Source organism: Halopseudomonas xiamenensis (assembly GCF_014219065.1).
Classification (GTDB): domain Bacteria; phylum Pseudomonadota; class Gammaproteobacteria; order Pseudomonadales; family Pseudomonadaceae; genus Halopseudomonas; species Halopseudomonas xiamenensis.
On sequence record NZ_JACLGO010000027.1, the window covers coordinates 1 to 57,125 of the forward strand.

Consider the following 57,125-nt stretch of genomic DNA (forward strand, 5'->3'; position numbering starts at 1 on the left):
CAGCCTCCTATCCCGCCTTTTGGGTTCGCGAGCGAAGGCGAGGAAATACTTTCACGGTCTCGCCTGCGCTACGCCGGCGGGCGGCATGATGCAGCGTACGCCGGTTGACCCTCACATCATGGCAAGGTTTACTGTCGAGGCTATATATAGCCACTGCCGCCAGAGGTCCAGATGAAGGTTCCACTCGAGGATGCAACACCCGCCACACTCAGCCTGCCGATCGAGGGCATGACCTGCGCCTCCTGTGTCGGTCGGGTGGAGAGGGCGCTCGCCCGGGTCGAAGGGGTCGGTGCGGTAACGGTGAACCTGGCTACCGAGCGTGCCGAGATCCAGCCTGCCGGAGCGCTGGATGGCGCGGCGCTGATCCAGGCGGTGGAGAAGGCCGGCTACCAGGCCGTCGCCCGTACCACCGAGCTGGCGATAGAGAACATGACCTGCGCCTCCTGCGTTGGCCGGGTGGAGCGGGTGCTGCGGGCGGTGCCGGGGGTGACCGGGGTGCAGGTGAACCTGGCCACCGAGCGCGCCAGCGTCCAGGGGCTGGCCAGTGATCAGGCGTTGCTGGCGGCGGTGGCCAGGGCCGGTTATCCCGGACGGGTGCTGGGTGATGCCAGCCAGTCCAGCGAGGCCGAGGCCCAGCGCAAGGAGACCGAGCAGAACACGCTGCGCCGTGACCTGCTGATCGCCGCACTGCTGGCGCTGCCGGTGTTCATCATCGAGATGGGCTCGCACATGATCCCGGCCATGCACGAGCTGGTGATGAACAGTATCGGCATGCAGCGCAGCTGGTACCTGCAGTTCGTGCTGACCAGCCTGGTATTGCTGATACCGGGGCGGCGTTTCTATCAGCAGGGCTTCCCGGCGCTGCTGCGCCTGGCCCCGGACATGAACTCGCTGGTGGCGGTCGGCACCTCGGCGGCCTATGCCTATTCGGTGGTGGCGACCTTCGCGCCGGGCCTGCTGCCTGAGGGCACGGTCAACGTGTACTACGAGGCGGCGGCGGTGATAGTGGCGCTGATCCTGCTCGGCCGTTATCTGGAGGCGCGGGCCAAGGGCCGCACCTCCGAGGCGATCCAGCGGCTGGTCGGGTTGCAGGCCCGGGTCGCCCATGTCTCGCGCGACGGTGGTATCGAGGACATCCCCATCGGCGAGGTAATGACCGGCGACGTGGTCGAGGTCCGGCCCGGTGAACGGGTGCCGGTGGATGGTGAGGTGCTGGAGGGCCAGACCTATATCGACGAGTCGATGATCACCGGTGAGCCGGTGCCCGTGGCCAAGACCGCCGGCAGCGAGGTGGTCGGCGGCACGGTGAACCAGACCGGCGCCTTTACCCTGCGCGCCACCGCCGTCGGTGGCCAGACCGTACTGGCGCAGATCATCCGCCTGGTCGAACAGGCCCAGGGTTCCAAGCTGCCGATCCAGGCGGTGGTAGACAAGGTGACCATGTGGTTCGTGCCGGCGGTGATGGGTGCGGCGCTGCTGACCTTCCTGGTGTGGCTGGTGCTGGGCCCGCAGCCGGCGCTGACCTTTGCCCTGGTCAACGCGGTGGCGGTGCTGATCATCGCCTGCCCCTGTGCCATGGGGCTGGCCACGCCGACCTCGATCATGGTCGGTACCGGTCGGGGCGCCGAGCTGGGGGTGCTGTTTCGCAAGGGCGAGGCGCTGCAACTGCTCAAGGATGCCGCGGTGGTAGCGGTGGACAAGACCGGTACCCTGACCGAGGGTCACCCGGTGCTGACCGACCTGGAGGTGGCCAGCGGATTCCAGCGTGAGGTGGTGCTGGGCAGTATCGCCGCGGTGGAATCACGTTCCGAGCACCCGATTGCCCGGGCCATTGTCGATGCCGCGCAGCAGCAGGGCATCGCCTTGCCGGCGCTGACCGAGTTCGAGTCGGTCACCGGTATGGGCGTTTGCGCCCGTGCCGATGGTATCCCGGTACAGGTCGGCGCCGACCGCTATATGCGCGAGCTGGGGCTGGATGTCGGGGTCTTCGCGCAGACCGCGCAGCGCCTCGGCAGCGAGGGCAAATCACCGCTGTATGCGGCGATCGACGACCGGTTGGCGGCCATCGTCGCGGTCGCCGACCCGATCAAGCCCAGCACGCCCGCCGCCATCGAAGCCTTGCACCAGTTGGGCCTCAAGGTGGCGATGATTACCGGCGACAATCAGGTCACCGCCCGCGCCATCGCCGCCCGCCTGGGTATCGACGAAGTGGTGGCCGAAGTGCTGCCCGAGGGCAAGGTCGAGGCGGTGCGCCGGCTCAAGGCCGAGCATGGCACCCTGGCCTTCGTCGGTGACGGCATCAATGACGCGCCGGCGCTGGCCGAGGCCGACGTCGGCCTGGCCATTGGCACCGGCACCGATGTGGCCATGGAAGCGGCGGATGTGGTGCTGATGTCCGGCAACCTGCAGGGCGTACCCAATGCCATTGCCCTGTCGCAGGCGACCATCGGCAATATCCGCCAGAACCTGTTCTGGGCCTTCGCCTACAACACTGCACTGATTCCGGTGGCGGCGGGGGTGCTGTATCCGTCCCACGGGATTCTGCTGTCACCGATCTTCGCCGCCGGCGCCATGGCCTTGTCCAGCGTGTTCGTGCTGGGCAACGCGCTGCGCCTGCGGCGGTTCCGGGCGCCGTTACTGCAAGGCTGAGCCAGCGTGGCTGGCTGACTGCTGCAGGGCGGCCTCGTGCTGCAGCCAGCTACGGAAGTCGGCCGATCCCGGCAGGCTGGCGCACTCCGGGCGGTAGACGATGTAGTAGTCCAGCTGCGAGGTGAAGCTGATCCCGGGGAACAGCCGCACCAGGCGACCGGCGGCCAGGTCGTCATGGGCCATGGCGCTGCGCGCCAGCGCGATGCCATGGCCTTCGGCCGCGGCCTGCAGGACGGCGGCGGAGCTGTTGATCTTCATGCCGCGCAACGGCACGCTGCCGGTTACCCCGGCACTGTGCATCCAGGCTTCCCAGGTCGGGAAGCCTGGATGGCCATCCATCGACAGGTCGTGGATCAGCGTCTCGCGCGCCAGCTGGTGCGGATCATCCAGCGTACCCAGGCGCTGCAGCAGCGCAGGTGAGCACACCGGGTAGACCTCTTCGCTCATCAGCTTGTCCGCGGCCAGACCCGGCCAGCTGCCGGTACCGTAACGCACCCCGATATGCATCTTCCCGGCGATGAAGTCCACCGGTCTGAGGCTGGTTTCCAGGCGCACGTCGATATCCGGGCAGAGCGCCTGGAAGTGGTGGATGCGCGGCAACAGCCACTTGGCGGCGAACGCCGGGCTGACGGTCACGCTGAGCGCATAGTTGGCCGAGCTTTCCTGCAGATACTTGTAACCCAGCGCCAGCCGGTCGAGGCCGGAGCGGATCACCGGCAGTGCCCGTTCGGCGGCTTCGGTCGGTATCAGCCTGACCGGTCCGCTGGTGGCACGATGGAACAGCGGCTTGCCCAGCCACTGCTCCAGCGAGCGGACCAGTTGGCCGACTGCGGCGGGGGTGACGTTCAATTCGCTGGCGGCGCCGGCAAAGCTCTGGTGGCGGGCGCTGGCCTCGAATGCGCGCAGGGCGTTGAGATGCGAGGGTAATTTCATGGCGGTAAAGTTTTTCTTTCCGGATGGAATACTTTATCTGATTTGTCGGGAAGAAGACGTTCGCTGAAAATGCGCTGAAAAAGGCATGGATGCGTGCTTGACGATCCCTGGCAAGGGCGGATCAGGCAAATCATCATACATATTTTTTCTATCTCATGCAGAGGTTGCCGGGAAACCTCCAGGCCGGACAGGAGCCATAGCCATGCTTGTCAACGCTGATTTTTCACGTCGCGCCAGTCTGACGCCGGACCAGTATCAATGGGTGCCTTCGCCCCAGCCCGGTGTTGAGCGGGTGATGCTCGACCGCCTGGGTGCCGAGTACGGGCATGCCACCAGCCTGGTGCGTTATGCGCCGGGCGTGCACTTTCCCCTGCACCAGCACCCCGGTGGTGAGGAAGTGCTGGTGCTGTCGGGTACCTGGTGTGAGGGGGCGCAGCAGTATCCGGCGGGTACCTATCTGCGCAACCCACCGGGCTCCAGTCACGCGCCGTTCAGCAGCGAAGGCGCGACGCTGTTCGTCAAGCTCTGGCAGATGGCCCCGGAGCCAGGCCAGCCGCTGCGCATCGATACCCGCGATCCCGCCGCCTGGAGCCTGGACAATGCGCATGAATGCTGCGAGTTGTACCGGGACGCGGTCGAGCATGTCTGGCTCCAGCGCCTGGACGCCGGCAGTCGCGTGCTGCCGGCGCTGGTACCTGGCGCCGAGCTGCTGGTGCTGGATGGTGCCCTGCGCGAGGGCGAAATGCTGTATCCCTCGGGCAGCTGGTTGAGGTTACCCGCCGGGGAATATGCCGGGCTGGTTGCCGCTGACACCCTGGTAACCCTGTACCTGAAGATCGGCCCGCTCGGCGTCCGCAGTGGGCAGGGGGAGCACCGATGAGCGCGCATGACGGCAGTCTCGATCAGGATGCGCCAGCGCTGCTGTCCGAGCGCGAGCAACGCGGCAATATCGCCCGTCTGACCCTGGCCCAGGCGCTGGCCGGCGCCAACTCGGTGGTGGTCTATGCCACCGGCGCCATCGTCGGCCATATGCTGGCCGCGGACAAGGCGCTGGCGACCCTGCCGATCTCCATCTTCGTGGTCGGTATGGCCGCCTGCATCCTGCCCAGCGGGGTGATCGCCCGGCGTCATGGCCGGCGCGCGGCCTTTCTGGTCGGCACCGGGGCCGGGGTCCTGGCCGGGTTGCTGGCGGTCATGCTCGGTTCGTTCTGGCTGTTCTGCCTGGGCACCTTTTTCGGTGGTGCCTATGCGGCGGTGGTGCTGTCCTTCCGTTTCGCCGCCGCCGATGGCGTCAGTCCGGCCCGGCGCGCCCGGGCGCTGTCGCTGGTGATGGGTGGCGGCGTTGCCGCCGGCATCGTCGGGCCGCAGCTGGTGAGCCATACCATGTACCTGCTGCCCAACATGTTCATGGCCAGCTTCCTGGCCCAGGCCCTGGTGGCGGCACTGTCGGCGCTGGTGTTGCTGGGCGTACGGCTGCCGAAGCCGAGCGCGGCGCAGATCGCTGGTGGGCGGCCGCTGACGGATATCGTGCGCCAGCCACTGTTCATCATCGCGGTGACCTGCGGTGCGGTGTCCTACCTGCTGATGAACTTCCTGATGACCGCCGCACCGCTGGCCATGCAGATGTGCAGCCACTCGCAGCACAGTGCCAACCTGGGGTTGCAGTGGCACGTGATCGCTATGTATGCGCCGAGTTTCTTCACCGGCAGGCTGATCGCCCGTTTTGGCGCTGGCCGTGTGGTGGCGGCGGGGTTGCTGCTGACGGGTATATCCATCGCCGTGGGGCTGACTGGGATCGAGGTGGCGCATTTCTGGCTGACCCTGATCCTGCTGGGTGTCGGCTGGAACTTCGGCTTCGTCGGTGCCTCGGCCATGGTGCTGCAGTGCCATCGACCGGAGGAAAATACCCGGGTGCAGTCGCTCAACGACTTCATCGTGTTCGGTACCATGGCGGTGGGTTCCTTCGCCTCCGGCGGGGTGCTGGCTGCCTATGACTGGAGCGCGGTGCTCTGGGTCTCGCTGATCCCGCTGGGGCTGGCGGTGCTGGCTCTGGTGACCACGCCCCCGGAACACCGGGTGCGGGCCAACTGAGCGGGAGCCCTTATGGGGCACAGTGCACCGCCACCTCGATGATCGGCATGATCGCGATAGCTCATGGAAAACCCTTAAGTCCCGGTTAATCGGCAGGTGTCAGTATCTGGACAGGTTTACCGGGAGGATGTGAGTTTGAGTGTCTATCGACCTGTGCTGATGCTGCTGGTCCTGGCCTTGTGGTCTGGCAACGGCCTTGGAGCCGGCAATGCTTTCCTGCCCTGGAGCAATGACCAGGGTTTTCTCGAGGCCGGCGAGGTGTTCCAGTTGGAGCCGCCGCAGGCGGCTGGTGATGGCTGGGTGGCGCAGGGGCGTATTGCCGAGGATTATTATGTCTACCGCCATTCGCTGCGGCTGGAGGATGCTCAAGGACGGGCCGTCGAGCTGGATATGCCGGAGGGTGTCGCCCGGCATGATGAGTTCTTCGGCGATACCGAGATCTTCATGGGAGACAGCCTGCAGCTGCGTTTCGCTGCGGCAACCGCGCCGCTGACCCTGCACTGGCAGGGGTGTGCCGAAGCCGGGCTGTGTTATCCGCCGCAGAGCCTGGCGGTGAGCCTGCCCGGATCATCGCCGGTTGCTGCCGGAGGTGACCGCGGCAGCTCGGCGCCACAGACCGGATCGGCCACTCTGGCCGAGGACCAGGCCGCCGCGCAGCGGCTGGCGACGCTCGGGCCGCTGGCCGGTACCGCGCTGTTCTTCGGCTTTGGTCTGCTACTGGCATTCACTCCCTGTACCTTGCCGATGATCCCCATAGTGTCGAGCATGGTGGTGGGCAGCCAGGCCCGGCCACGCCGGGCTTTTGCCTTGACCCTGAGTTACGTGCTGACGATGGCCGGTACCTATGCGCTGCTCGGCGTGGCCGCCGGGCTGGCCGGAGCCAACCTGCAGGCCACCCTGCAGTCGCCCTGGTTGTTGGGAGCCTTTGCCGCGCTGTTCGTGATTCTCGCCAGCTCGCTGTTCGGTCTGTTCGAACTGCGCCTGCCATCAGTTTTGGTGAACCGGGTCGAGGCCGCCGGGCGTGGCCAGGCAGGTGGCAGTCTGGCCGGCGCAGCGGCGCTGGGCCTGCTGTCCGCACTGCTGGTCGGCCCCTGCATGACCGCGCCGCTGGCCGGCGCCCTGCTGTATATCGGCCAGACCGGCAGTGCCCTGTACGGCGGGCTGGCGTTGTTCGCGCTGGGGCTGGGCATGGGCCTGCCGCTGCTGGTCATCGCGGTGTTCGGTGCCCGGGTACTGCCCAAACCGGGCGCCTGGATGGACCGGGTGCGGGTGGCGTTCGGCTACGTCATGCTCGGCATGGCGGTGCTGATGCTGGCGCGCTTTCTGCCGGGCAACATCAGCCTGTTGCTGTGGGGTGCCTGGGCACTGGCGGTGGCGGTCGGCCTGGTTGCCTGGGCCCAGGCGCTGGTGGCCCGGCAGCGATTGGCCTGGGGCCTGCGTTTCGGTGCGGTGCTGGTCGGGTTGTGGTCGTTGCTGATGTTGGTCGGTGCCGCCTCGGGTGGTGATTCCACATTGCAGCCGCTGGCCCATCTGCGCGGCGCGGCCCCGGCGGCTGCAGCGGCGCAGCCCGAGTATGTCCAGGCCAAGTCGGTGGCGGAAGTGGATGCACGCCTGGCCGATGCGGCGGAGCAGGGCCAGTGGACGCTGATCGACTTCTATGCCGACTGGTGCATCAGTTGCCATGTGATCGAGCGCGAGGTGTTCGGCGACCCGGCCGTTGCGGCGCGGCTGGCGCGCATGCAGGTAGTGCGTCCGGATGTCACGCGCAACGATGCTGCCGACCGCGAGCTGCTCAGGCACTGGGGTGTGCTCGGGCCGCCGACGCTGATCCTGGTCAGCCCGGATGGCGAGGAGCACCGCGCGCTGCGGGTGGTTGGCGAGATTCCGGCCAATGACTTCCTGGCACGTCTGGATACGGCGGGTACACCATGATCAGCGTCGGTCCCTTTCCGCTGCAGGCGGTGATCGTTTCCGGCGCCTTGCTGCTGGCCTGGCTGGTGACCCGCAGCCTGGCCCGGCATATGGCTGGCGAGCCGTACAAACTCGCTGGTGCGCTGCTGCTGGATGCGTTCTTCTGGGGCCTGCTCGGTGCCCGGCTGGCCTGGATCCTGCTGTGGTGGGAGGAGTACAGCGCCGCGCCGGTCAGCATGATCGCCATCGGCGATGGTGGTTTCAGCTGGTGGGCGGGGGTTGCCGTTGCACTGGGCTATGTTGGCTGGCGCAGCCGCGCCCGGCGCGTGCTGCGGATATCGGTACTGACCGGCGTGCTCAGCGGGGTACTGGCCTGGTTCGCCGCCGGTGCGGTAATCGGCCTGCTGCAGGCGCCGCCCATGCCCAATCTGGCGCTGGCGACGCTGGACGAGCAGCCCGTCACCCTGGGCGACTATCAGGGCCGGCCAGTGGTGATCAATCTGTGGGCGACCTGGTGCCCGCCTTGCCGGCGCGAGATGCCGGTATTGCAGCAGGCCCAGGCGCAGTTTCCGCATATCTCCATCGTGCTGGTCAATCAGGGGGAGGACGCCGGACAGATACAGAGTTTTCTCCAGCAGCAGGGGCTGGAGCTGACCGATGTACTGCTCGATCCCTTCTCCCGCACCATGCACGAAATGGGTGCGCGGGCGCTGCCCACCACGCTGTTCTTCGATGCCCAGGGGCGCCTGGTGGACTCGCATATGGGCGAACTCACCATGGGTAGCTTCAAGAGCAAGATATCGCGCCATTTTCCCATTCCATCGCCCGATACAGACAAGGAGTAGACATGTTTTCACCACCTTCGCGCCTCGCTGCCAGCCTGGCCACCGGCCTGATGCTGATGGCCGGCTGCAGCCAGGCGCAGGACCAGCGACCAGCGGCCATCCAGGCTCTGGAACAGCAGGGCCTGACGATCATCCAGGAATTCGATGCCGGAGCGCCGGTACGCACTTTTGCCGCGGTCGCCGGTGACCGGCCGGTGGCGGTCTATCTCATGCAGGACGGCAGTGCCATCGTTGGCACGCGGCTGGATGCCGACGGCCAGCCGCTGGACGATGCCGCCCTGGAGGAACTGGTTGCCAGGCCCATGAGCGACCAGGCCTGGGCGCAGTTGGAGTCCTCCAGTTGGGTACTCGATGGCCAGGCCGATGCGCCGCGTATCGTCTACACCTTCACCGACGCCAACTGCCCGTTCTGCAACCGTTTCTGGGAGGCCGCACGGCCCTGGGTGGATGCCGGCAAGGTGCAGCTGCGGCATGTCATGGTCGGTGTGATCAAGGAGGACAGCCTGACCAAGGCTGCGGCCATTCTCGGTGCCGCTGACCCATCAGCTGCGTTGGCGGAGAACGAACGCAAGCATCAGCGTGGCGGCATCGCTCCCGCGCGCAGTGTGCCGACCGAGATCGGCAGGCAGCTGGAGGATAACCACCAGTTGATGATGATGCTGGGCTTTCGCGGCACGCCGGGCATCGTGGTCAAGGATGGCGAAGGGTTGATCAGCAAGCACAACGGCATGCCCCGGCCAGAGGCCTTGGCCGATATCATGGGGCCGCGCTGACAGGCGGCGTCAGTGCCCCCGGGGGAGGAACGCTGATCAGATATCGGGTTGTCGAGCAGCTGCTCGACGACAAACCTCCCTGCCTGCTGGGCGTTGGCGTAGCGCCACCGCTTTGCTGAACGCCGCAAAATTGATCTGGCGCATCCCACAGCCACTCCGTTTGGCCTATCGTTAGGCTGGTAGCGCAGTTTCACTGCGCTGATTCGCTTCATGGCAAGGGCTGCACATATGGCATCTTCTGTTCTCTCGAATAAACGTATTCTGTTTCCTGTCGTGCTCGGCGTAGTGGCATTGCTGGGTTGGTATGCCTGGACGCAGTATGCCGAGCAGGGGCCGGGGGAAGGGTTCATCAGCGGTAATGGCCGTATCGAGGCGACCGAGATCGATATCGCCACCAAGCTGGCGGGCCGGGTCGAGCAGATCCTGGTGCGCGAGGGTGACTTCGTCAGCGCCGGCCAGGTAGTGGCGAAGATGCAGATCGACACCCTGCAGGCGCAACGTGAGGAAGCGCTGGCCGCTCACCAGGAATCCATACATGCGGTTGCGGCGGCCAAGGCGCAGATCAGCCTGCGGGAAAGCGACGTGGCGGCCATGCAGGCGCTGGTGGCGCAGCGTGAAGCCGAGTTGAATGCGGCCAAGCGCCGCCTGGCGCGTACCGAGGTACTGGCCAGGGACGGTGCCATTTCCCGCCAGCAACTGGATGATGACCAGGCCGCCGCCCATAGTGCAGAGGCGGCGGTGGCCGCCGCCAGAGCCCAGGTGTCGGCGGCGCAGGCAGCAGTCGAGGCGGCGAAGGCGCAACAGACTGGCGCACAGTCCCGGGTCGCTGCCACCCAGGCGACCATCAACCGCATCGAGGCCGACCTGGCGGACAGTGAACTCAAGGCCCCGCGCGACGGCCGGGTGCAGGTGCGCGTGGCCCAGCCCGGCGAGGTGCTGGCCGCCGGTGGCCGGGTACTGAACCTGCTCGACCTGTCGGATGTGTACATGACCTTCTTCGTGCCCGAGGTTGCCGCCGGCCGGCTGGCACTGGGCAGCGAGGTGCGCCTGGTGCTGGATACCGCGCCGGACTATGTGGTGCCGGCACGTATCTCCTTTGTCGCCAGCCAGGCCCAGTTCACTCCGAAGACCGTGGAGACCGCCAGCGAACGACAGAAGCTGATGTTCCGCGTGCGGGCACAGATCCCGCCCGAGCTGTTGCAGCGCTACCTGGAGCAGGTCAAGACCGGTGTGCCCGGCGTGGCCTGGATCAAGCTGGACGCCTCCGCCGCCTGGCCCGAGAGTCTGGCCATCCCCGCCAGCCTGAGCCTGTCGCATGCCGACGACTGAAACCGTCGCCCGGCTGCTGGACGTCAGCCTGCGCTACGGCAACACCCGCGCGCTGGATGCTATCGACCTGGACATACCGGCTGGCCGCATGGTCGGCCTGATCGGCCCGGACGGGGTTGGCAAATCCAGCCTGCTGGCACTGATCTCCGGCTCGCGGCGTATCCAGCAGGGCCAGGTACTGGTGCTCGGCGGCGACATGGCCGAACGCCGGCACCGCAACCGGGTCTGTCCGCGTATCGCCTATATGCCCCAGGGGCTGGGGCGCAATCTCTATCCGACCCTGTCGGTGGAGGAGAACCTGCAGTTCTTCGCCCGGCTGTTCGGTCATGATGCGGCGGAGCGGCGCCGGCGTATCGATGACCTGACCCGGGCCACCGGCCTGCATGGCTTTCTCGAGCGTCCGGCGGGCAAGTTGTCCGGGGGCATGAAACAGAAGCTGGGCCTGTGCTGTGCGCTGATTCATGACCCGGACCTGCTGATCCTGGATGAACCGACTACCGGTGTGGACCCGTTGGCGCGGGCGCAGTTCTGGGAACTGATCGCCCGTATCCGCCGTCAGCGCCCGGGCATGAGCGTGATGGTCGCCACTGCCTACATGGACGAGGCCCAGGGCTTCGACTGGCTGGTGGCGATGGATGAGGGCCGGATACTGGCCACCGGCACCCCGGCGCAGTTGCTAGAACATACCGCCAGCAGTTCGCTGGAAACGGCATTCATCGCGCTGCTGCCGGAGCAGCGCAAGCGCGGGCATGCACCGGTGGTGATTCCGCCATTGCAGGTCGATGAACAGGATATCGCCATCGAGGCGCGGAACCTGACCCTGCGCTTCGGCGACTTCACCGCGGTGAAGGATGTCAGCTTCCGCATCCGTCGTGGCGAGATCTTCGGCTTCCTCGGCTCCAATGGCTGCGGCAAGACTACCACCATGAAGATGCTCACCGGTTTGCTGCCGGCCAGCGAGGGGCAGGCCTGGTTGTTCGGTGCCGAGGTCAGCCCGAAGGATATCGAGACCCGGCGCCGGGTAGGCTACATGTCCCAGGCGTTCTCCCTGTACAGCGAGCTGACCGTGCGCCAGAACCTGGTGCTGCATGCGCGGCTGTTCTCCGTGCCGGAACAGGAGATTGCCGAGCGGGTGGCACAGATGGTGGACAGGTTCGGCCTGCGCGAGGCCATCGACAGCCTGCCGTCGAGCCTGCCACTGGGTATGCGCCAGCGCCTGTCGCTGGCGGTGGCCATGGTGCACCAGCCGGAACTGCTGATCCTCGACGAGCCGACCTCGGGCGTCGATCCGGTGGCGCGTGACGCCTTCTGGCGCCTGCTGGTGGAGCTGTCGCGGCGCGACAAGGTGACCATCTTCCTGTCCACCCACTTCATGAACGAGGCCGAGCGCTGTGACCGCATGTCGATGATGCATGCCGGGCAGGTGCTGGACAGTGACGTGCCGGCCAGGCTGGTGGAGAAGCGCGCAGCGGACAACCTGGAGCAGGCCTTCATCGGCTACCTGATCGAGGCCGGGGCCGGTGGTGGAGACGAGCCGCAGACGGATCTGCCGGCGCCGCTCCAGTCACCCGCCGAGCAGTTGCCCGTGGTCCGGCATCGACCATTCAGCCTGCAGCGCATGCTCAGCTATCTGTGGCGCGAGAGCCTGGAGCTGCAGCGTGACCCGATCCGCGCCACACTGGCGCTGGTCGGCTCGCTGATGCTGATGTTCGTCATCGGCTTCGGCATCAGCCTGGATGTGGAAGACCTGCGCTACGCGGTGCTCGACCGCGACCAGACCAGCCTCAGCCGAGACTATGCATTGCAACTATCGGGCTCGCGCTACTTCATCGAACAACCGCCACTCACCGATTACCAGGAGCTGGACCGGCGCATGCGCAGCGGCGAGGTGTCGCTGGCCATCGAGATACCGCATGGCTTTGCCCGTGACGCGCTGGCCAGGCGCCCGGTGCAGATCGGTGCCTGGGTGGATGGCGCCATGCCGCAGCGGGCCGAGACGCTCAAGGGCTACGTGCAGGGCATGCACCAGCACTGGCTGGCCACGCAGATCATCGAGCGTGGTGGCGCACTGCCGGTCAGCGCCGAGATCCAGACCCGCTTTCGCTACAACCCTGATGTGCAAAGCCTGCCCGCCATGGTGCCGGCGGTGATCACCATGCTGTTGCTGATGCTGCCGGCGATGCTGACCGCGCTGGCGGTGGTGCGGGAGAAGGAAACCGGCTCGATCACCAACTTCTACGTCACCCCGGTGACCCGCAGCGAGTTCCTGCTCGGCAAGCAGTTGCCCTACGTGGCGCTGGCGATGCTCAACTTCCTGTTGATGACCTTGCTGGCGGTGAACCTGTTCGGCGTGCCGATCAGCGGCAGCTTCCCGACCCTGGTGCTGGCGGCGCTGATCTTCAGCCTGGTCGCCACCGGCATGGGCCTGCTGGCCTCGGCGGTGACCCGCAGCCAGATCGCCGCGATGTTCTTCGCCATGATCGGCACCATGGTGCCGGCCACGCAGTTTTCCGGCCTGGTCGATCCGGTGTCCTCGCTGGAGGGGGCAGGGCGGGTGATCGGTGAGCTGTACCCGGCCAGCCATATGGTCAGCATCAGCCGCGGCGTGTTCAACAAGGCCCTGGGCCTGCCGGAACTCGCCGGGGCGTTCTGGTCCATGCTGCTGTCGGTACCGGTGATCATGGGCCTGGCCATAGTGCTGCTGAAGAAACAGGAGCGTTGAGATGAACGGCCGATCCCTGCTCAATATCTATCGCCTGGGCGTCAAGGAGCTCTGGAGCCTGTGGCGCGACCCGACCATGCTGGTGCTGATCGTCTACGTGTTCACCGTGGGCGTGTATACCGCGGCCAACGCCATGCCGGAAACCCTGAACCGGGCGCCGATCGCCATTGTCGACGAGGACGATTCGGCACTGTCGCGGCAGATCGTCTCGGCCTTCTACCCGCCGTATTTCACCACACCGCAGATGATCAGCATGGCGCAGATGGACAGCGGCATGGACGCGGGTCTCTATACCTTCGCCTTGTACATTCCCCAGGGCTTCCAGCGCGACGTGCTGGCCAACCGGGCTCCGGACCTGCAGCTCAACGTGGACGCCACGCGCATGAGCCAGGCGTTCACCGGCAGTGGTGCGGTGCAGCAGATAGTGACCGATGAAATCACCGAGTTCGTCCAGCGCCAGCGCGGCAGCGCACAGCCGCCGATCGAGCTGGTACTGCGTGCGCGCTTCAACCCGGGCCTGGAGAAGGCCTGGTTCGGCAGCCTGATGCAGGTGGTCAACTACATCACCATGCTGTCGATCATCCTTACCGGTGCGGCGCTGATCCGTGAGCGCGAGCATGGCACTATCGAGCATCTGCTGGTGATGCCGGTCACACCCACCGAAATCATGCTCGGCAAGGTCTGGTCCATGGGGCTGGTGGTGCTGGTCGTCGCCGCGCTGTCGCTGAACCTGGTGGTGCGCGGGGTGCTGGGCGTGCCGGTGGATGGTTCGCTGCCACTGTTCTTCACCGGTGCCGCGCTGTGCCTGTTCGCAACCACCTCGATGGGCATCTTCCTCGCTACCCTGGCGCGCAACATGCCCCAGTTCGGCATGCTGATGATGCTCACCATCATGCCGTTGCAGATGCTCTCCGGCGGCACCACGCCGCGCGAAAGCATGCCGCAGCTGGTGCAGACCATCATGCTGGCGGCGCCGACCACGCACTTTGTCGAGGTGGGCCAGGCGATCCTCTACCGCGGTGCCGGCCTGGACGTGGTATGGAAGCCCTTCCTGGCGCTGGCGGTGATGGGTTGTGTGATGTTTGGCGGCGCACTGCTACGCTTTCGTAAGGCCCTCGGCGGTATGGCCTGAGCCCCTGTCCGGGCACCGGCCGGCCGCTGACATACAAGGACAGCTGACATGCTTACATTGACCTGCCTCGGCGGCGCCGGCACCGTGACCGGTTCCAAGCACCTGCTGACCCATGGCGACACCCGTATCCTCATCGATTGCGGTCTGTTCCAGGGTCTGAAGAACCTGCGCGAGCTGAACTGGCAGCGCCTGGTGGTGGCGCCGGACACTATCGATGCGGTGGTGCTCACCCATGCCCACCTGGACCACTGTGGCTACCTGCCGCGCCTGGTGCTGGATGGCTTCACGGGGTCTATCTACGCCACCGAATCGACCCGCGATGTAGCCGAACTGATCCTGCTCGACAGTGCCTGGCTACAGGAAAAGGACGCCGAGTTCGCCAACCGCAAGGGCTTCAGCAAGCACAAGCCGGCCTTGCCGCTGTACCGGGTGGTGGATGCCGAGCGTACGCTCAAGCAGTTCAAACGGGTGCCCTGGCACCGCGAGGTGGAGCTGCCTGGTGGCGCTAGGCTGCAGATGCGCCGCGCCGGACATATCCTCGGTGCTGCCACCGTACAGATCGATATCGCCGGCAAGCGGGTGGTGTTTTCCGGCGACCTGGGGCGTTATGGGGATATGGTCATGTTCGACCCCGAGCCGGTGGCCGAGGCGGACTACATCGTCATCGAGTCGACCTATGGCAACCGTCGACACGACAAGTCGGACCCGCTTGAGGCCCTGGCCCAGGTGATCGAGCGCACCGTGCAGCGCGGCGGCACAGTGGTGATACCGGCCTTTGCCGTGGGCCGGGCCCAGGCGCTGATCTATGACCTGTGGCTGTTGCGCCAGGCCGGACGCCTGAACAACGTGCCGATCTATCTCGACAGCCCCATGGCCACCAGCGCCACCGAGATGCTGTGCCGGCACAATGCAGACCATCGGCTGACCGCCGAGGAGTGCGCCGCCGCCTGCTCGGCGGTCAACTATATCCGCGATGTGGAGGAGTCCAAGGCGTTGTCCGCCAGTCGCTATCCCAAGGTGATCATCTCCGCCAGCGGCATGGCCACCGGTGGTCGGGTACTGCACCACATCGCCGCCTTTGCCGGCGACCACCGCAACACCCTGCTGTTTTCCGGCTTCCAGGCCGCCGGCACCCGGGGGCGCAAGCTGCTGGAAGGCGCGCGGGAAGTGAAGATCTACGGCCACTGGATGCCGGTGAATGCCGAGGTAACCGAACTGCCCATGCTCTCGGCGCATGCCGACAGCGATGAACTCATACATTGGCTCTCCGGCTTCCAGCGGCCGCCGCAGCATGTGTTCATCGTCCATGGCGAGCCGGAGGCATCCGAAGCCCTGCGTGAGCGTATCCTGCGTGAGCTGGGCTGGGAGGCATCGGTACCGCTGCAGAACCAGGAGATCCATCTGTAAGCCCGTCCAGCGGGCAGCTGTTTCTTCTCCCTCTTGATCCATGTCAGTTCCTCCGGACGTTACCTGGCCTACTCTGCTGGAGCGATGAAGGCAGGTTTCTGAACTGACTGGCATGCATCCCCCCGGCTTCGTAGCCTGCGCGAGGCCCGAGGGCAGGAGAGACTGCTATGACTGAAGAAAACAAGGCCGCGCAGAATCCGGAAGATGATCTGGCGACCCGGTTCCCCACGGCCTACACCATCCTGTTGTTGCTGATAGTTCTGGTGGCTGCACTGACCTGGATCATTCCGGCGGGTCAGTACGAGCGCAGCATGAACGAGGAGATCGGGCGCGAAGTAGCCGTACCGGGAACCTATCAGGTAGTCGAAGCCAACCCGCAGGGCTTCACTGACATCATGCTGGCGCCTACGACCGGCTTCTACGACCCCGACAGCTACGTTGCCAATGCCATCGATGTGGCGTTGTTCGTCCTGTTCCTGGGTGGCTTTCTCGGTGTGGTGAATGCCACCGGGGCAATCGATACCGGTATCCGCAGCGTCATGCAGCGCCTGGAAGGGCGAGAGATCTGGATGATCCCGATCCTGATGACGCTGTTCGCCCTCGGCGGCACGACCTATGGCATGGCCGAGGAAACGCTGGCCTTCTATGCCATTCTGGTGCCGATCATGATCGCAGCGGGCTACGATGCGGTGACCGGGGTGGCGGTGATTCTGATCGGTGCCGGTATCGGCGTGCTGGGCTCGACCATCAACCCGTTCGCCACCGTCATCGCCTCCAATGCTGCGGATATTCCCTTTACCGATGGCATGCTGCTGCGGCTGGTGCTGCTGATTGGCGGGCTGGTCATCTGCGCGGCCTATGTGATGCGTTATGCCCGGCGGGTCAAGGCAGACCCCGCGCGTTCGGTCGTGGCCAGGCAGCGTGAAGCCCATCGCAAGCTATTTCTGCAGGTGGAGGCTGAGCATGGCGACATCGCCCTGAGCCTGACGCAGAAACTGGTGCTGCTGATCTTCGCGGTGACCTTCGTGGTCATGATCTGGGGCGTGTCCTCCCAGGACTGGTGGATGGACAAGATGGGGGCGCTGTTCCTCGGAGCTGCGATCGTGGTCGGCCTGGTTGCCCGGCTCGGCGAGAAGAGGCTGACCGGCAGCTTCGTCGACGGCGCCCGCGATCTGCTGGGAGTGGCCCTGGTGGTGGGGCTGGCGCGGGGCATCGTGGTCATCATGGAGCAGGGGATGATCGCCGACTCGATCCTGCATGGCGCCGAAACCACCCTGGGCGACCTGTCGGAACTGGCGTTCATCAACCTGATGTTCTGGATCGAGGTGGGCATGAGCTTCTTCGTGCCATCCTCATCCGGTCTCGCGGTACTGTCGATGCCGATCCTGGCGCCGTTGGCGGACTTTGCCGATGTCAGCCGCGACCTGGTGGTGACTGCCTATCAATCGGCCAACGGCCTGGTCAACCTGATCAACCCGACCTTTGCCGTGGTCGTCGGTGGTCTGGCCATAGGCCGCGTCTCCTATGATCGCTGGCTGGTGTTCATCTGGCCGCTGCTACTGATACTGACGCTGTTCATCACACTGGTGATCAGCATTGGAGCCTTCCTGTAACCCACTGGCAACAGAGGATTCATCATGACTGAACATGCTCTTGGCGTTCACTCCGAAACCGGTATCCTGCGGCAGGTCATCGTCTGCCGCCCCGGCCTGGCCCATCGCCGACTGACGCCGACCAATTGCGATGCGCTGTTGTTCGATGACGTATTCTGGGTCAAGCAGGCGCAGAAGGACCATGATGTGTTCGCCGAGCTGATGCGGGCGCGTGGCGTGGAGGTGCTCGACGTCAATCAGCTGCTGGCCGACACCCTGGATATCGACGAAGCGCGCAGCTGGCTGCTCGATCGACGGATCACCTGGGACCATATCGGTGTCGGTATGGTCTCCGACCTGCGGGCCTGGATGGATGAGTTGCCGGGTCAGACCCTGGCGGAATTTCTCATCGGCGGATTGCAGGTGAGTGACCTGCCGTTCAATCCAACTGGCCTGTTCGGTAACCACCTGGGGCCGTCCGGCTTCGTCCTGCCACCGCTGCCGAACTTCCTTTTCACCCGCGACAACAGCGCCTGGATTTACGATGGCGTCACCCTGAACCCCATGTACTGGAGCGCACGCAAGCCTGAAACCCTGCTGATGGCCACGGTCTATCGCTTCCATCCACTGTTTGCCGGCAAGGTTGACGTGCTCTGGGGGGACCCGCTCAGGGACCACGCCCTGGCCACGCTGGAAGGTGGCGACATCATGCCGGTCGGCAACGGGGCGGTGCTGGTGGGCATGGGCGAGCGCTCATCGCCTCAGGCGATCGGGCAACTGGCCAATGCTCTGTTCCAGCGCGGCACCGTCGATCGTGTGGTTGCCTGCCAGATTCCCAAGACCCGCTCCGCCATGCATCTGGATACCGTCTTCACCTTCTGTGGCGGCAATGTGGTAACCACCTTCAAGGAAGTGGCCGATCAGATGGTCTGTTACGACCTGCGCCCCGGCACCGGCGGCAAGCACCTGTCGTTCCGCCAGGACCCGCGTCCGTTGTTCGACGTGGTGGCTGACGTGCTCGGCTATGATTCCCTGGTCGTGGTGCCTACCGGCGGGGATACCCCCGCAGAGCGCGAACGTGAACAGTGGAATGATGGCAACAACGTACTGGCGCTGAGCCCGGGCGTGGTGATTGGCTATGATCGTAACGACGACACCAACGCGGCGCTGGAAATGGCGGGTATCGAAGTGCTGAAAATACCCGGCGCCGAACTGGGCCGGGGCCGAGGTGGTGGTCGTTGCATGAGCTGCCCGACCATCCGGGATGCGATCTGACGGGAAGGTACGAAGATGGCTTTCAATCTGAAGAATCGACACTTTCTCACCCTGCGGGACTTCACGCCGCGTGAAATCAGTTTTCTGCTCAAGCTGGCCAGCGACCTGAAGGCAGCCAAGTATGCGGGCACCGAAGTGCCGCTGCTGCGGGGCAAGGATATAGCGCTGATCTTCGAGAAGGATTCCACCCGCACCCGGGTCGGGTTCGAGGTGGCAGCCTTCGATCAGGGCGCACGGGTCACCTATCTGGGGCCCAGCGGAACGCATATCGGCCACAAGGAATCGGTCAAGGACACCGCCAGGGTCCTTGGCCGGGTATATGACGCCATCGAATATCGCGGCTTCGGCCAGGCGGTGGTCGAGGAGTTGGCGCAATATGCGGGTGTACCGGTCTACAACGGCCTGACCGATGAATTCCACCCCACCCAGGTACTCGCCGATCTGCTCACCATGCAGGAGCATGTGGACAAGCCGCTGCGTGAAGTGGCCTATGTGTTTATCGGCGATGCCGCCAACAACATGGGCGACAGCCTGCTGATTGGCGGCGCCAAGATGGGCATGGACGTGCGTCTCTGTGCCCCCAGGGCCTGCTGGCCGAGCGAGGCCGTCCGGCAGGAAGCGCAACGGATCGCCGAGACCAGCGGCGCCCGCATCATGATCACCGAGGATATCGACAGCGCTGTTGCCGGGGTGGATTTCGTCTATACCGATGTCTGGCTGTCCATGGGTGAGCCCGAGGAAAAGTGGGCGCAGCGGATCAAACTGCTGTTGCCCTACCAAGTCAATGCCGAGCTGATGGCCCTGACCGGTAACCCGCGGGTGCGCTTCATGCACTGTCTGCCCGCCTTTCACAATACCGAAACCAGCATCGGCAGAGAGATCCAGCAGAAGTTCGGAATCGATGCCATGGAGGTCACCGAGGAGGTGTTCGAGGGCCCGGCCAGCATCGTCTTCGATCAGGCGGAAAACCGCATGCACACCATCAAGGCGGTACTCGTCGCCACCCTGGGAGGCTGACATGCTGATCGTCGTTGCCCTGGGCGGTAATGCCCTGTTGAAGCGCGGTGAACCGCTGACCGCCAGCGTCCAGCGCGCCAATGTGCGGATAGCCGCCCAATCCCTGGCCGCCCTGGTGCGTGCCGGTCATGATCTGGTGGTCACCCACGGCAATGGACCGCAAGTGGGGTTGCTGGCCCTGCAGGGAGCCAGCTACAGGCCGGATGAGGCCTATCCCCTGGATGTGCTGGGGGCGGAAACCGAAGGGATGATCGGCTACATCATCGAACAGGAACTGGAAAATGCCCTGGAGCACGACCGACCGGTGGCAACCTTGCTGACCCAGGTGGTGGTGGACCGGCATGACCCGGCGTTCGCCAACCCGACCAAGTTCGTCGGGCCGGTGTACCAGCGGGCTGAGGCCGAAGACCGAGCCCGGGCCGCCGGCTGGCATATCGCCGCCGACGGCGACAGATGGCGCAGGGTAGTACCCTCGCCGCGGCCACTGGAAATTCCGGATATGCGGGTGATCAGGCTGCTGCTGGACCAGGGGGTGATCGTCATCTGCGCGGGCGGAGGCGGGATACCGGTAGTGCGGCTGGAGGATGGCAGTACGTTGGGGGTCGAGGCGGTGATCGACAAGGATGCCGCCAGCGCCTTGCTGGCGCGCGAACTCAAGGCCGATGCCCTGTTGCTGTTGACGGATGTCGATGCGGTGTACCGGGATTTCGGTTCGGACAGCGCCGCAGCGATACCAAGCCTGAGCCTGGAGCAGGCGCGTGCCCTCGACCTGCCTGCCGGCTCCATGGGCCCCAAGATGAGAGCCGCCATCGAGTTCGCCGAAGGGGGTGGGATCAGTGGTATTGGCAGATTGGAGGATGCACTGGCGATCTTGCAGGGCAGGGCGGGGACGCGTGTGTTGAGGGAGCAGGATGCCACGGACGGCAGAGAGGTGGACTGAGCGTCAGGCTAGGATATTGGCTCGGCGGTTGCAAACAGTATGCGCAAAATGCGAAAAACAAAAAGCCCAGACCGAAGTCTGGGCTTTTTGTTTATTTGGAGCGGGAAACGAGGCTCGAACTCGCGACCTCAACCTTGGCAAGGTTGCGCTCTACCAACTGAGCTATTCCCGCAAATCTGACGCCGAAGTGGCGTCCCCTAGGGGACTCGAACCCCTGTTACCGCCGTGAAAGGGCGGTGTCCTAGGCCACTAGACGAAGGGGACATATCCGGACTTCACAGTGCCGAGGTGTTAACCCTGGCTACTTGCCGCTTACTTCGTGTTGCGTTGTTCGCTGCAAGTGGCGCGCATTTTAGGCATGGTCCTGGGAAGCGTCAACCCCTCAAGCCAATCTTTTTTCAGGTTTTTTTCGTGCGCCCCGAATTCCGTGGCCTGCATGGCTGACGCTCCGTCAACGGCTCTGCGCCCAGCTCAGTACACCTTTGCCGATCAGGCCGAGAGATAGTCCTCTGTGGACTTCACCGTACCGTAGCCGAACTCGAAAGCCGCCATCATCGCCGCGTGTACCTGGGCGGCGGGCACGTTCACGCCGTTGAAGGCGAGGTCGAGGGTGGCGCAGGCATCATGCAGCACCGTTACCGGGTATTCCATGTCGGCTGCGGCGCGTACCACGGCATCGATGCACATATGACTCATGGCACCGACCACCACGACTTCCTCGACTCCCTGGGCATCGAGTTGCTGCTTGAGGTCCGTGCCGCGGAACGAGTTGATGTGATTCTTGACGATGACCGCTTCGCCGGCTGCCGGTGCGACAGCTGGCTGGATCTCAACGCCATCCGTCCCCGGCACAAATACCGGTGCTTCCCCATTGGTGAATTCGTGGCGGATATGGAATACCGGAATGCCTTTGTTGCGGGCATCCTCGATCACTCGGGCGGCATTGGCCGCCGCTGCCTCGATGCCCGATAGCGGCAGTTTGCCGGTGGGCAGGTATTCGTTCTGCAGATCGACAACGATCAGGCCGCGTTTTTTCATGGTTTCTGTCTCCTGGTTCATGGCGAAGGCGAGCCGATATGGTCGCCCGCAAACGGGGGAAGGGGGAGTGGCGCTATCGACAATATCGGGGTCAATATCGACATTGGCGCCCGTTGGTCGGCAAGCGCCGCTAATCCCGGCGATCAGTAGGTGGGTTGCTGCCCTGCGCTGAAGCGGCGCCGGTATTCGCTCGGCGATAGCCCCACGATGCGCGTGAAGACTTTCCTGAATGCGCTGGGATCGCTGTAGCCGACTTCCCAGGCCACCCGGTCGATTGATGCGTTGCCGAACTGCAACAGCTCCCGCGCCCTGCCTGTCCGCAGGCGCTGACAATATTCGGTGGTGGTGAGGCCGGTGGCCTTCTGGAAGCGGCGCAGGAAGGTACGTTGCTCCAGCCCGGCTTGCGCTGCGAGCGTCACCAGCGATACGTCCTGTGCCTAGGTCGCCTGTAGCCAATGCTGCACCTTGAGTACGGCCGTATCCCCATGGGTCAGGCGCGGGGAGAAAACCGTGTAGTGGCGCTGCTCGCGGCCGGCCGGATCGACCAGTAGCATGCGCGCGGTGCCGATCATGGCCGACGGGCCGAGCAGGCGATCCACCAGCCGCAGGCCCAGGTCGGTCCAGGCCATGAGGCCACCGGCGGTGATGATATCCCCGTCGTCGATGAGCAATTGATCGGCATCCACGGCCACCTCGGCAAAGCGCTGCTGCAGCAACTCGGCATGCGACCAGTGGGTAGTCATTCGCCGGCCCGCCAGCAGGCCGGTGGCCGCCAGCAGGAAGGCGCCTGCGCATACCGAGGTCAGTACCACTCCCTGGGCATGGCGCTCGCGCAGCCAGGCTGCCAGCGGGGCAGCTGCATCCACTCCGATCGGCTCGTTCAGGCTGGGTGGGAGGACCAGTGCCGCGAGCGTTCCCGGGGGTGTGCCGGGGTAACTGTCGAATACGCAATCGGGGGCGTGTCCCGCTTTTTCCTGTTGCCAGTGGGTTACCCGCAAGACCGGCTCTGCGGCCTCCGTGTGCTGGGCCACGAACTGGTTCGCGACCGTGAACAGGTCAGTCAGTCCGAGGATGGCAGCCTGCTGCGCACCGGGGTAGATTACCAATCCGATCTCGATCATCCTGCTACTCCACTGTGTTGTAAGCGGGTTCATTGTGTCGCCATCGCTAATATGGCATAACGACATACATTCTTGCCGATGGAGAGTTTCCCGTGTCCCCCATGCTTATTGCGATCCTGGTTGTCGGCGGTCTGGCGATAGTGATCGGTATCGGCTTTCTCAGCCAGGCCGTGGAGCGTTCGCGTCTGCAGCGCGCCCGGGCGGTAGCCGAGTTGCAGGCGCGCTGGAACCATTGCAACGGCATCAGCGCAGGGTTGCCGGGCCAGTTCATGTCCGCCGAGCTGAAGATGCTGCTGTTGCAGCTCGAAGCCAGTCTACTGGAGCGCCTGCTCAAGCAGGATGGCAAGCAGGCACGTTATGCCAGCCAGCTGGCCGAGGTGCGCGAGCAACTGGGCAAGGGCGAGCCGCGTATCGACAATGCGCCGCTGGTGATCGGTAACGAGGCCAGTGCGCAGGTGGCCCGGCAGCAGTTGGGTGACCTGCTCCGTCTGCTGGAGCAGGCGCGGCGCGAAGGTAGTATCGATGATGCGGTATTCCAGCGCTGGAACCAGGAACTGGGCCAGCACCTGCTGCAGACCACCCTGAGCATGTACCAGGCGCTGGCCAACCAGGCGATGCAGGCCGGCAAGCCGCGTGTCGCCAAGCTGCAGTATGAACGGGCACTGGCCTACCTGGCCAAGCAGCAGCATCCCGCCGGCGTCAGCCAGGTCGCGGTGTTCCGCCAGTTGATGCTGCAGGCGGAGCAGGCCGCGCTGCATATGGAACAGGCCGGCACGGCATTGAGCGAGGGAGTGCAGGCGCTGGAGGAGGATGACCAAGCATGGAAGAAGAAAGCGTTGTACGATGACTGACTTCTCAATCTGGAGCCCGTCGCATGTCCCTGATCCTCTACGGGGCGATTCTCTCGCCCTTCGTCCGCAAGATCCGTATTCAGCTGGCCGAGCAGCAGATCGCCCATGAGCTGGTGACCCAGCCGCCGTTCAACCAGCCCGACTGGTACTACGAGATCAGCCCGCTGGGGCGTATTCCGGCGCTGCGCGATGGGGATCTCGGCCTGGCCGATTCCAGTGTCATTGGCCAGTACCTGCAGGATACGCGGGGTGGGGCGGCGTTGTACGGTGAGACTCCACAGCAGGCCGCACGGGTACGCTGGCTGGAGAAGTATGCCGATTACGAGCTGGGTGCGCTGGCGACCCTGGTGGTATTTCGCAACCGCATTGTCCGGCCGGTTATGGGCGAGTCCTGTGACGAAGCCGCCATCCAGCAGGCACTGGAGGTGGGGCTGCCACCGCTGTTCGATTACCTGGAAACCCAGCTTGGCGATCAGCGCTATTTCCTGGGCGAGCATTTCAGCATGGCCGATATCGCGGTGTGCTGCCAGTTGATCAACCTGGCCCATGCCGGCGAGCTGATCGATGAAATGACCTGGCCTGGCCTGTCCTCGCTACTCAGCCGGGTTACCGCACGCAGCAGCGTCAGCAGCCTGCTGCCGGCCGAGCATCAGTTGGTAGCGAAGATGACCGGGCGGGTGTAACCGCTCCGGGCTATCAGAGTTTCCGGTGTGCTTTTCGGGGTGTGGCGCGCCTGCGCCACGCCTGCTCCGGATGATGCTGGAGCCTGTCGTCGAGCGGGCGCTCGACAACCCTGGGGTGGCATCAGAGTCTCCGGTGTGCTTTTCGGGGTGTAGCGCGCCTGCGCTACGCCGGCTCTGGATGATGCTGGAACCTGTCGTCGAGCGGGCGTTCGACAACCCTGGGGCGGCAGATGTTCATTGCTTCTGGGTGGCACTGCTGCAGGAGTGGGGCGGGGTGGTGCCGAGGGTGTTGCAGGCAGCTGGCTTGTCCGCTTGCTCGCTGCACTGGCGGGCGGCCTGGGCCTGTTTGCTGCAGCCGAGCATGTCCAGGCCGGTCGCCAGATTGGTCCAGCCCGGCTGGAAGTCGGGGAAGTCATTGACCAGTTGCTGGAACTGCTCGAGGGCGGTCTGGCGTTCATTTTTTGCCCAATAGGTATTGCCCAGACCCAGGCGCGCCGCCGGCTGTTCCGGCCACTGCTCTGTGGCGCTCTGGTAGGCGCGCAGGGCGCTGTCCAGGCGGCCGGTCTGCTCCAGGTCGCTGGCTGCCTTGAGATAGCTCAGTGGCTGGGCGGTGGCCGGTAACTGGCCCGGTGGCAATACCACCCTGGCCCAGCGGTCGGCGCGTTGCCAGGTGCGCATGAACACTGTGAATGGCTCGCGCTGGGCCTGGTTCAGGCCGCTGTGCAGGATCATCTCCTGCGCCGGCAGGTCATAGCCGATGACCACCGCGTAATGCCATTGTGGATACCAGTCGAAGGCCAGGTTCTGCATGACCAGCACCGGGTTGCCGGCGTTCACCTCGGCGAGAATCGCCTCCAGCTTTCTTTCCAGCGGGTAGACCAGCAGGTCGCGCTCGCGGGCGGCCGAGACCATTTCCACCTGCAGGGTGCCCTTGCGTTCAGGCAGGTAGATGCGGTCCTTCAGGGCATCCGGCGTGGCGGCCACATCGCGGTGATTGAGGACCATGGCCAGCGAGGCAGGGCCGCACTGGTAGGCGTCCTGGGCGTGGAAAGGCACCTCGTCGAGGATGACCCGCTCGGGCAGGTGGCTCAGGGTGGATGGCTCGGGCAGCACCGGAGCGCGCCCGGCGCAGGCTGACAGCAGGGCTGTCAGTCCGAGCAGGGCGGCAAGCCGCAACAAGGCAGGCACTGCTTAGCGGTTGATACAGTTGACGAAGCGGAAGATGTTGGTGGCGCAGAGCATGTCGGTGATGATGAAGATCACCAGGAACAGCACGATGACACCGAGCACGCCGGCACCGGCCGGGGCTTCATCCAGCTGGCTGTTGAAGTAGGCCAGTTCTTCTGCGGTCAGGCTGTTGATGCGTTGTTCAACCTGCTCGGGAGCGACGCCCATGCTGGCCAGCTTGTCCTGCACCGCTTCATCATCCAGCATCGCCTTGAGCTGGTCACGATCGACACTCAGTTGTTCCTGCGCTATCACCTCATGGGTACCAACCATTGCAGCCTGGGTGGCCTGGGCGTGCAGGCTGGCCATGCTGGTGAGCATGAATAGTGCGGCCATGAGGATGGATACATAGCGCCGGGCAGTGGATGTATGGTTCATGGGACTACTCCTTGTTTCGAGTCGGGGGCTTTGGTTTTTTGCTGCTTATCGACACTTCTTGTGACACGCAAAGCCGGGGCCGGTTCCTGTCATTGTCACCCGGGCTACCAGCCCAGGCGATCGCGCAACTGGTAGTACCAGGCGCCCAGGGCGGTCATGGGCACCCGCAGCAGCCTGCCGCCAGGGAAGGGATAGTGAGGTAGCTCGGCGAAGGCATCGAAGCGCTCGGCCTGCCCGCGAATGGCCTCGGCGAGCACCTTGCCGGCGACGTGCGTATAGGTCACGCCATGGCCGCTGCAGCCCTGCGAATAGAAGATATTGCTGCCCAGCCGGCCCATCTGCGGCAGACGCGACAGGGTCAGCAGGAAGTTGCCGGTCCAGGCATAGTCGAACTTCACCCCGCTCAGCTGGGGAAAGGTGCGCACCAGGTTCGGCCGGATCATCGCCTCGATGTTGGCCGGATCGCGTGCGCCATAGACCACGCCGCCACCGAAGATCAGGCGCCTGTCGGCGGACAGCCGATAGTAGTCGAGCAGGTAGTTGCAGTCCTCGACGCAATAATCCTGCGGTAGCAGTCGCTGGGCCAGTTCCGGCTCCAGCGGCTCGGTGGCGATTACCTGGGTGCCGCAGGGCATGGATTTGGCCGCCAGCGGTGGCAGCAGGTCGCCCAGATAGGCGTTGCCGGCCACCACGATGAAGCGCGCACTGACCTGGCCTTGTTCGGTATAAACAACAGGTGTTGGGCCCTGCTGCACCCGCAGCACTGCCGATTGCTCATAAATGATGCCGCCCAGGGACTCCACCGCCGCGGCCTCACCGAGTACCAGGTTGAGCGGGTGGATATGCCCGCCGCTCATGTCCAGCATGCCGCCGATATAGCGTTCGGTGTCCACCACGCCGCGGATCGCCTGGGCATCGAGCAGTTGCAGTTGGGTATGCCCGTAGCGTTCCCAGAGCTGCTTCTGCTGTTCAAGGTGGGCGAGTTGCCGGTGATTCAGTGCGGCGAATACGCCGCCGTCCTTGAGGTCGCAGTCGATGGCGTAACGCTGGACCCGCTCGCGTATGATGCGCCCACCCTCGAAGGCCATTTCGCCCAGCAGTCGTGCCTGTTGCGGTCCGACCTGCTTCTCGATTACGTCCAGGTCCCGGCTGTAGCTGTTGACGATCTGCCCACCGTTGCGTCCCGAGGCGCCAAAGCCGACCTTGGCCGCTTCCAGTACGGTAACCCGGAAGCCATGTTCGAGCAGGAACAGCGCCGTGGAGATACCGGTATAGCCGGCGCCGATCACGCACACATCGGTTTCATGGGCACCCTGCAGGGGTGGGCGTTCCGGCGTTGGCATGGCGGAGGCGGCGTAGTAGGAAGGCGGGTAGGGCGTATGGTTCATGCTGCGCACCTTGTTTGATATTTTTTACGTGTTCGATGCTACCGGTTCAAACGGGGGAACACCAGAGTCGTCGAGCGGGCGCTCGACACGGGCGCGAGGTTGGGATGTAGCGCGCCTGCGCTACGCCATCCGGGGCTGCTGGGTGGATAGGTCGGTCAAGTCTGCCCCGGCGCCTTCGGCAGCGGGCGGGTCAGGAGGATGCATACCACCGAGCAGGCGAGCATGATGCCGATCATGTGGAAGGCATCGTTGTAGGCCATGATCTGCGCCTGCTGGCGTACCTGCGTGTCGAGCATGCGCAGGGCCGCTTCGGCGCTGCCCAGTTGTTCACCGAGCAGTTGCAGCCGCTCGGTGGCGGCGGCGTTGCCGACACTGACATGGCTGCGCAGGATGTCGAAATAGTACGCCGCGCGGCTGTCGAGGATGGTGGCCAGGGCGGCGATGCCGATGGCGCCACCCAGGTTGCGCAGGATGTTGTACAGGCTGGAGGCGGAGCCTGCCTGGGAGGGCGGGATCATGGCGGTGGCGATGATCGACAGCGGCACCATGATCATGGGCTGGCCGCAGGCCCGCAGAATCTGGATGCCGATCAGCTGGTCACCGGCAAAATCCAGGTTGAGCGAGCCGGTGAGGAAGCTGCCCAGGCCGAACAGCGCAAGGCCGCTGGCGCAGATCAGCCGCGCGTCGACAAAGCGCATCAGGATCGGCACCAGGGGGATCAGCAACAGCTGGGGCAGGCCCATCCACATGATCACCTGGCCGATCTGCAGTGCGTTGTAGCCCTGGATCTGCGCCAGGTACAGCGGCAGGATGAAGATGGTGCCGTACAGCCCCACGCCCAGGCCGATATTGGCCAGGCTGCCGAGCAGGAAGTTGCGCTGCTTGAGCAGACGCAGGTTGACCAGGTGGTTGTCGCGTGACAATTGCAGGATCACGAAACACACCAGGCTGACGAAGGCGAGGCTGGCCAGCGTCACCATCCAGGATGATTCCAGCCAGTCCTCGCGGTGGCCCTCTTCGAGGAATACCTGCAGGCAGCCCAGACCGATGGCCATGGTCAGGATGCCGGCGTAGTCACCCTTTTTCAGCAGCTCCCAACGCGGCTCGCTCTTGTCCAGGCCATACAGCAGGCCGAAGGTCATCAGGGCGCCGGGGACGATGTTGATGTAGAAGATATATTCCCAGCCGTAGTTCTCGGTCAGCCAGCCGCCGAGGGTAGGGCCGATGGAGGGGGCGAAGGTAGCGGTGATGGCGAACAGCGCCATGCCCTTGGGGCGTACATTCAGCGGCAGCTTGGTCAGCACCAGCGAGAAGGCGAAGGGAATCAGCGCACCCCCGGCCAGGCCCTGCAGCACCCGGAAGACGATCATGCTTTCCAGGTTCCAGGCCATCGAGCAGAGCAGCGAAGCCATCACGAACAGGGCCGAGATGCTCACCGCGAAGCGCCGCGGTGAGAGGATCATGGCCAGCCAGGCGGCCAGCGGAATGATGATGATCTCGGCGACCAGGTAGGAGGTGGAGATCCAGGAGCCTTCCTCGATGGTGGCCGACAGCGCGCCCTGGATATCCTTCAACGACGAGTTGATGATCTGGATGTCCAGGATCGCCATGAAGGCGCCGAGAATGGCGCTGAGAATGGCAATCCAGTCACGGCGGGTCGGAGGCGGGATGTACTGCGCTTGTGCCGTTTCAGTCACGCAGGTCGACCTTGACGCTCACCGACATGCCCGGGCGCACCTTCTGGCTCAGCGGATGATCGTTGTCGATGCGGATTTTCACCGGAATCCGCTGCACCACCTTGGTGAAGTTGCCGGTGGCATTGTCCGGTGGCAACAGGCTGAACTGCGCGCCGGAGGCGGGGAACAGGCTGTCGATGGTGCCCTGCACCGGCTGGTCGTCGAAGGCGTCGAAGAGCAGGGTGGTGCTCTGGCCCTGGCGCATGCGCTTGATCTGGGTTTCCTTGAAGTTGGCCTGCACCCACAGATCCCTGCCGGGCACTATGGCCAGCAGATGATCGCCGGGCTGTACGTTCATGCCGATGCGCACGCTGCGCTGGCCGACCCGCCCTGGCACGGGCGCGCGGATCTCGCTGCGCGACAGGTCCAGTTCGGCCTTGGCCACCTCGCTCTGTGCCGCCTGGATCAGGGCGGCCAGCCGGTCGATATCCGCGCCCAGGGTATCCTTGCTCAAGACCTGGGTCTGCAGCTCGGCCTCGGCGCCGCGCACCTGGGCCTTGGCCACATCCAGCTGGGCGCGAAAGTTGCTCAGTTGTTCCTCGGAGGCGTAGCCGGACTGGCGCAGCGGCAGGATGCGCTTGATATCCAGCTCGATACGGCGTTGCTCGGCCTTGCGCGCCTCGACGGCGGCGCGGGCCGCTTCGATCAGGCTGCCCTGGCGCACCAGCTGGGCGCGGGCCTGCAGGTGTTCGGCCTCGCGGGTCGCCAGGTTGGCACGGGTCTGCGCCAGTGCGGTGCTGAAGTCCCGGTCGTCCAGGCGTACCAGCAGATCCCCGGCTTCCACGCTCTGGTTGTCGGTGACCAGTACCTCGGTGATCTGCGCGGCGAGCTGGCTGCTGACGCGGGTGATGTCGCCGTGCACATAGGCGTTGTCCGTCTTTTCGTAATGCCGACCGATCAACCACCAGTGGCTGAGGAAGGCGGCGATGACCAGGGCTACCAGAAGCAGGAAAACGAACAGACGAGTGCGGACCCGGGCCGACATGCTTTACCCCTTTTTGTATTGTATGCGCCACTCTACCACTGTTCCGCGCTGGCCCAATGGCGCTAGAATCTGGAAACTTTGTTGCATTACAGGAACAGTGTGATGGGATTGGACGACGCCCTGATATTCACCCGGGTCGTGGAGTGTCATAGTTTTACCAGTGCCGCGCTGACGTTGGGCATGCAGAAATCCACCGTCAGCCGTCGTATCGCGCAGTTGGAGGAGCGTCTTGGCGTGCGCCTGCTCAACCGCACCACGCGCAAGCTGCGCCTGACCGAGGTGGGGCAGGCCTACTACGAGCGTTGCCGGCAGATCATGCAGGAGTTCGCCGAGGCCGAGCAGGCTATCATGCAGTTGCAGCGCGAGCCTACCGGCCTGCTGCGCATCAGCTCGCCGATCGAGTTCGGCCAGCTGTTTCTCGGTGGCGTGGTGGGCGATTTCATGCGGCTGTATCCGGCGATTCAGGTCGAGGTCGAGTTGACCACCCGGGTGGTCGATCCGGTCGAGGAGGGGGTGGACATCGTCATCCACCGCGGCCGGCCGCAGGACTCGAGCCTGGTGGCGCGATCGATGATGCACAGCCCGCGGCAGCTGTTCGCCAGTCCCGCCTATCTGGCCGAGCATGGTGTGCCGCAGCGGCCGGAAGACCTGCTGCAGCACCGCTGCATCCATACGCTGATGGATGACGGGCGCAAATGGCATTTCCTGGAGCCGGCGGTCAGCGTCGCAATCAGCCCGGTGCTGACCATCAACAACATCACCTTTGCCCGGGAGGCGGCCCTGGCCGGCGCCGGGGTGATCAATGTACCGGCGTTCATTGCCGAGCCCTTTGTCGAGCAGGGCCTGTTGAGTCGTGTGCTGGAACACTGCGTGTTGCCCTCCACCGAACTCTATGCGCTGTATCCGTCCCGGCGCTTCCAGGCGATGAAGGTGAAGGCCTTTATCGACTACATGATTGAGCAGCTGCGTGAGCGGCTGAATGTCGGGGTGGAGGAGCATGATGATCCACTGGTAAAATTGCCTTCTACCTGAGCTACTTACTGGCCCGCTGGGGCCGCTGTTATCGAGATATTCCATGACCGTGCGTACCCGTATTGCTCCGTCCCCCACCGGAGATCCCCATGTAGGCACCGCCTATATTGCCCTGTTCAACCAGTGCTTCGCCCGCCAGCATGGCGGCAAGTTCATTCTGCGCATCGAGGATACCGATCAGGTGCGCTCCAGTGCCGAATCGGAACAGCAGATCCTCGACTCGCTTCGCTGGCTGGGGCTGGACTGGGACGAGGGCCCGGATGTCGGCGGCCCCCATGGCCCCTATCGGCAGAGCGAGCGCAGCGCGATCTACCATGAGCACAGCGAACAGCTGATCGCCAAGGGCCATGCGTTCCGCTGCTTCTGCAGCGCCGAGCGCCTGGACCAACTGCGTGCCGAGCAGATGGCCAACAAGCAGACACCCGGCTATGACGGTCACTGCCTGCATCTGAGCGAGGCGGAAGTGACCCAGCGCGTTGCCGCTGGTGAACCCCATGTGGTGCGCATGAAGGTGCCTGATGTCGGCGTGTGCAAGGTGCAGGACATGCTGCGCGGCGAGATCGAGATCCCCTGGGAGCAGGTCGACATGCAGGTGCTGATGAAAGCCGATGGCCTGCCTACCTACCACCTGGCCAACGTGGTGGATGACCACCTGATGCAGATCACCCATGTGCTGCGCGGCGAGGAGTGGATCAACTCGGCGCCCAAGCACATCCTGCTGTACCGCTACTTCGGCTGGGACATGCCGCAGCTGTGCCATATGCCGCTGCTGCGCAACCCGGACAAGAGCAAGCTGTCCAAGCGCAAGAACCCGACCAGTATCATCTTCTACCAGCGCATGGGCTACCTGCCGCAGGCGCTGCTCAACTACCTGGGGCGCATGGGCTGGTCGATGCCGGACGAGCGCGAGAAGTTTTCCCTGGCCGAGATGGTCGAGCACTTCGATATCCAGCGCGTGTCCCTGGGGGGGCCGATTTTCGATGTGGAAAAACTCGCCTGGCTGAACGGGCAGTGGATTCGTGACCTGCCGGAGCAAGCCTTTGTCGACGCGGTGCAGCAATGGGCACTCAACAGCAACTACCTGCGACCGCTGGTGCCACTGGTGCAGAGCCGGGTGGAAACCTTCAGCGAACTGGTACCGCTGGCCGGGTTCTTCCTGACCGGCCGGGTCCACCTGGACGTGGCCCAGTTTGCGCACAAGAAGCTGTCCCAGGACGAGGTGCGCCAGGTATTGCAGCTGCTGCTGTGGAAGCTGGAAGCGCTGCGCCAGTGGGACAAGGATGGCATCACCGCCAACATCCAGCAGGTGGCCGAAGGCATGCAGCTCAAGCTGCGCGACCTGATGCCGCTGTTGTTCGTGGCCATCACCGGCCAGGCCAGTTCGGTCTCGGTACTCGACGCCATGGCGCACCTGGGGCCGGACCTGACCCGCTTCCGTCTGCGCCAGGCCCTGGAATTGCTGGGCGGGGCGTCGAAGAAGGAGGTCAAGGCCTGGGAAAAGCTGCTGGCCGATTTTGCCAGCGCCCAGTAATTTGCCCTTAAGTTGCTGTTTTACGTAATTTTCTGTTGACAGCTTCGGGCCATGGACCTAATATGCGCCCCGTCCAGAAGACGGGGCTATAGCTCAGCTGGGAGAGCGCCTGCATGGCATGCAGGAGGTCTGCGGTTCGATCCCGCATAGCTCCACCAATTTTTTGGTCATCGCTTGTCGGTGACCTGTTTTACACTAGCCGATATGCTTTACTGCATATCAGGTGATGAAACGATACCAGCATCGTTTCGAGAAGGGTTTGCGTCCCCTTCGTCTAGTGGCCTAGGACACCGCCCTTTCACGGCGGTAACAGGGGTTCGAGTCCCCTAGGGGACGCCATTCTTTACCGGCACTTCGGTGTCGGGGTCGCAAGACCACGGGGCTATAGCTCAGCTGGGAGAGCGCCTGCATGGCATGCAGGAGGTCAGCGGTTCGATCCCGCTTAGCTCCACCATTTCCAAGGGCCGACACTTGTTGTCGGCCCTTTTTTTATCCGCAATTCCCCGGTATCAGTCACTCACCATGTGCAGATGCCCAAGCACGGATTCGACCAGCGCTCCAAGCTGGTCCGGCTTCATCAACTCCTCTGGAAGCAACCGGTCGATCAGCAGCTGGGACAACCCATGGACCAGGGCCCAGGCGGCGAGTGTGCCGCTCTGCTCCTGATCGGTAGTGGCAGTCTGGCTCCGCAGCAGCCCGAAAGCAGCACCGGCTGCATCAGCCAACAGCCCGGGCTTTTTCCGGTCCAGTTCGGGGCTGAACATCAGCTTGTAAAGCGACGGATTGCCAATGGCAAAGCTGATATAGGCCTGCCCCATCTCCATGAGGGTGCCATCCTTTCCCTCTTCTGCGCGCAGGCGCCTGGCCAGCTCGTTAAAGCCGTCTGCCGCCAACGCCATCAATAACGTCTCCCGGTTGTCGAAGTGCCGGTAGGGCGCGGCATGGGACACTCCGACGCGACGCGCCAGCTCGCGCAGACTCACGGCGCTTGCACCATTCTGTTCAAGGGCTTCCCGGGCTGCGTTCAATAGCGCCCCGCGCAGGTCGCCATGGTGGTAATCAGATTCTTTGGTTTTCAATGTTGACGGTGCCTACTTTGAGGTTCAATGTTTATGGTGTCTACATTACCGGAGGCGGCCATGATTTTCTTCCTTTCTTTACTCGTTCTCACTGGACTCGCCTGGCTGGCTGGCCGTATGGGCGTGACCTCTCTGCGTGAAGGGCGCGCGTGCATGAGAGTGGCGCTAACAGTGGCATTGGTGTTTTTTGGCGCAGACCATCTGCTCACCCCGCAGCGCTACCTGCCCATGATTGAAAGCTGGATGCCCTGGGCAAGTACCGTTGTGGCGCTGACCGGCATCTGCGAAATCGCCGGCGGTTTGGGGTTGTTGGTGCCCAGGCTACGGCGACTGGCGGGTGCGCTGCTGGCGGTGTACTTCATTGCGGTGTTCCCGGCCAATGTGCATAACGCCTTGCAGGGTTTGAGCGTGGACGGCTTGCCTGTCAGCGCGTGGTACTACTGGGTACGGCTTGGATTTCAGCCATTGGCAGTCTGGTGGGCGTTATTCAGCGCAGGTCTAGTGCGCAGGCCCTTCACTGGCGGGTCGGATATCAGCTTGCGCCCGGCACGCATGCATGGGAGACACGATAATGGTTAATAACGGAAGTGCGCTTGGATTCACAACTCTGGGTCAGGAGTTGACGGAAGTCGAACTGCATCAGCGCGGCCAGGTGCCTGAGTGGCTTGAGGGTGACCTGTTGCGTACCGGGCCGGCACAGTTTGAGGTAGGCAAAGCGTCTTATCAGCACTGGTTCGACGGTCTTGCGATGCTGTACCGGTTCCATTTTCAGCAAGGGCGTGTGGTCTACTCCAATCGCTATTTGCAAAGCGATGCCTACTTGAAGGCTAAAGCCGCCGGAGCACCCAGCAGTCCTGAGTTCGCCACCAACCCGCTGCCGACTCTGCTACAGAGATTGCGGCTCGTCGCGCGAGCGGGTTCAGGCAACAACGCCAACGTCAACACCAGCAGGATCGGCACCCACACTGTGGCATTAACGGAGACACCCCAGCCAGTGGCCTTCGATCCGGCCAGCCTGGCCACCCTGGACAGCCGCACGCTGCTGCCATCGCTACCGGGGCAGGTCACCACGGCCCATCCGCACTTTGATGCGCGTCGCCAGTGCCAGTACAACTACCTGTTGGAGTTCGGGCGGGTAAGCAAGTACCGCCTCTACCGCATTGATGCCGGCACAACACAAGCGCAACTGGTGGCCACGCTCGACACGCAGCGCCCGGCCTACATGCACTCATTCGGTATGAGTGAGCGTTATCTGGTGCTGACCGAGTTCCCGCTGGTCACCAACCCCTTGCGCTTCCTGCTCGGGAATCGGCCGTTTATCCAAAATTACCGCTGGGAGCCAGAGCGGGGCACCCTGTTCCATGTGATCGACAAGGACACTGGTCAGATCATGAAAACCGCCCGGGCAGAACCGTTCTTTGCATTTCACCACGTCAATGCCTTCGAACGGGACGGGAAGCTCTGCGTAGATATCATCGCCTTTCCCGATCCTTCGGTGATCGACGAGCTATATCTGGAGCACCTCAGATCCGAGGCACCCACGAAGGCAGCGGGAAAGCTAACCCGCTTCACCGTTGACCTGGATGGCGATGACGCGGTGGTATCACAAACACTGGCGGACGCCGCACTGGAGTTGCCCCGCTTTGATTACCGTCGCCGTGCAGGACAACCTTACCGCTACGTGTACGCAGCGGGGACAAGCCCCAAAGCGGCATTCATGGATACGTTGATTCGGATTGACCTCGAGACAGGGAAGGAGACAGCCTGGCATGAGGCGAGCTGCTACCCAGGCGAGCCGGTATTCGTACCCAGGCCCGAAGCCCAGGGCGAAGACGACGGCGTCATTCTGTCCGTGGTGCTGGACGCCAAGGTCGGTCGATCATTTCTTATCGTTCTGGACGCGGCAAATTGGAGTGAGCAGGCACGGCTCGAGGTGCCACATCCGGTGCCGTTCGGTTTCCATGGCAACTTCTTTAAGGGCTAAGACCTTGTTGAAAAAATCGGACAGATTTATCTAATGATTGGGTACTCCACCGCCACGGCCGGGACTATTGCAGCGGCCGCAGCCGGGCGACCAGCTCTCCCTGGCGGTTGATGCCCATCTTTTCGTAGATGCTCTTGATCTGGCTGCGAATGGTTGCCACCGACACTTCTCGTGCCTCGGCGATGGTTTCGGGCTTCTGCCCATTGGCCAGTTGCATGGCGATCTGTGCTTCGGCATCGGTCAGCAGGAAGGCCGCCTTCAGCGCGGCAATCAGCTGCTGGTCGTCCCGCTTGGCGCCACGCGCCAGTACCAGTGCCCTGGGGGTGAAGCTGAAGGTGAAGGGTCTGGCCGGCAGCGAAATCACATCAACGATGATGGTGTCGGGTGTCTTGTCGCCCCGCAGCGAACGAATGAACAGGCTCTTCATCAAGGGTGGGCCTGGGCGCCGCAGACCGGCAATCGCCGCTCGGATGGTTTGGTCCAGCGCCAGGCTGTCCTGGGGCAGTTCGGCTGCCAGGCAGTTGAGTTGCAGCTTGAGAAAGCGTCCGCTGCTGAGCAGGTCCTCGGCCTGGGGTGTCATGGCCATTACCTGTCCCACATGGTCACAGGCGAATGCCGCCAGAGACATGGCCTCCATGGCGCCGGTAAGCAGGTTGGCGATATTGCCTTCGAGCAGCATCTGGGTACGCACCGCGCTGCGCACATGGGGGGCCAGGGAGGCGAAAACCTGCTTCTGCTCGTTGGTGATATGCCCGTCCCTGCTGCTGCGTGATACCGCCAGCCCGATCAGGGAGTCCGTTCCAGCGATCAAGGTGCTCAAGCAGCAGTAGGGAACGTCCCAGTGTCTGCTCCACTTGTAATGCTCGTTGGTTTTGATCTGCTCTGGCGTAATGAAATCCGCCTCGGCTATTACTCGCCCCGTCCCGGCCGCCATGCCAGCGCGCACCCGTGGATTCAGTTCGGGACTGGAGAAGCCCAGTTCATCGAACTCGGTGGCTATCTCGGGATTTATGGTCCAGGTGTTGAAAGGTGTAGTGATACTGGTTCCGATGCCGATCAACTGGCCACCTTCCGAACCTGTGGCCTGGGCGAACAGCTCAAGGGCCTGATACCAGCCATCCCCATTCAATGCTGCGTCGGTAAAGCTATCGGCAACCCGAACCCACTGATCATCCGCGTCGAGCATTCTTGTTTTTCTCGGTCAAGCCCAGTCGGCAGGCCTGTAGCGGGCCTGACTGTTTCGGTCACGATAATGCCTCGATAATGGCCTTTGGGAAAGAGGCGGGGAATGTTCCATCAATCATCTCGCCTATGATGCCAGTCCAGGTTCGACAACCCGTGTCGGCCTGCTTATGCTGTTCTCTCGATAACCCATAAGACCCGCAAAAGGGCTGCCGATGAAAACTGCCTTGCCAGATGGCCTGATCGTTGTGGCCAAAGCTGATTGCCCCACCTGCCGGTTGGCCGAGCCACTGCTCGCTGAGCTGAACGCGCAAGCCGGGCCTCTGACGGTCTATGTGCAGGACTCCACGGAGTATGCTGCCGACCTGCCTGGCACCTTGTACGACAAGACTCTGGAACACTCCTACCGCCTGGGTATCGAATTCGTACCGACGCTGATCCGTGTCGAGAATGGCGTCGAGGTGCAGCGCACCTACGGCTGGCACAAGGAGGATTGGCGGCAGATATCCGGGCTGGCTGCGTTGGGTGAGGACTTGCCGGTGATGCGCCCCGGCTGCGGATCGAAGACGCTGGAGCCGGGGATTGCCGAGGAACTGGAGCTGGCATTCGGGGATATTCGGCTGCAGTCCCGCGAGATCGATTTTTCCGCCGTCGATGATCCCTTCGAGGCCTGCTTCGAACGTGGCTGGAGCGACGGCTTGCCGGTGGTGCCACCGACGCCGGTGCGGGTGCTGCGCATGCTCAAGGGTACCCGGCGCAAGCCGGATGAGGTGGTTGGCCTGATGCCGCCGGACCTGGTGCCCTGCACGGTGGAGAAGGTGGCGATCAATGCGGTGATGGCAGGCTGCAAACCTGAATATATGCCGGTGCTGCTGGCGGCGCTGGAGGCGGCCCTGACCGACGAGTTCGGCCTGCACGGGCTGATCTGCACCACCATGTTCGGCAGCCCGCTGATTATCGTCAACGGCCCGGCAGCCAGGGCGGTCGGCATGAACTCGGGCGTCAACGCGTTGGGGCAGGGTAATCGCGCCAATGCCACCATTGGCCGGGCTTTGCAGCTGATCATTCGCAATGTCGGCGGTGGCCGCCCCGGCGAGATCGATCGTGCCACGCTGGGTAACCCCGGCAAATACAGTTTCTGCTTTGCCGAAGCCGAGGACAGCGAATGGCTGCCACTGGCGCAGGAGCGGGGTATAGAAGCTGGGCGTTCGGCGGTGACGCTGTTTCCCGGCGAGGGGGTACAGGGCATCATCGACCAGAAATCCCGCGATCCCGAGTCCCTGGCACGCTCCTTCGCCCTGTCACTGCGCGCCGTCGATCATGCCAAGCTGGCCATGGCGGGGGATGCGGTGCTGGTGGTATCGCCCGAGCATGCGCGGGTCTTTATCGACGCAGGCTGGTCCAAGCAGCGGCTGCGTGAAGAACTGGACCGGCTGCTGCTGGCGCCCGGCAAGGAGTTGGTCGCCGGTGCCGGGGGTATTACCGAGGGAATTCCCGAACGTTTCAAGGACATGCAGGTACCCAAGTTTCGTCCTGGTGGCCTGCTGATCGTCCGGGCTGGCGGTACCGCCGGTCTGTTTTCTGCCATCATCGCCGGCTGGGCTGCGTCTGGCCCGGTCGGCTCGTCTGCGGTAACACGTGAGGTGAACACATGAACGAGAACAGGGTACTGGACCCGACGGCGGAGCAAGCGCCGGCCCAGCGGGCGCGTCTGCCCCGGCCGACGTCGATAGAGGGCAAGGTGGTCGGCCTGCTGGATATATCCAAGCCGCGTGGCGATGTCTTCCTCGACCGTATCGAGGAACAGCTGGCTGCCATGGGTATCCAGGTCAAGCGTTACGCCAAGCCGACCTTCACCCGGATCGCTCCGACCGAACTCAAGCAGCGGATGGCCGCCGAGGTCGATCTGCTGGTGGAAGGGCTGGCCGACTGAGGGTCTTGCACGTCGTGCTGTATGCATGACATAGCAGACCTGGAGTCGCGTCAGGTTCCGGGTGTTGGAGTTGCCTCCAGCGAATTCATCGAGGCTGCGGCGTTGCAGTCGCGGGCGCTGGGTTTCGACCCGGCAATGGTCTTCGTGCCGCATCCGATTCAGGATCGTACCGATGAGGAAATGCGTGCCCTGGCCGATGCCGCCCTGCCGGATATCCTGCGCTTGCTCTGCGCAGAGGAGGGTGATGCCGCCGAGTGAGCATGCCGAGGGTTTGCGGCAACCGGGTGTGAACAACAAAAGGTAAGCAATGAAACAGCCGACAAACCCTCTGTATCCGCCTTCGGTTGACCACATGCTGGGTTGGCCGCTGATTCAGGCACTGGTGGCCAGCCATGGCCGGACACTGGTGCTCGGTTGTCTGCGCGAGGCCCTGGCATTGTGGCGTGACGGTACGGCAAATGATCCGGCAAGTTTCATGCAGGCAGTGCAGCAACTGGTCGAGAAGACCCTCGTGCCGTCCATGCGGCCGCTGTACAACCTCACCGGCACCGTGCTGCATACCAACCTGGGTCGCGCACCGCTGCCGCCGGAAGCGATCGAGGCAATGACCGCGGTAGCGCTGGGCGCGAGCAATCTCGAGTTCGATCTGCAGACCGGGCTGCGTGGCGACCGTGATGAGCATGTCGAGCAATGGATCTGCCGCCTGACCGGTGCCGAGGCGGCCACCGTGGTCAACAACAACGCCGCAGCGGTATTGCTGGTGCTCAATGCACTGGCGCAGCGCCGCGAAGTGGTGGTATCCCGGGGTGAGCTGATCGAGATTGGTGGCTCCTTCCGCCTGCCCGACATCATGGCCCGCGCCGGGTGCAAACTGCGTGAGGTGGGGGCGACCAACCGTACCCACGCCCAGGATTATGTCCAGGCCATTGGTCCGCGCACTGCACTGCTGCTCAAAGCCCACACCAGCAATTTCAGTATCCAGGGTTTCACCAAGGCGCTGAGCGAGGCGCAGTTGGCGGATATCGCTCGTGAACACCAGTTGCCGCTGGTGGTGGATCTGGGCAGTGGTTCGCTGATCGACATGCAGGCGCTCGGTCTGCCCGCCGAGCCGGTGGTGGGCCGGGTACTGGAACAGGGCGTGGATATCGTCACCTTCAGCGGCGACAAGCTGCTTGGCGGTCCCCAGGCCGGCATCATTGCCGGCCGGGCGGATCTGGTGGCGCGCATACGCAAGAGCCCGCTCAAGCGGGCGCTGCGCTGCGACAAGATGACCCTGGCCGCCCTGGAGGCGGTATTGCGCCTGTATGCCGACCCCGACACCCTCGTGCAGAAGGTTCCGACCCTGCGCCTGCTCACGCGCAGCGCCGAGGATATCCGCCGTACCGCTGAGGCTTTGCTACCGGCGCTGGCGGCATGGGCTGGTAGCGCTGTCCAGGTGGATGTGCATGAGGTCAGCAGCCAGATCGGCTCCGGTTCGCTACCGCTGGAGCTGTTGCCCAGCGCCGCATTGCGACTGCGCAGCAACAGCCCCAACAAGCGTGAGCGCAGCCGCCATCTGCGTGAGCTTGCCGAGCGTTTGCGTAGCCTGCCGCAGCCGGTGATAGGGCGCATTACCGATGACAGCCTGCTGCTCGATTGTCGCTGCGTGGAGCAGCCTGCGGCGCTGCGGGCGCAATGGGAGGCTGGGGTGTGATCATCGCCACTGCCGGGCATGTGGATCATGGCAAGACCTCGTTGGTGCGGGCGTTGACCGGCATCGACACTGATCAGCAGGCCGAGGAAAAGCGCCGTGGCCTGACGATCGAACTCGGCTTCGCCTGGGTCTTCACTGACGAGGGGCAGGCGCTGGGCTTCGTCGACGTACCGGGGCATGAGCGCTTCATGGCCACTATGCTGGCCGGCGTCGCCGCCGTGGACGCCGCGTTGCTGGTGGCGGCGGCGGATGACGGGGTGATGCCCCAGACCCGCGAGCACCTGAGTGTACTGCGGCTGCTCGGGGTGGAGCGGTTGGTCATTGTCCTCAGTCGTTGTGATCTGGCGGAGCCGGCGAGGGTGGCGTTGGTACGGGATGAACTGCATGAGTTACTGGCACCGCAGGGCTGGGATGAGCCGCCGGTATTCTGCGTATCGGCTGTCACTGGCGAAGGCATACAGCTGCTCCAGGAGTACCTGCTCGGGCTGGCCCGGGATCACCGTCTGCGTACCCCTGGCGGCCATGCGCGGCTGATGGTCGATCGCCGCTTCAGCGTGGCGGGAGCTGGCTGCGTGGTAACCGGCACCCTGGTCAGCGGCAGCCTGCAGGTGGGGCAGCGCTTGCTGGCCGACGGGCTTGAGCTACGCGTGCGCAGCCTGCAGATAGCGGGTCGGGAAGCGCCACAGGTGGCAGTTGGGCAACGCTGTGCCGTGAATCTGGTGGGCGTTACCGAGGAACATCCGCGCCGGGGGGATTGGCTGACGGCAGTGGCGTTCGACAGCTCCGATAGGCTGGATGTGGAGCTGGTGCAACTGGAGGGCAGCCGCTGGCATCGCGGCCTGCTGCAGTTGCACCTGGGTACGGCGGTGCATCCGGTGCGGGTAGTGGTGCTGGAGGAGGGCCGACCGGCGCTGGCGCAGTTGATGCTGCAGCGCCCGGTGCAGGCGGTATGGGGGGAGCGCTTCATCATCCGCGACCCGGCGGTCAATACCACGCTTGGCGGTGGACGGGTGCTTGACCCGCAGGGGCTGCGGCGCGGGCGTGGCAAGGCGCAGCGCCTGGCGCTGCTACGGGACTGGCAGCAGGCGGCGACTGCACGGCAGGCGTTGATGGCGGCCATGCGCTGGCAACCGGTGGAGTTGGGTGGCTTCGCCCAGCGCTTCAACCTGACCGAAGCCGAATTGCAGGCACTGCTCGACACCATCAATGATTGCGAAGTCCTGTGCGGGCAACGTCAGGCCTGGGCTCTGCTGCCAGAGCGGCTGGAGGCGGCCTGGGCCAGCGTGTTTGCCTGGCTTGGCGCCTGGCATGCAGCGCACCCCGAGCAGTTGGGGCCGGGCGAGGGCGAGCTGAAGCTGGCCGCTGGTCTGCAATTGCCGTCGGAGCTGAGCAGCTGTCTGCTGAGCCGATGGTTGCGCGATGGTCGGCTGCAGCGCCAGGTCTGGGCCTGGCACCTGCCGGGGCACCGACAGCAGTTGCTGGAGGAAGACCAGATGCTGCTCGCCAGGGTCAGCGAACTGTTGCTGGCTGGCGGGTTGCGTCCGCCGATTATCGGTGAGCTAAGCCAGGCGCTGGAGATGGAACTGGAGCAGCTCCAGGCGTTTCTTCAGCGCATGCAGCGTGCGGGTGAGCTGATCGCGGTAGCACCGAACCGCTATTATCTGCCGTCCCAGATCGATGGGCTGGTGGCGGTGGCGCAACGCTTGGCGGCGGGCTCCTGCTCTGGTAGTTTCACTGCCGCCGAATACCGGGATGCTTCCGGTATCGGACGCAACCTGACCATCCAGGTGCTGCACTATCTCGACCGGGCGGGCATCACCCGCTTCGTGCGGGAACAACGTTTCCTTGCCGCTGGCTGACGCCGGCGACCAGAGGAAGGACATCGTCCCCGGTGGGGCGCCCGGACTTCAACTCCGGTGAGATGCGCAACGCGTGTCTGGTGGGTTCGACTCCCATGTCCTTCCGCCATTTACCTTTCCTGCGAATCCCCATCGCCGCGAGGCGCGGCTCCTACAACCACGGCTGGCGCTGTGCTTTCCGGTAAAGGGTTAAGTGAGCAGCACTGCTCCCTATACCAGGCAATCCACATAGTGGTGGATGCTGCCATCCTTCTGCGTCACCATCCGCAATCCGTGGATATCACTTTCGAACCCGGGGAACTGCTCGTCCAGACTCTGGGCCACGCGCAGGTAATCGGCGATCGCGGTGCTGTCGTCGGGAAAGCGCTCCCCCGGCATGATCACCGGGATGCCGGGCGGGTAGGGCACCAGCATGACGGCGCTGATGCGCCCCGCCAGTTGCTCTACCGGCACCATTTCCACCTGGCCACGGACCATCTGCTGGTAGGCGTCGGCGGGGCGCACGACGATCTCCGGCAGCTCGGTGTAGATCTGCCGCAGTACCCGGACCATATGCTGCTGCTTGTAGAAGCGGTGCAACTGATGGCAGAGATCCTGCAGGCCCAGGCCGGGATAGTGACCGCTGCGGGCGATCACCGGCAGGGTCAGTTCCAGCGGGGCATTGCCGTCGTATAGCCGCTTGAACTCCTGCAGTTCCGATACCAGGGTGCTCCATTTGCCTTTGGTGATGCCCAGCGAGAACAGGATCAGGAAGGAGTACAGGCCGGTCTTCTCCACCACCAGCCCGCGTTCGGCGAGAAAGCGGGTGACCACGGCCGCGGGAATGCCGGTGCGGCCCAGGCGGCCCTGGTCTTCCACGCCGGGGGTGAGCAGGGTGACCTTGATCGGGTCGAGCAGGGCATAGTCCTCCGCCATGTCGCCGAAGCCGTGCCATTCGGCCTGGTGGTCCAGGGTCCAGTCGTCGGCGCGCAGTTGTTCGGCATTCAGCGCCTGCTCCGGTTCCCAGACATCGAACCACCACTGGTCTTCGTCCAGGCGCTCGGCGGTCTGCTGCATGGCGCGGCGGAACGACAGGGCCTCGTCGAGGGTTTCCTGGACCAGCGAGCGGCCGGGTTCGCCGGCCATCATGCCGGTGGCCACGTCGATCGAGGCGATGATGCCGTAGTGCGGCGAGGTGGAGGTATGCATCATGAAGGCTTCGTTGAAGCGTTCCACATCCAGCTGCTGTTCGGCGCTGTTCTCGGCGAGGATGATCGAGGCCTGGGACAAGGCCGCCAGCACCTTGTGCGGCGACTGGGTGGCGAACACCAGTGGATGCCGGGCGCGTTCGAAGCCGCGTTTGCTGCCCATGCCGTGGCGTCCGGCATAGAACTCATGGAAGGCCGCGTAGCCGTACCAGGCTTCGTCGAAGTGCAGGATGTCGACGGCATCTTCCAGCTCATCCTTGATCAGCTCGGCGTTGTAACAGAGGCCGTCATAGGTGGAGTTGGTCAGTACGGCGAGGCGGATGCGTGCATGGCGCCCCTGCAGCAGCGGATGTTCAGCCAGGCGCTGGCGCAAGTTCTGTGGGGAAAACGAGTCCAGACTGATCGGCCCGATGATGCCGTAGTCGTTGCGTGAGCCGGTCAGGTAGACCGGGATGGCGCCGGTCATGATGATCGCGTGGAGGATGGACTTGTGGCAGTTGCGGTCGACCAGTACTACGTCGTCGCGGGTGACGAAAGCGTGCCAGATGATCTTGTTGGCGGTGGAGGTGCCGTTGATCACATAGAAGCTGTGGTCGGCGCCGAAGGTTCTGGCGGTATTGGTTTCGGCCTCGGCGATCGGACCGTTGTGATCGAGCAGTGAGCCCAGCCCGGGAACCGACACCGACAGGTCCGAGCGCAGGGTGTTCTCGCCGAAGAAATCATGGAACGCACGGCCTACCGGGCTCTTGCGAAAAGCCACGCCGCCGCCGTGGCCGGGGGAGTGCCAGGAGTAGCTGGCGCGGCCGGTATAGTCGAGCAGCGCCTTGAAGAACGGCGGCAGCAGCTGTGCCAGGTAGGCGCGGGCAGTTCGGGCGATCTGCCCGGCGATGAACGGCATGGTGTCTTCGAACAGGTAGATGATGCCGCGCAGCTGGTGTAGGTCGCGCAGTTGGCTGAGCAGTTGGCCGTCCAGTGCCTGAGTGGTGCTCAATGCCATGATCGGCAGCTCGGGTGAGCGCGAATGCGCGGCGGAGAACAGCTTGCGCACCGGCTCCAGCTCGTCGGCCGGGTCGTTCTCGGCGGTGAACAGGATGCAGGACAGGCCGCGATGCGCTTCAGCCACCAGGCGGCCTTCATCCAGCGAGGTGGTCGCCAGTACCTCGAAGCCTTCGTGCTGCAGGGCAGTGAACAGTTCGGCCAGTTGCTGGCCTGCGACGTTGTTGCGCCCGGTATCCGGGTTGATGACCAGAATGGGGAAGTGTAGATGCTTGAACATGCCGTCTCCTGAAACGGGAACAGATTCTGACGCTGTGCATCCAGTGTTGTGCCGGTACGCATGCTTGGCAAGTGCGCAGGGTGAATTGCTGTTCGCCTATCGGGCAGCCTGCGATGGTATGCTGCACCTCTTTGTTTTGCTTGCGGGAGACAGGGTGTGAAATGGGATCTGCAGAACCCCTTTATCGATCATGTGCTGGTGCAGCCTGAGGATATCGATGAGCTGGGGCATGCCAACAACGCGGTCTATGTGCGCTGGTTGGAGCGTTGCGCATGGCAGCATTCCCAGTCGCTGGGGCTGGGCTTGCCCGAATATCAGCAGTTGAACCGGGCCATGGTGGTGGTGCGTCATGAGATCGACTACCTGGCGGCGGCTTATGTCGATGAGCAGTTGCAGATGGCGACCTGGATCGTCAGTTGGGATAGCAAGCTGCGCATGACCCGGCGCTTTCAGCTGATACGCCCGGACGATGGCGTCACCCTGCTGCGGGCTCATACCACCTTCGCCTGCGTCGAACTGAGCAGTGGGCGCCCGCGGCGGATGCCGGCGGAATTTGTCGAGGGATATGGGCAGGCGATTGTGGCCTAGTGGCGGGTTGTCGAGCGCGACTCGGTCCGATCGCGACCCGAGGCGCTCGACAACCCGGTGGGGTACTCAGCGATACTCGCACAGGTAGGCGGTGTCCTGCGCTACCTGCAGCTGGAAGCGACTGTTGGCCGGTACGGTAAACTGGCTGCCGGCCTTGAAGTCCTCCCAGAACTCGCTTCCGGGCAGCTTGACGGTCAGCTGGCCGCTGATCACGTGCATGATTTCCAGCTGGTTGGTGCCGAACTCGTACTCTCCCGGGGCCATGACGCCGACGGTGGCTGCGCCTTCGGGTTGGGTGAAGGCGATGGAGGCTACTTTTCCTTCGAAGTACTGGTTGACGCTGAACATGTCGTGGCTCCCTGGATGGGTGGAAAGAGGCGCATATTATGCCTGCGGTCGCTTTTGCCAGCCAGCACGGCGAAGCCTGCTATCATCAGCGCTCAACTGTGTAATGCATGACATCAGGAGTCTGGTATGGCGAATGTGGCCTTTATTGGGTTGGGGGTGATGGGGTATCCGATGGCGGGGCATCTGGCCAGGGCCGGGCATGAGGTGACCGTGTACAATCGCACCGCGGAAAAGGCGCAGCAGTGGGTGGCGCAATATGGCGGGCGGGCCTGCGCTACACCGGCCGAGGCGGCGCAGGATCAGGACTTCGTGATGGTCTGTGTCGGCAATGACCAGGACCTGCTGGAGGTGATCAGTGGCGCCGAGGGTGTGCTGGCGGGAGCGCGCAGTGGCACTGTGATCGTCGACCATACCACCGCATCGGCCGGCGTGGCCCGGCAATTGAACGAGCTGACCGCGGAGCGTGGCGTGGGCTTTCTCGATGCGCCGGTGTCAGGTGGCCAAGCTGGTGCCGAGAATGGCCAACTGACCGTGATGGTCGGTGGTGAGGAGGCGGTGTTCGACCTGGCGCGCCCGGTAATCAACAGTTATGCCCGCATGCTCAAGCTGATGGGGCCGATCGGCAGTGGCCAATTGACCAAGATGGTCAACCAGATCTGCATCGCCGGGCTGGTCCAGGGCCTGGCCGAGGCGCTGCATTTCGCCCAGCGCGCGGGGCTCGACGGTGAGGCGGTGGTCTCGGTGATCAGCAAGGGCGCGGCCCAGTCCTGGCAGATGGAAAACCGCCACAAGACCATGCTCGCCGGCGAATTCGACTTCGGCTTCGCGGTCGACTGGATGCGCAAGGACCTGTCGATCGTGCTGGATGAGTCGCGCCGCAATGGTGCGCAGCTACCGGTCACCGCCTTGGTCGACCAGTTCTATGCCGATGTCCAGCAGATGGGCGGGGCGCGTTGGGATACCTCCAGCCTGATTGCCAGACTCAACCGCGGAAAATAAAATACACCGCACCGAGCAGGCATAAGCCGGCCCAGAGATAGTCCAGCTTCAATGGCTGATGCAGGAAGAGCACCGCAAAGGGCACGAACACGCAGAGCGTGATCACTTCCTGCATGATCTTCAGCTGGGCCACTGACATCTCGGTATAGCCGATGCGGTTGGCCGGCACCATCAGCAGATACTCGAATAAGGCAATGCCCCAGCTGACCAGGGCGGCGATGACCCATGGCTTGCTGTTCAGGGTGCGCAGGTGCCCGTACCAGGCGAAGGTCATGAAAATATTCGACAGGCTCAACAGCAAGGCGGTTTGCGCCCAGACGGGTATCTGCATGGTGTGGGTCTCGAAAAGGCATGATGGGTGCCCGCAAGCCGGGGCGTAATCAGATTCACGGGGATTCTAACTTCCATATGCAATGTCGAGAAGGCTGTGGTGCCTGCTGCGTGGCACCCTCGATAACCTCACCGATTCCGGGCATGCCGCAGGGCAAGCCGGCGGGTGTCGCCTGTATTCACCTGACCGCGGAGCGCCGCTGCGGCATCTTCCACTCGCCGATGCGGCCCAGGGTATGCGCGGATTTCATGGCCGATGGGCAGGTGTGTGGCAATGATGCCGAGGAGGCGTTGCAGATTCTCGCCTGGTGGGAACAGGCCACGGCCTGAACGGAACTGCTACCTCTACACCCGTCATCCTCGCTCTACACCCGTCATCCTCGGCGTAGGCCGAGGATCCATGGTGCCGACTGACCCAGGGTGGCCGGTGGATCCTTCGCCTGCGCGAAGGATGACGGGTTTTGGGAGGGACGGCTCAAGTGAGCAGCTTTGCGCTTCGCAGCGTTTTTTTCGGAACTGCCCTTACTTGCTCGGGTAGTCGCGCTGGGTGTGGCCGGTGTACAGCTGGCGCGGGCGGCCAATCTTGTACGGACCGCTGATCATCTCGTTCCAGTGTGCGATCCAGCCCGGGGTACGGCCGGTGGCGAAGATCACGGTGAACATCTCGGTCGGGATGCCGATGGCCTTGAGAATGATGCCGGAGTAGAAGTCCACGTTCGGGTACAGGTTGCGTTCGACGAAGTAGGGGTCGCTCAGGGCGATCTCTTCCAGCTTCATTGCCAGTTCCAACTGCGGGTCGTTGATGCCCAGTTCGCCGAGCACTTCGTCGCAGGTCTGCTTCATGACCTTGGCGCGGGGGTCGAAGTTCTTGTACACGCGGTGACCGAAGCCCATCAGCTTGAAGGGATCGTCCTTGTCCTTGGCCTTGGCCAGGAACTTGTCGATATTGGACACATCGCCGATTTCATCCAGCATGCGCAGTACCGCTTCGTTGGCACCACCGTGGGCCGGCCCCCAGAGGGCAGCGATACCGGCGGCGATACAGGCGAACGGGTTGGCACCGGAGGAGCCGGCCAGACGCACGGTAGAGGTGGAGGCGTTCTGTTCATGGTCGGCATGCAGCACGAAGATGCGGTCCATGGCGCGGGCCAGTACCGGGCTGATCGGTTTGATCTCGGCCGGGGTATTGAACATCATGTGCAGGAAGTTTTCCGAGTAGCTCAGGTCGTTGCGCGGATACATCATCGGCTGACCGGCGGAATACTTGTAGACCATGGCAGCGATGGTCGGCATCTTGGCGATCAGACGAATGGCCGAGATTTCGCGATGATGGGGGTCGTTGATATCCAGCGAGTCGTGATAGAAGGCGGACAGGGCGCCGACGACGCCACACATGATGGCCATGGGATGGCCGTCACGACGGAAGCCATTGAGGAAGTTCTTCAGTTGCTCGTGAACCATGGTGTGGTTCTTGATGGTGCTGTCGAATTTCTCCTTCTCCGCCGGGGTGGGCAGTTCGCCCTTGAGCAGCAGGAAGCAGGTTTCGAGAAAATCGGATTTTTCCGCCAGTTGCTCGATCGGATAGCCTCGATGCAGCAGTACACCCTTGTCGCCATCAATGAAGGTGATCTTGGATTCGCAGGATGAGGTCGCCATGAAACCGGGGTCGAAGGTGAAGACGCCTTCGTTGGTCAGGCCGCGAACGTCGATGACATCCGGCCCCAAAGTGCCCGAATAGACAGGCAGCTCGATGGGGGCAGCGCCCTCGATGATCAACTGCGCTTTTTTGTCAGCCATTGATGGCCTCCTATTTTGCTGTATCGAAAGTGTGACCCCCCACGCAGGGCCCGCATCACTATAAGGTCAAAAACCCGTTTGTCAATTCTACCGATAGAGTTTCCCGATCGTTGCTATTCAAAGGTTTTATTGACAAAACGGGATGCGCGCATTTGACGCAGTGCGGAGTCTTGCAAGGGCGGGGGAGGCTGTCGGCAGGGCTTTATCGCGTTGTAATCAGGCCGCCAAGTCTCTATACTCCTTGACCGGCAAAATGACCCATTCGGCTTCGTTCCTGAAGCTGTGCCGCGCGTCATTTGGGTGTGAACCACACCTTTCTATAATCCAGCCCTGTCCACAGGGTAATGAGTGTGAATATAGCCGTGAATAGCAAAAGACCTGTCAACCTAGATCTCAGGACAATCAAACTTCCTGTCACAGCCTATACGTCTATTGTTCACCGCATCTCGGGAGTCATCCTGTTCATCGCCATCGCTGGTCTGCTTTGGATGCTGAGCACGTCACTGAGTTCCGAAAGCGGTTTCGAGCAAGTCAAGGCATGCCTGCAAAATCCGTTCGCCAAGCTGGTGCTCTGGGGTGTCCTGTCCGCCCTGTTGTATCACCTGGTGGCGGGTATTCGTCACCTGGTGATGGATGCCGGTATCGGTGAGAGCCTGGAGGGTGGCCGACTTGGCTCCAAGCTGGTGATTGTCATCGCCGTCGTTCTGATTGTTCTCCTGGGGGTATGGATATGGTAACCAACGTCACCAACCTGTCGCGCAGCGGTCTGTATGACTGGATGGCGCAGCGTGTATCCGCTGTGCTGCTGGCAGCCTATACCCTGTTTCTGCTTGGTTTTCTGCTGCTCAACCCCGGGCTGACCTACGCCGAGTGGCAGGGTCTGTTCAGCAACAACGCCATGCGCATCTTCAGCCTGCTGACGCTGGTTGCGCTGAGCGTGCACTCATGGGTCGGCATGTGGACCATCTCCACTGACTACCTCACCCCCATGGCCTTCGGCAAGGCCGCCACCGTCCTGCGCTTCCTGTTCCAGGCGATCTGTGGTCTGGCGATGTTCGTGCTGTTCGTCTGGGGTGTACAGATTCTTTGGGGTTTCAACTAATGGCTAACATTCGTACTTTGACATTTGATGCCATCATCGTCGGTGGTGGTGGTGCCGGTATGCGCGCGGCGCTGCAACTGGCTCAGGGCGGTCACAAGACTGCCGTGGTAACCAAGGTGTTCCCGACCCGCTCGCACACCGTTTCCGCCCAGGGCGGGATTACCTGCGCGATCGCCTCGGCCGACCCGAATGACGATTGGCGCTGGCACATGTACGACACCGTCAAGGGCTCCGACTACATCGGTGACCAGGACGCCATCGAGTACATGTGCTCCGTAGGCCCCGAGGCGGTATTCGAACTCGAGCACATGGGCCTGCCGTTCTCCCGTACCGAGCAGGGCCGCATCTACCAGCGTCCGTTCGGTGGCCAGTCCAAGGACTACGGCAATGGCGGTCAGGCCGCACGTACCTGTGCTGCCGCCGACCGTACCGGTCACGCGCTGCTGCACACCCTGTACCAGGGCAACATCAAGAACAACACCACCTTCCTCAACGAGTGGTATGCGGTTGACCTGGTCAAGAACCAGGACGGCGCCATCGTCGGTGTCATCGCCATCTGCATCGAAACCGGCGAGACCGTCTACATCCGCTCCAAGGCCACCGTTCTGGCCACTGGCGGCGCGGGTCGTATCTACGCTTCCACCACCAACGCCCTGATCAACACCGGTGACGGCGTCGGCATGGCGCTGCGTGCCGGCGTGCCGGTGCAGGACATGGAAATGTGGCAGTTCCACCCGACCGGTATTGCCGGTGCCGGGGTACTGGTCACCGAAGGTTGCCGTGGTGAAGGTGGCTACCTGATCAACAAGCATGGCGAACGCTTCATGGAGCGTTACGCGCCGAACGCCAAGGACCTCGCCGGTCGTGACGTCGTAGCCCGCTCCATGGTCAAGGAAATTCTTGCCGGCAACGGCTGTGGCCCAGATGGCGACCACGTGATGCTGAAGCTGGATCACTTGGGTGAAGAAGTGCTGCACAGCCGCCTGCCGGGTATCTGTGAACTGTCCAAGACCTTCGCCCACGTCGACCCGGTTACCGCTCCGGTGCCGGTGGTTCCGACCTGCCACTACATGATGGGTGGCGTGGCCACCAACATCCATGGTCAGGCCATTGCCCAGGATGCGGACGGCAACGACAGAATCATCGAAGGTCTGTTCGCCGTAGGCGAAGTGGCCTGCGTATCGGTACACGGCGCCAACCGTCTGGGCGGCAACTCGCTGCTCGACCTGGTGGTGTTCGGCCGTGCTGCCGGTCTGCACCTGGAAAGCGCACTGAAGGAAGGTATCGACTACCGCGGCGCTTCCGAGTCCGACATCGAGGCTTCGCTGTCGCGTCTGTCCGGTATCAACACCCGCACCACCGGTGAAGATGTCGCTCCGCTGCGCAAGGCACTGCAGAACTGCATGCAGAACTACTTCGGTGTATTCCGTACCGGTGAATACATGCAGAAAGGCATCAAGGAGCTGGAAGGTCTGCGTGAGCGCATCGCCAACGTCAAGATCGACGACAAGAGCAACGCGTTCAACACTGCGCGGATCGAGGCGCTGGAACTGCAGAACCTGCTGGAAGTGGCCGAGGCAACCGCCATCGCCGCTGAAGCGCGCAAGGAAAGCCGTGGCGCCCACGCCCGCGAGGACTTCGAGGAGCGTGATGACGAGAACTGGCTGTGCCACAGCATGTATCATCCGCAGACCAAGCAGCTGACCAAGCGCGCGGTCAACTTCGCACCGAAGACCGTTCCGGTGTTCGAACCTAAAGTCCGCACTTACTAAGGGGGTCCGGTATGTTGCAAGTCAGTATCTATCGTTACAACCCGGAGACCGACAAGGCTCCTTACATGCAGGACTTCCAGGTCGATACCGAAGGCAAGGACCTGATGGTTCTCGACGTCCTGCAACTGGCCAAGGAGCAGGACGCCGGTCTGGGCTTCCGTCGCGCCTGCCGTGAAGGGGTGTGCGGTTCCGACGGCATGAATATCAACGGCAAGAACGGCCTCGCTTGCATCACTCCGCTGTCCAGTGTAGTGAAGAACAACAAGCTGGTTCTGCGTCCGCTGCCAGGTTTGCCGGTAATCCGTGACCTGGTCGTCGATATGAGCATCTTCTATAAGCAGTACGAGAAGGTTCAGCCGTATCTGCAGAACGACACGCCGGCGCCGGCTATCGAGCGCCTGCAGTCGCCCGAGGAGCGGGAAAAGCTGGATGGCCTGTACGAGTGTATTCTCTGTGCATGCTGCTCCACCTCCTGCCCCTCGTTCTGGTGGAACCCGGACAAGTTCATCGGTCCTGCTGGCCTGTTGCAGGCCTACCGCTTCCTGGCGGATAGCCGTGATACCGAGACCGAGAACCGCCTGGCGGCATTGGATGATCCGTTCAGCGTGTTCCGCTGCCGTGGCATCATGAACTGCGTGAATGTCTGTCCCAAGGGTCTGAACCCGACCCGGGCCATTGGACATATCCGCAACATGCTGCTGCAAAGCGGGACCTGATCAGAGCACTTTGAAGTACGTCTGCGCCGTCCCCTGCATCAGGGGGCGGCCAGTAATTGAATTCGGGCCGCCGCTCACAAAGCTGCGGCCTGTATTATGTAGCTAAACCAACAGGGGCACCGGGTAACACCCGAACTATCTGTCGGGGCCGGCAATATTCCGGTTTCGCGGAATGTGACAGAGCAGGGCGACTGGCAGGGACAATGCCGAGACCCCATCTGACTGTTCTGCACGGATGGCAATCTGATTGCCAATTAATGGTCTTTTGCGCCAGGTGGTGTCCCCTTATAGAGGGTGACCAAGAATGCCAGACAGCGAAATGCAGCAGCTGTGGAGTACCTCTCACCTATCCGGTGGGAATGCCTCCTACGTTGAAGAGCTCTATGAGCTCTATCTGCACGATCCGAACAGTGTCGCCGAAGAATGGCGCAGCTATTTCGACAAGCTGCCCCAGCTCAATGGCTCGACTGGCTCGGACATTTCCCATTCCACCATTCGCGAGCATTTCCTGTCGCTCGCGCAGAACAACCGTCGCCCGCAGGCCGTAAGCGGCGGACAGGTCAGCAGCGAGCGTGACAAGAAGCAGGTGGGTGTGCTGCGCCTGATTCAGGCTTACCGCATGCGCGGCCACCAGGCCTCCAGCCTCGATCCGCTGGGCCTGTGGGAGCGGGAAAAAATCGCTGATCTGACGCTGGCCGAGTACGGCCTGACCGATGCCGATCTGGATACCGTGTTCCGTACCGGTGAACTGAACATCGGCAAGGAAGAAGCTCCCCTGCGGGAAATTCTCGATGCGCTGAAGTCGACCTATTGCGGTACCTTCGGTGCTGAATACATGCATATCGTCGATTCCGCCCAGCGCCGCTGGTTCCAGCAGCGTCTGGAGAGCGTGCGCGGCAAGCCGCAGCATTCGACCGAGAGCAAGCGTCACCTGCTCGAGCGCCTGACCGCCGCCGAAGGCCTGGAAAAGTACCTGGGCACCAAGTACCCGGGCACCAAGCGTTTCGGTGTGGAAGGCGGTGAGAGCCTGATCCCCATGCTCGACGAGATCATCCAGCGCTCCGGCTCCTACGGGGTCAACGAAGTCGTGCTGGGCATGGCCCACCGTGGCCGCCTCAACGTGCTGGTCAACACCCTGGGCAAGAACCCGCGTGACCTGTTCGATGAGTTCGAAGGCAAGAAGATGATCGACCTGGGCTCCGGTGACGTGAAATATCACCAGGGCTTCTCCTCCAACGTTATGACTTCCGGTGGCGAAGTGCATCTGGCGCTGTCGTTCAACCCCTCGCACCTGGAGATCGTCTCCCCGGTGGTAGAAGGGTCGGTACGCGCCCGCCAGGATCGTCGCAAGGATGCCACCGGCGACAAGGTGTTGCCGATTAGCATCCATGGCGATGCGGCCTTCGCCGGCCAGGGTGTGGTCATGGAGACATTCCAGATGTCCCAGACCCGTGCCTACAAGACCGGTGGTACCGTCCACATCGTGGTCAACAACCAGGTCGGCTTCACTACCAGCCGCCAGGAAGATGCCCGTTCCACCGAGTACTGCACCGACATCGCCAAGATGATCCAGGCGCCGATCTTCCACGTCAACGGCGACGATCCGGAAGCGGTCCTGTTCGTCACCCAGCTGGCGGTAGACTATCGCATGCAGTTCAAGCGCGACGTGGTGATCGACCTGGTCTGCTACCGCCGCCGTGGTCACAACGAAGCGGACGAGCCGTCCGGCACCCAGCCGCGCATGTACGCGGTGATCAATAAGCACCCGACCACCCGCGAGATCTATGCCAAGCGCCTGGTAGAGGGCGGTGTGCTGAGCGAGGAGCAGGTGCAGGAGCGGATCGAGGAGTACCGCACCGCGCTGGATAACGGCGATCATGTAGTGAAGAGCCTGGTCAAAGAGCCCGACTCCAACTCCTTTGTCGACTGGAAGCCCTACCTGGGTCACCAGTGGACTGCGCGCCACGATACCCGTTTCGACCTCAAGACGCTGCAGGAGCTGGCCAACCGCCTGACCAACCTGCCCGACGGCCTGGTGGTCCAGCGCCAGGTGTCGAAGATCATCGAGGACCGAGTGAAGATGGCCGCCGGCGGGCTGGCGTTGAACTGGGGCTTTGCCGAGACCATGGCCTACGCCACGCTGCTGCATGAAGGTCATCCGGTGCGTATTACCGGTCAGGACGTGGGCCGCGGAACCTTCTCCCACCGTCATGCGGTGCTGCACAACCAGAAGGGCGATGGCGCCTACATCCCGCTGGCCAACCTCAGCGACAACCAGCCGCGTTTCGATATCTACGACTCGCTGTTGTCCGAAGAGGCGGTGCTGGCCTTCGAATACGGCTACGCCACCACCACGCCCAACGCGCTGGTGATCTGGGAAGCCCAGTTCGGCGACTTCGCCAACGGTGCCCAGGTGGTGATCGACCAGTTCATCACCAGCGGTGAGCACAAGTGGGGCCGGCTGTGCGGTCTGACCATGCTGCTGCCGCACGGCTATGAAGGGCAGGGTCCCGAGCACTCCTCGGCGCGCCTGGAGCGCTTCCTGCAGCTGTGCGCCGAGCAGAACATCCAGGTTTGCGTGCCGACCACACCGGCCCAGATCTACCACCTGCTGCGCCGTCAGGTGATCCGTCCGCTGCGCAAGCCGCTGGTGGTGCTGACGCCGAAATCCCTGCTGCGTCATAAACTGGCAATCTCGACCCTGGAAGATCTGGCCGAAGGGTCCTTCCAGACCGTGATCCCGGAAGCCGACGCCATCGATCCGGCGAAGGTCGACCGAGTGGTCATGTGCAGTGGCAAGGTGTATTACGATCTGCTGGAGAAGCGGCGCGCCGATGAGATCGAGAATGTCGCCATCGTCCGTATCGAACAGCTGTACCCGTTCCCGGAGGATGACCTGGCCGAGGTTCTCGCCCCTTACACCGGATTGAAGAAGGTCGTCTGGTGTCAGGAAGAGCCGATGAACCAGGGCGCCTGGTATTGCAGCCAGCATCACATGCGCCGCGTGCTGGCACAGCACAGCGTCAGCAATCTGTATCTGGACTACGCTGGACGAGAGGCTTCTGCAGCACCTGCTGGTGGCTACCCCTCCGTTCATGCCGAAGAACAAGCGAAACTCCTGCAGGACGCGCTCTACGCTTGAGCCGCTGCACAACACAGTTTATTTAAGGATTGACAATGGCGATTGAAATCAAGGCCCCTACATTCCCCGAATCGGTTGCGGACGGCACTGTTGCAACCTGGCACAAGCAACCTGGCGATGCGGTCAAGCGTGATGAGCTGATCGTTGACATCGAGACCGACAAGGTTGTGCTGGAAGTTCTGGCCGAGGCCGATGGTGTACTGGGTGATATCATCAAGGGCGAAGGCGATACCGTTCTCAGTGGTGAACTGCTGGGCACACTGAATGAGGGTGCTACTGCCGCACCGAAGGCCGAGGCCGCTCCGGCAGCCGCCGCTGCAGCTCCCGCCGCTGCTGAAGCCGAAGCCGGTGACGAGCAACTGCTGAATCCGGCTGCGCGCAAACTGGCCGAAGAAAGCGGTCTCGACCCGGCGCAGATCAAGGGCACCGGCAAGGGTGGTCGCGTGACCAAGGAAGACGTGCTCAACGCCATCGAAGCGAAGAAGTCCGCACCGGTCGCCGCCGCTGCACCAGCGGCCAAGCCCGCCGCCGCCCCTGCCTCCAGCGTGGTGCTGGGCGAAGGTGATCGCGTCGAGAAGCGTGTGCCCATGACCCGCCTGCGTGCCCGCATCGCCGAGCGCCTGGTCGAGGCGCAGTCGAGCATGGCCATGTTGACCACCTACAACGAAGTCGACATGAAGCCGGTCATGGACCTGCGCAAGAAGTACAAGGACCTGTTCGAGAAGAAGCACAATGGCGTACGCCTGGGCTTCATGTCCTTCTTCGTCAAGGCGGCCACCGAGGCGCTGAAGCGCTTCCCGGCAGTCAACGCTTCCATCGACGGCAAGGACATCGTCTACCATGGCTACCAGGATATCGGTGTAGCCGTATCCAGCGACCGCGGCCTGGTAGTACCGGTGCTGCGTAACACCGAGTTCATGAACCTGGCGCAGATTGAAGGCACCATCAGCGACTTCGGTCGCAAGGCGCGCGACGGCAAGCTGTCCATGGAAGAGATGACCGGTGGCACCTTCACCATTTCCAATGGCGGTGTGTTCGGCTCCCTGCTGTCCTCGCCGATCGTGAACCCCCCGCAGGCCGCGATTCTCGGCATGCACAAGATCCAGGAGCGCCCGATGGCCGTTGATGGCCAGGTGGTGATCCGGCCGATGATGTATCTGGCGCTGTCCTACGACCACCGTCTGATCGATGGCAAGGAGGCGGTCAGCTTCCTGGTGGCGATCAAGGAGCTGCTGGAAGATCCGGCTCGCATGCTGTTGGACATCTGACCGCAGCAACTGGTTTTAACGCGTCAAGCGGCAGGCTGCCGGTAGTCCTACCGGCAGCTTGGGATACATAGCTGCAAACAGAGGAATTGGTTTATGAGCGACAAATTTGATGTAGTGGTCATCGGCGCCGGTCCGGGGGGCTACGTAGCCGCCATCCGTGCTGCACAACTGGGTCTGAAAACCGCCTGTATCGAGAAGTATCAGGGCAAGGATGGCAAGTTGGCGCTGGGCGGCACCTGCCTGAACGTGGGTTGCATTCCTTCCAAGGCATTGCTCGACAGCTC

General features: G+C 63.3%; 49 protein-coding genes and 6 tRNA genes (1 of these 55 running past the window's edge). 38 read left to right on the plus strand and 17 right to left on the minus strand.

Translation table 11 applies throughout. From position 1 onward, the window contains the following. The first annotated feature begins 171 nt into the window (after nt 1–171). A complete protein-coding gene (locus H6X51_RS15865) occupies nt 172–2,649 on the plus strand; it encodes a heavy metal translocating P-type ATPase (protein WP_185268451.1) in 2,478 nt (825 codons plus the stop codon). On the opposite strand, the gene H6X51_RS15870 is transcribed toward H6X51_RS15865, so the two are convergent. After that, nucleotides 2,635–3,582 carry a LysR substrate-binding domain-containing protein gene (locus H6X51_RS15870; protein WP_185268452.1) on the minus strand — a complete coding sequence of 316 codons (948 nt, stop codon included), beginning with the start codon at nt 3,580–3,582 and terminating at the stop codon, nt 2,635–2,637. The genes H6X51_RS15865 and H6X51_RS15870 overlap by 15 nt on opposite strands. A 202-nt stretch (nt 3,583–3,784) precedes the next feature. On the opposite strand from H6X51_RS15870, the gene H6X51_RS15875 reads away from it, so the two are divergent. From H6X51_RS15875 to arcC, 13 genes are all read left to right on the plus strand, one after another. Continuing rightward, on the plus strand, nt 3,785–4,462 hold the full coding sequence (locus H6X51_RS15875) for a cupin domain-containing protein (protein WP_185268453.1): 678 nt from the start codon (nt 3,785–3,787) through the stop codon (nt 4,460–4,462). After that, entirely contained in the window at nt 4,459–5,673 is a 1,215-nt protein-coding gene (locus H6X51_RS15880; RefSeq protein ID WP_185268454.1) for an MFS transporter, read from the plus strand. Before H6X51_RS15875 ends, H6X51_RS15880 begins: the two co-directional genes overlap by 4 nt. Nucleotides 5,674–5,808: 135 nt before the next feature. After that, the gene (gene dsbD, locus H6X51_RS15885) at nt 5,809–7,605 is read left to right on the plus strand and encodes a protein-disulfide reductase DsbD (protein ID WP_235991374.1); all 1,797 of its coding nucleotides are present in this window, start codon (nt 5,809–5,811) and stop codon (nt 7,603–7,605) included. Next, on the plus strand, nt 7,602–8,429 hold the full coding sequence (locus H6X51_RS15890; protein WP_185268455.1) for a prolipoprotein diacylglyceryl transferase family protein: 828 nt from the start codon (nt 7,602–7,604) through the stop codon (nt 8,427–8,429). Before dsbD ends, H6X51_RS15890 begins: the two co-directional genes overlap by 4 nt. A gap of 2 nt (nt 8,430–8,431) precedes the next feature. Next, nucleotides 8,432–9,202: a thiol:disulfide interchange protein DsbG gene (dsbG, locus tag H6X51_RS15895; RefSeq protein WP_185268456.1), complete on the plus strand. Its 771-nt coding sequence runs from the start codon at nt 8,432–8,434 to the stop codon at nt 9,200–9,202. A gap of 228 nt (nt 9,203–9,430) precedes the next feature. Next, the gene (locus H6X51_RS15900; RefSeq protein ID WP_185268457.1) at nt 9,431–10,531 is read left to right on the plus strand and encodes an HlyD family secretion protein; all 1,101 of its coding nucleotides are present in this window, start codon (nt 9,431–9,433) and stop codon (nt 10,529–10,531) included. Beyond that, nucleotides 10,518–13,253, plus strand: coding sequence for a ribosome-associated ATPase/putative transporter RbbA (gene rbbA / locus H6X51_RS15905; RefSeq protein ID WP_185268458.1), 2,736 nt, complete (start codon nt 10,518–10,520; stop codon nt 13,251–13,253). Before H6X51_RS15900 ends, rbbA begins: the two co-directional genes overlap by 14 nt. A 1-nt stretch (nt 13,254) precedes the next feature. Further along, the gene (locus H6X51_RS15910; protein ID WP_185268459.1) at nt 13,255–14,385 is read left to right on the plus strand and encodes an ABC transporter permease; all 1,131 of its coding nucleotides are present in this window, start codon (nt 13,255–13,257) and stop codon (nt 14,383–14,385) included. Between the two features lie 48 nt (nt 14,386–14,433). Continuing rightward, the gene (locus tag H6X51_RS15915) at nt 14,434–15,792 is read left to right on the plus strand and encodes an MBL fold metallo-hydrolase RNA specificity domain-containing protein (RefSeq protein ID WP_185268460.1); all 1,359 of its coding nucleotides are present in this window, start codon (nt 14,434–14,436) and stop codon (nt 15,790–15,792) included. 167 nt (nt 15,793–15,959) lie between these two features. Beyond that, nucleotides 15,960–17,405 carry a YfcC family protein gene (locus tag H6X51_RS15920; RefSeq protein ID WP_185268461.1) on the plus strand — a complete coding sequence of 482 codons (1,446 nt, stop codon included), beginning with the start codon at nt 15,960–15,962 and terminating at the stop codon, nt 17,403–17,405. Nucleotides 17,406–17,429: 24 nt separating this feature from the next. Continuing rightward, nucleotides 17,430–18,659, plus strand: a complete 1,230-nt coding sequence (locus H6X51_RS15925; protein WP_185268462.1) for an arginine deiminase — start codon at nt 17,430–17,432, stop codon at nt 18,657–18,659. A 15-nt stretch (nt 18,660–18,674) separates the two neighbouring features. Beyond that, the gene (locus tag H6X51_RS15930) at nt 18,675–19,676 is read left to right on the plus strand and encodes an ornithine carbamoyltransferase (RefSeq protein ID WP_185268463.1); all 1,002 of its coding nucleotides are present in this window, start codon (nt 18,675–18,677) and stop codon (nt 19,674–19,676) included. A gap of 1 nt (nt 19,677) precedes the next feature. Beyond that, entirely contained in the window at nt 19,678–20,616 is a 939-nt protein-coding gene (arcC, locus tag H6X51_RS15935) for a carbamate kinase (RefSeq protein ID WP_185268464.1), read from the plus strand. 96 nt (nt 20,617–20,712) lie between these two features. Here arcC and H6X51_RS15940 read toward each other — a convergent pair. The 5 genes from H6X51_RS15940 to H6X51_RS15955 all read right to left on the minus strand — a co-directional run bounded on the left by H6X51_RS15940 (nt 20,713) and on the right by H6X51_RS15955 (nt 22,775). After that, nucleotides 20,713–20,788 (minus strand) — tRNA-Gly (locus H6X51_RS15940). A 16-nt stretch (nt 20,789–20,804) separates the two neighbouring features. Continuing rightward, a tRNA-Glu gene (locus H6X51_RS15945) sits at nt 20,805–20,880 on the minus strand. Nucleotides 20,881–21,105: 225 nt separating this feature from the next. Next, nucleotides 21,106–21,654: a cysteine hydrolase family protein gene (locus H6X51_RS15950; protein WP_185268465.1), complete on the minus strand. Its 549-nt coding sequence runs from the start codon at nt 21,652–21,654 to the stop codon at nt 21,106–21,108. Between the two features lie 143 nt (nt 21,655–21,797). After that, nucleotides 21,798–22,073 carry a helix-turn-helix domain-containing protein gene (locus H6X51_RS20370; protein ID WP_328795700.1) on the minus strand — a complete coding sequence of 92 codons (276 nt, stop codon included), beginning with the start codon at nt 22,071–22,073 and terminating at the stop codon, nt 21,798–21,800. 18 nt (nt 22,074–22,091) lie between these two features. Then, nucleotides 22,092–22,775, minus strand: a complete 684-nt coding sequence (locus H6X51_RS15955) for a GlxA family transcriptional regulator (protein ID WP_328795701.1) — start codon at nt 22,773–22,775, stop codon at nt 22,092–22,094. A 92-nt stretch (nt 22,776–22,867) separates the two neighbouring features. Between H6X51_RS15955 and H6X51_RS15960 the strand changes: the two genes are divergently transcribed. Both H6X51_RS15960 and H6X51_RS15965 read left to right on the plus strand, forming a co-directional pair. After that, the gene (locus H6X51_RS15960) at nt 22,868–23,626 is read left to right on the plus strand and encodes a hypothetical protein (protein WP_185268466.1); all 759 of its coding nucleotides are present in this window, start codon (nt 22,868–22,870) and stop codon (nt 23,624–23,626) included. Nucleotides 23,627–23,649: 23 nt separating this feature from the next. After that, nucleotides 23,650–24,309: a glutathione S-transferase family protein gene (locus H6X51_RS15965; RefSeq protein WP_185268467.1), complete on the plus strand. Its 660-nt coding sequence runs from the start codon at nt 23,650–23,652 to the stop codon at nt 24,307–24,309. 234 nt (nt 24,310–24,543) lie between these two features. Here the strand turns inward: H6X51_RS15965 and H6X51_RS15970 are convergent, their stop codons facing one another. The 5 genes from H6X51_RS15970 to H6X51_RS15990 all read right to left on the minus strand — a co-directional run bounded on the left by H6X51_RS15970 (nt 24,544) and on the right by H6X51_RS15990 (nt 30,023). Then, a complete protein-coding gene (locus H6X51_RS15970; RefSeq protein WP_407925979.1) occupies nt 24,544–25,497 on the minus strand; it encodes a PA2778 family cysteine peptidase in 954 nt (317 codons plus the stop codon). A 3-nt stretch (nt 25,498–25,500) separates the two neighbouring features. Continuing rightward, the gene (locus H6X51_RS15975) at nt 25,501–25,914 is read right to left on the minus strand and encodes a PA2779 family protein (protein ID WP_185268469.1); all 414 of its coding nucleotides are present in this window, start codon (nt 25,912–25,914) and stop codon (nt 25,501–25,503) included. A gap of 104 nt (nt 25,915–26,018) precedes the next feature. Then, on the minus strand, nt 26,019–27,302 hold the full coding sequence (locus tag H6X51_RS15980) for an NAD(P)/FAD-dependent oxidoreductase (protein WP_185268470.1): 1,284 nt from the start codon (nt 27,300–27,302) through the stop codon (nt 26,019–26,021). 155 nt (nt 27,303–27,457) lie between these two features. Beyond that, entirely contained in the window at nt 27,458–28,999 is a 1,542-nt protein-coding gene (locus tag H6X51_RS15985; protein WP_185268471.1) for an MDR family MFS transporter, read from the minus strand. Further along, the gene (locus tag H6X51_RS15990; RefSeq protein ID WP_185268472.1) at nt 28,992–30,023 is read right to left on the minus strand and encodes an HlyD family secretion protein; all 1,032 of its coding nucleotides are present in this window, start codon (nt 30,021–30,023) and stop codon (nt 28,992–28,994) included. Before H6X51_RS15990 ends, H6X51_RS15985 begins: the two co-directional genes overlap by 8 nt. 102 nt (nt 30,024–30,125) lie before the next feature. Here H6X51_RS15990 and H6X51_RS15995 point away from each other — a divergent pair, with 102 nt between their 5' ends. From H6X51_RS15995 to H6X51_RS16015, 5 genes are all read left to right on the plus strand, one after another. After that, nucleotides 30,126–31,055, plus strand: coding sequence for a LysR family transcriptional regulator (locus H6X51_RS15995; protein ID WP_185268473.1), 930 nt, complete (start codon nt 30,126–30,128; stop codon nt 31,053–31,055). A 43-nt stretch (nt 31,056–31,098) separates the two neighbouring features. Next, nucleotides 31,099–32,586 carry a glutamate--tRNA ligase gene (gltX, locus tag H6X51_RS16000; RefSeq protein WP_185268474.1) on the plus strand — a complete coding sequence of 496 codons (1,488 nt, stop codon included), beginning with the start codon at nt 31,099–31,101 and terminating at the stop codon, nt 32,584–32,586. 82 nt (nt 32,587–32,668) lie between these two features. Further along, nucleotides 32,669–32,744 (plus strand) — tRNA-Ala (locus tag H6X51_RS16005). A gap of 105 nt (nt 32,745–32,849) precedes the next feature. Beyond that, nucleotides 32,850–32,925, plus strand: a tRNA-Glu gene (locus H6X51_RS16010). Nucleotides 32,926–32,964: 39 nt separating this feature from the next. Then, nucleotides 32,965–33,040: transfer RNA gene (locus tag H6X51_RS16015), tRNA-Ala, on the plus strand. A gap of 55 nt (nt 33,041–33,095) precedes the next feature. Here H6X51_RS16015 and H6X51_RS16020 read toward each other — a convergent pair. Continuing rightward, nucleotides 33,096–33,665, minus strand: coding sequence for a TetR/AcrR family transcriptional regulator (locus H6X51_RS16020; protein ID WP_185268475.1), 570 nt, complete (start codon nt 33,663–33,665; stop codon nt 33,096–33,098). Between the two features lie 60 nt (nt 33,666–33,725). Here H6X51_RS16020 and H6X51_RS16025 point away from each other — a divergent pair, with 60 nt between their 5' ends. Next, the gene (locus tag H6X51_RS16025; protein WP_185268476.1) at nt 33,726–34,244 is read left to right on the plus strand and encodes a DoxX family protein; all 519 of its coding nucleotides are present in this window, start codon (nt 33,726–33,728) and stop codon (nt 34,242–34,244) included. Continuing rightward, nucleotides 34,237–35,649: a carotenoid oxygenase family protein gene (locus H6X51_RS16030; RefSeq protein WP_185268477.1), complete on the plus strand. Its 1,413-nt coding sequence runs from the start codon at nt 34,237–34,239 to the stop codon at nt 35,647–35,649. Before H6X51_RS16025 ends, H6X51_RS16030 begins: the two co-directional genes overlap by 8 nt. Before the next feature lie 64 nt (nt 35,650–35,713). Here the strand turns inward: H6X51_RS16030 and H6X51_RS16035 are convergent, their stop codons facing one another. Then, complete coding sequence (locus H6X51_RS16035; RefSeq protein WP_185268478.1) at nt 35,714–36,835, minus strand: helix-turn-helix transcriptional regulator; 1,122 nt, start codon at nt 36,833–36,835, stop codon at nt 35,714–35,716. A 211-nt stretch (nt 36,836–37,046) separates the two neighbouring features. On the opposite strand from H6X51_RS16035, the gene H6X51_RS16040 reads away from it, so the two are divergent. The 5 genes from H6X51_RS16040 to H6X51_RS16065 all read left to right on the plus strand — a co-directional run bounded on the left by H6X51_RS16040 (nt 37,047) and on the right by H6X51_RS16065 (nt 42,425). Then, on the plus strand, nt 37,047–38,486 hold the full coding sequence (locus H6X51_RS16040; RefSeq protein ID WP_185268479.1) for a thioredoxin family protein: 1,440 nt from the start codon (nt 37,047–37,049) through the stop codon (nt 38,484–38,486). Next, nucleotides 38,483–39,022 (plus strand): UGSC family (seleno)protein, encoded by a 540-nt coding sequence (locus tag H6X51_RS20375; RefSeq protein ID WP_328795705.1) that lies wholly within the window; start codon nt 38,483–38,485, stop codon nt 39,020–39,022. Before H6X51_RS16040 ends, H6X51_RS20375 begins: the two co-directional genes overlap by 4 nt. 49 nt (nt 39,023–39,071) lie before the next feature. Then, nucleotides 39,072–40,457 carry an L-seryl-tRNA(Sec) selenium transferase gene (gene selA, locus H6X51_RS16055; RefSeq protein WP_185268482.1) on the plus strand — a complete coding sequence of 462 codons (1,386 nt, stop codon included), beginning with the start codon at nt 39,072–39,074 and terminating at the stop codon, nt 40,455–40,457. Continuing rightward, nucleotides 40,454–42,316 (plus strand): selenocysteine-specific translation elongation factor, encoded by a 1,863-nt coding sequence (gene selB, locus H6X51_RS16060; RefSeq protein WP_185268483.1) that lies wholly within the window; start codon nt 40,454–40,456, stop codon nt 42,314–42,316. The genes selA and selB overlap by 4 nt, the downstream gene beginning before the upstream one ends. A gap of 14 nt (nt 42,317–42,330) precedes the next feature. After that, nucleotides 42,331–42,425, plus strand: a tRNA-Sec gene (locus H6X51_RS16065). 101 nt (nt 42,426–42,526) lie between these two features. Here the strand turns inward: H6X51_RS16065 and H6X51_RS16070 are convergent. Continuing rightward, nucleotides 42,527–44,779: an Orn/Lys/Arg family decarboxylase gene (locus H6X51_RS16070; RefSeq protein WP_185268484.1), complete on the minus strand. Its 2,253-nt coding sequence runs from the start codon at nt 44,777–44,779 to the stop codon at nt 42,527–42,529. A 156-nt stretch (nt 44,780–44,935) separates the two neighbouring features. Here H6X51_RS16070 and H6X51_RS16075 point away from each other — a divergent pair, with 156 nt between their 5' ends. Beyond that, complete coding sequence (locus H6X51_RS16075; protein ID WP_185268485.1) at nt 44,936–45,367, plus strand: acyl-CoA thioesterase; 432 nt, start codon at nt 44,936–44,938, stop codon at nt 45,365–45,367. A gap of 66 nt (nt 45,368–45,433) precedes the next feature. Here H6X51_RS16075 and ppnP read toward each other — a convergent pair whose 3' ends face one another. Next, nucleotides 45,434–45,715, minus strand: a complete 282-nt coding sequence (gene ppnP, locus H6X51_RS16080) for a pyrimidine/purine nucleoside phosphorylase (RefSeq protein WP_185268486.1) — start codon at nt 45,713–45,715, stop codon at nt 45,434–45,436. A 126-nt stretch (nt 45,716–45,841) separates the two neighbouring features. Here ppnP and H6X51_RS16085 point away from each other — a divergent pair, with 126 nt between their 5' ends. Beyond that, nucleotides 45,842–46,714, plus strand: coding sequence for an NAD(P)-dependent oxidoreductase (locus tag H6X51_RS16085; protein ID WP_185268487.1), 873 nt, complete (start codon nt 45,842–45,844; stop codon nt 46,712–46,714). Here H6X51_RS16085 and H6X51_RS16090 read toward each other — a convergent pair. Further along, nucleotides 46,698–47,039, minus strand: coding sequence for a DMT family protein (locus tag H6X51_RS16090; RefSeq protein ID WP_185268499.1), 342 nt, complete (start codon nt 47,037–47,039; stop codon nt 46,698–46,700). The two genes, H6X51_RS16085 and H6X51_RS16090, sit on opposite strands and share 17 nt — an antisense overlap. Nucleotides 47,040–47,122: 83 nt before the next feature. Between H6X51_RS16090 and H6X51_RS16095 the strand changes: the two genes are divergently transcribed. Next, complete coding sequence (locus tag H6X51_RS16095; protein WP_185268488.1) at nt 47,123–47,374, plus strand: YkgJ family cysteine cluster protein; 252 nt, start codon at nt 47,123–47,125, stop codon at nt 47,372–47,374. Nucleotides 47,375–47,566: 192 nt separating this feature from the next. Here H6X51_RS16095 and gltA read toward each other — a convergent pair whose 3' ends face one another. Then, nucleotides 47,567–48,841, minus strand: coding sequence for a citrate synthase (gene gltA, locus H6X51_RS16100; protein ID WP_185268489.1), 1,275 nt, complete (start codon nt 48,839–48,841; stop codon nt 47,567–47,569). 350 nt (nt 48,842–49,191) lie between these two features. On the opposite strand from gltA, the gene sdhC reads away from it, so the two are divergent. From sdhC to lpdA, 7 genes are all read left to right on the plus strand, one after another. Beyond that, complete coding sequence (gene sdhC, locus H6X51_RS16105) at nt 49,192–49,578, plus strand: succinate dehydrogenase, cytochrome b556 subunit (RefSeq protein ID WP_185268490.1); 387 nt, start codon at nt 49,192–49,194, stop codon at nt 49,576–49,578. Continuing rightward, nucleotides 49,572–49,943 (plus strand): succinate dehydrogenase, hydrophobic membrane anchor protein, encoded by a 372-nt coding sequence (gene sdhD / locus H6X51_RS16110; protein WP_185268491.1) that lies wholly within the window; start codon nt 49,572–49,574, stop codon nt 49,941–49,943. The genes sdhC and sdhD overlap by 7 nt, the downstream gene beginning before the upstream one ends. Continuing rightward, entirely contained in the window at nt 49,943–51,715 is a 1,773-nt protein-coding gene (sdhA, locus tag H6X51_RS16115; RefSeq protein ID WP_185268492.1) for a succinate dehydrogenase flavoprotein subunit, read from the plus strand. Before sdhD ends, sdhA begins: the two co-directional genes overlap by 1 nt. An 11-nt stretch (nt 51,716–51,726) precedes the next feature. Then, the gene (locus H6X51_RS16120; protein ID WP_105644790.1) at nt 51,727–52,431 is read left to right on the plus strand and encodes a succinate dehydrogenase iron-sulfur subunit; all 705 of its coding nucleotides are present in this window, start codon (nt 51,727–51,729) and stop codon (nt 52,429–52,431) included. Between the two features lie 304 nt (nt 52,432–52,735). Beyond that, nucleotides 52,736–55,573, plus strand: a complete 2,838-nt coding sequence (locus H6X51_RS16125; RefSeq protein WP_185268493.1) for a 2-oxoglutarate dehydrogenase E1 component — start codon at nt 52,736–52,738, stop codon at nt 55,571–55,573. 35 nt (nt 55,574–55,608) lie between these two features. Next, entirely contained in the window at nt 55,609–56,841 is a 1,233-nt protein-coding gene (odhB, locus tag H6X51_RS16130) for a 2-oxoglutarate dehydrogenase complex dihydrolipoyllysine-residue succinyltransferase (RefSeq protein ID WP_185268494.1), read from the plus strand. 93 nt (nt 56,842–56,934) lie between these two features. Then, a protein-coding gene (gene lpdA, locus H6X51_RS16135; protein WP_185268495.1) for a dihydrolipoyl dehydrogenase crosses the window boundary here: on the plus strand, nt 56,935–57,125 show its 5' portion. The gene runs 1,246 nt beyond the window's last position; only the first 191 of its 1,437 coding nucleotides appear in the window; the start codon lies at nt 56,935–56,937; its stop codon lies off the right edge, out of view.

Excerpts from the sequence above, each read along its gene's own strand:
- H6X51_RS15865 (WP_185268451.1), top strand. The coding sequence starts at position 172 with ATGAAGGTTCCACTCGAGGATGCAACACCCGCCACACTCAGCCTGCCG.
- H6X51_RS15870 (WP_185268452.1), bottom strand. The coding sequence starts at position 3,582 with ATGAAATTACCCTCGCATCTCAACGCCCTGCGCGCATTCGAGGCCAGC.
- H6X51_RS15875 (WP_185268453.1), top strand. The coding sequence starts at position 3,785 with ATGCTTGTCAACGCTGATTTTTCACGTCGCGCCAGTCTGACGCCGGAC.
- H6X51_RS15880 (WP_185268454.1), top strand. The coding sequence starts at position 4,459 with ATGAGCGCGCATGACGGCAGTCTCGATCAGGATGCGCCAGCGCTGCTG.
- H6X51_RS15890 (WP_185268455.1), top strand. The coding sequence starts at position 7,602 with ATGATCAGCGTCGGTCCCTTTCCGCTGCAGGCGGTGATCGTTTCCGGC.
- dsbG (WP_185268456.1), top strand. The coding sequence starts at position 8,432 with ATGTTTTCACCACCTTCGCGCCTCGCTGCCAGCCTGGCCACCGGCCTG.
- H6X51_RS15900 (WP_185268457.1), top strand. The coding sequence starts at position 9,431 with ATGGCATCTTCTGTTCTCTCGAATAAACGTATTCTGTTTCCTGTCGTG.
- rbbA (WP_185268458.1), top strand. The coding sequence starts at position 10,518 with ATGCCGACGACTGAAACCGTCGCCCGGCTGCTGGACGTCAGCCTGCGC.
- H6X51_RS15910 (WP_185268459.1), top strand. The coding sequence starts at position 13,255 with ATGAACGGCCGATCCCTGCTCAATATCTATCGCCTGGGCGTCAAGGAG.
- H6X51_RS15915 (WP_185268460.1), top strand. The coding sequence starts at position 14,434 with ATGCTTACATTGACCTGCCTCGGCGGCGCCGGCACCGTGACCGGTTCC.
- H6X51_RS15920 (WP_185268461.1), top strand. The coding sequence starts at position 15,960 with ATGACTGAAGAAAACAAGGCCGCGCAGAATCCGGAAGATGATCTGGCG.
- H6X51_RS15925 (WP_185268462.1), top strand. The coding sequence starts at position 17,430 with ATGACTGAACATGCTCTTGGCGTTCACTCCGAAACCGGTATCCTGCGG.
- H6X51_RS15930 (WP_185268463.1), top strand. The coding sequence starts at position 18,675 with ATGGCTTTCAATCTGAAGAATCGACACTTTCTCACCCTGCGGGACTTC.
- arcC (WP_185268464.1), top strand. The coding sequence starts at position 19,678 with ATGCTGATCGTCGTTGCCCTGGGCGGTAATGCCCTGTTGAAGCGCGGT.
- H6X51_RS15950 (WP_185268465.1), bottom strand. The coding sequence starts at position 21,654 with ATGAAAAAACGCGGCCTGATCGTTGTCGATCTGCAGAACGAATACCTG.
- H6X51_RS15955 (WP_328795701.1), bottom strand. The coding sequence starts at position 22,775 with ATGATCGAGATCGGATTGGTAATCTACCCCGGTGCGCAGCAGGCTGCC.
- H6X51_RS15965 (WP_185268467.1), top strand. The coding sequence starts at position 23,650 with ATGTCCCTGATCCTCTACGGGGCGATTCTCTCGCCCTTCGTCCGCAAG.
- H6X51_RS15975 (WP_185268469.1), bottom strand. The coding sequence starts at position 25,914 with ATGAACCATACATCCACTGCCCGGCGCTATGTATCCATCCTCATGGCC.
- H6X51_RS15980 (WP_185268470.1), bottom strand. The coding sequence starts at position 27,302 with ATGAACCATACGCCCTACCCGCCTTCCTACTACGCCGCCTCCGCCATG.
- H6X51_RS15990 (WP_185268472.1), bottom strand. The coding sequence starts at position 30,023 with ATGTCGGCCCGGGTCCGCACTCGTCTGTTCGTTTTCCTGCTTCTGGTA.
- H6X51_RS15995 (WP_185268473.1), top strand. The coding sequence starts at position 30,126 with ATGGGATTGGACGACGCCCTGATATTCACCCGGGTCGTGGAGTGTCAT.
- gltX (WP_185268474.1), top strand. The coding sequence starts at position 31,099 with ATGACCGTGCGTACCCGTATTGCTCCGTCCCCCACCGGAGATCCCCAT.
- H6X51_RS16025 (WP_185268476.1), top strand. The coding sequence starts at position 33,726 with ATGATTTTCTTCCTTTCTTTACTCGTTCTCACTGGACTCGCCTGGCTG.
- H6X51_RS16030 (WP_185268477.1), top strand. The coding sequence starts at position 34,237 with ATGGTTAATAACGGAAGTGCGCTTGGATTCACAACTCTGGGTCAGGAG.
- H6X51_RS16035 (WP_185268478.1), bottom strand. The coding sequence starts at position 36,835 with ATGCTCGACGCGGATGATCAGTGGGTTCGGGTTGCCGATAGCTTTACC.
- H6X51_RS16040 (WP_185268479.1), top strand. The coding sequence starts at position 37,047 with ATGAAAACTGCCTTGCCAGATGGCCTGATCGTTGTGGCCAAAGCTGAT.
- selA (WP_185268482.1), top strand. The coding sequence starts at position 39,072 with ATGAAACAGCCGACAAACCCTCTGTATCCGCCTTCGGTTGACCACATG.
- H6X51_RS16070 (WP_185268484.1), bottom strand. The coding sequence starts at position 44,779 with ATGTTCAAGCATCTACACTTCCCCATTCTGGTCATCAACCCGGATACC.
- ppnP (WP_185268486.1), bottom strand. The coding sequence starts at position 45,715 with ATGTTCAGCGTCAACCAGTACTTCGAAGGAAAAGTAGCCTCCATCGCC.
- H6X51_RS16085 (WP_185268487.1), top strand. The coding sequence starts at position 45,842 with ATGGCGAATGTGGCCTTTATTGGGTTGGGGGTGATGGGGTATCCGATG.
- H6X51_RS16095 (WP_185268488.1), top strand. The coding sequence starts at position 47,123 with ATGCAATGTCGAGAAGGCTGTGGTGCCTGCTGCGTGGCACCCTCGATA.
- gltA (WP_185268489.1), bottom strand. The coding sequence starts at position 48,841 with ATGGCTGACAAAAAAGCGCAGTTGATCATCGAGGGCGCTGCCCCCATC.
- sdhD (WP_185268491.1), top strand. The coding sequence starts at position 49,572 with ATGGTAACCAACGTCACCAACCTGTCGCGCAGCGGTCTGTATGACTGG.
- sdhA (WP_185268492.1), top strand. The coding sequence starts at position 49,943 with ATGGCTAACATTCGTACTTTGACATTTGATGCCATCATCGTCGGTGGT.
- H6X51_RS16120 (WP_105644790.1), top strand. The coding sequence starts at position 51,727 with ATGTTGCAAGTCAGTATCTATCGTTACAACCCGGAGACCGACAAGGCT.
- H6X51_RS16125 (WP_185268493.1), top strand. The coding sequence starts at position 52,736 with ATGCCAGACAGCGAAATGCAGCAGCTGTGGAGTACCTCTCACCTATCC.
- odhB (WP_185268494.1), top strand. The coding sequence starts at position 55,609 with ATGGCGATTGAAATCAAGGCCCCTACATTCCCCGAATCGGTTGCGGAC.